Below are 43,712 nucleotides of genomic sequence, written 5' to 3' on the forward strand. Positions count from 1 at the left end.
GCGGCCCCGCCGAGGCCCATCGCGGTGCGCTCGGCCTCGGCGTACAGGGCGCCCGCGGCGGCGAGCAGGTCGGCGACCCGGGCGGCGTCCTCCGCCAGCCGCCCGCACGGCCAGGCCCACGCGGACCAGAACGCCGCGAGCTCCCGCTCCAGCTCCGGGCTGCCCGAGCCCGCCGAGCCGGCGCCCTCGCGGGCCAGCGCGCGCTGGTCGCCGGCCACGGCCGCCAGCACCTCGGCGGTGCGTCGCGCGTCGGTGGCGGTGGCGGACAGGGCCTCGGGAGTCACGACGATCACCGGCATGGCCCAACGCTAGGCGGGAAGCAACCACCCCCCGCTGGCGTTGTCCACAGGTGCGAGGGGCCGTCGGTCCGACGCGAACCGGACACCGCAGGCAATACTGACGACACACAGCACCGCCATGCTCACCAGGTGAGCGCCGCACGACCTGCGGCGACGCCGAGCGCAGCACGAACCCTGAGGAGGGGCACCATGGCTCACGACGCCACGACCGCCAGCACCGCCAGCACCGACGAGGTCACCACGAGCCAGGCCGAGGCCGGCGCGCTGACCTCGGTGGCCAACCCCCGGCGCATCCGCCTGAGCTGACCACCCGCCCCGGAGCCGCGCTCCGCTGCGGCTCCGGGGGACCGTCCCGCTCGCGCCCCCAGCAGGGAGCGGCGCGCGCTCAGGACAGGACGCGCAGCCGCACGGTCTCGGGCATCTGCCGCAGCGCAGCGATGACGGCGTCGTCGTCGACCAGCCCGGAGACGTCCGTGACGACGTAGCCCAGCTCCCCGCGCGTGGTCAGCAGCTGCCCGTCGACGTTGACGCCGTGGGTGGCCAGGACCGAGTTCACCGCCGCCAGCACGCCCGGCACGTTGCGGTGCAGGTGGGCCAGGCGGTGGGCCGTGGGCCGGTCGGTCATCACCTGCGGCAGGTTCACGCTCAGCGACGTGCTGCCCGACTGCGCGTAGTCGCGCAGCTTGCCGGCGACGAACCGGCCGATGTCCTCCTGCGCCTCCTCCGTGGAGCCACCGATGTGCGGGGTCAGGATGACGTTGGGCAGCCCGCGCAGGCCCGAGGTGAACGGGTCGCCGCGCCGCGCCGGCTCGGAGGGGAAGACGTCGACGGCCGCGCCGGCCAGGTGACCGGAGACCAGGTGGTCGCGCAGCGCCTCGTGGTCGACGACGAACCCGCGCGAGAGGTTGAGGAAGAGCGAGCCGGGGCGCATCCGGGCGAACTGCTCCGCGCCGAAGAGGCCGCCGTTGCCCGCGCGGCCGTCGACGTGGAGCGTCACCACGTCGGCCCAGTCGAGGACCTCCTCGAGGCTGCTGAGCCGGCGCGCGTTGCCCAGCGCCAGCTTCTCGGCGGTGTCGTAGAAGGCCACCGACATGCCGAGGTTCTCGGCCAGCACCGACAGCTGGCTGCCGATGTTGCCGTAGCCGACGATGCCCAGGCGGCGGCCGCGCACCTCGTGCGCGCCCTCGGCGGACTTGTCCCACACCCCGGCGTGCAGGGCGGCGCTGCGCTCGGTCAGGCGCCGGGTCAGCGCGATGATCTCCGCGATGGCCAGCTCCACGACGCTGCGGGTGTTGGAGAACGGCGCGTTGAACACGGCGATGCCGCGGGCGGCGGCCGCCGCGAGGTCGATCTGGTTGGTGCCGATGCAGAAGGCGCCGATCGCCACGAGGTCGGGGGCGGCGTCCAGCACCGCCTCGCTCACGTGGGTGGTGGAGCGGATGCCCAGCAGCTCGACGCCGTCCAGGGACGCGCGCAGCTCCTCCTCGCCCAGCGCGCCGGAGCGGCTCTCGACCTCGACTCCGGACGATCCGAGGATCGTCGTCGCCTGGGGGTGGATGTTCTCCAGCAGCAGGGCCTTGGGCACGGCCACCCATCCTGCCGCACTCCGAGGGGTGCTCGCTGCGGCGGTGCGGCACGCTGCGGCTGGTGGCCACCTCGCTGCTCCTGCTCGCCGACACGCACCTGCCGGCCCGGGCCCGCGCCCTGCCCGACGCGGTGTGGGCGGCGGTCGAGTCCGCCGACCTCGTCCTGCACGCCGGGGACTGGGTCAGCGCCGGCCTCCTCGACGAGCTCGAGCGGCGCAGCGCCCGGTGCCTGGGGGTCGCCGGCAACAACGACGGCCCGGACCTGCACGCCCGGCTGCCCGAGGTCGCGCGGGTGGAGGTGGACGGCGTCCGCCTGGCGCTGGTGCACGAGACCGGCCCGGCGCGCGGGCGCGAGGAGCGCTGCGCGCAGCGCTTCCCCGACGCCGACGTGCTGGTCTTCGGGCACAGCCACATCCCCTGGGACACCACGGCGGCGCGCCCCGGCGGCGGCGCCCTGCGGCTGCTCAACCCCGGCTCGCCGACCGACCGGCGGCGCCAGCCGCACGCCACCTACCTGACCGCGGTGGCCGACGCGGGGCGGCTGCGCGACGTCGTCCTGCACGCCCTGCCGCTGCGGACGCCGCTGCGGACGCCGCTGCGGACGTCGGCCCGCACGAGCCCCGGGGGGAGCCGGTGAGCGGGCGGGTGCGGATCGGCCTGTCCGGCTGGTCCTACCGCGAGTGGCGGGGCGACTTCTACCCGCCGGGGCTGCCGCAGCGGCGCGAGCTCGCGCACGTCGCCGCGCACCTGCAGGCGGTGGAGGTCAACGCCTCCTTCTACCGGCTCCAGCGGCCCACCACGTACCTGGGCTGGGCCGCGCAGGTGCCGCCGGACTTCACCATCGCGGTGAAGGGCAGCCGCTACATCACCCACCTCAAGCGCCTGGGCGGCGTCGAGGAGGCGCTGGCCACCTTCCTCGCCTCCGGCCCGCTGGCGCTCGGCGCCCGGCTCGGGCCGCTGCTGTGGCAGCTGCCGCCCACCCTGGCGTGGGAGGCCGGGCGCGGGCGCGAGCGGGTCGAGGCCTTCCTCGACCTGCTGCCGGTGACCACCGCCCAGGCGGCGGAGGTGGCCCGCGGCCACGACGAGCGCATCGCCGACCGCGCCTGGACCACCACGGACGCCGACCGGCCGCTGCGCCACGCGGTCGAGGTGCGCCACGACAGCTTCGAGGACCCCTCCTTCGCCGCCGCGCTCGCCCGGCGCGGGTTCGCGCTCGTCCTCGCCGACACCGCGGGGCGGTGGCCGGCGCTGCGCGAGGCCACCGCGGACGTCGCCTACCTGCGCCTGCACGGGGAGACCTCGCTGTACACCAGCGGGTACTCCCCGGCGGCCCTGGAGCGCTGGGCGGCGCTGGTGCGCGAGGAGGCCGACGCCGGGCGCGACGTCCTCGTCTTCTTCGACAACGACGTGGGCGGGCACGCGCCCCGCGACGCCGTGGCGCTCGCCGCGCTGCTCGGGCTGGCCCCGGCCGCGTCGTTTGTGCCCGAGGAGCCGGGGTAGATCACGACCATGAGAGCACTGACGTGGCAGGGCAAGCGCTCGGTCTCGGTCGAGGACGTCCCCGACCCGCAGATCCAGGAGCCGACCGACGCCATCATCAAGGTCACCTCCTCCGGCCTGTGCGGCTCGGACCTGCACCTGTACGAGGTGCTGGCGCCGTTCCTCGACAAGGGCGACGTCCTGGGGCACGAGCCGATGGGGATCGTGCAGGAGGTCGGCTCCGAGGTCACCCACATCAAGCCCGGTGACCGCGTCGTGGTGCCGTTCAACATCTCCTGCGGCAGCTGCTTCATGTGCTCCCAGGGCCTGATGACCCAGTGCGAGACGACCCAGAACCGCGACACCGGGTTCGGCGCCTCCCTGTTCGGCTACACCAAGCTCTACGGCCAGGTCCCCGGTGGCCAGGCCGAGTACCTGCGGGTGCCGCAGGCCCACTTCGGCCCGGTCAAGGTGCCGGACGGCGTCCCGGACGACCGCTACCTCTACCTCTCCGACGTGCTGCCCACCGCCTGGCAGGCCGTGGCCTACGCCGACGTGCAGCCGGGCGGCAGCCTCGTCGTGCTCGGGCTGGGCCCGATCGGCGACATGGCGGTGCGGATCGCCCAGCAGCTCGGCGTGGCGAACGTCATCGGCATCGACCCGGTGCCCGAGCGCCGCGCCCGCCTCGCCGCCCGCGGGGCCACGGTGATCGACCCGACCGCCTCGGACGACGTCCTCGGCCTCGTGCAGGAGCTCACCGGCGGACGCGGCGCCGACGCCGTCATCGACGCCGTGGGCATGGAGGCGCACGGCTCCTCGCCGGAGAAGGCGGCGCAGACGATGGTCGGGTTCCTGCCCGACGCCGTCGCCGACAAGCTCATGCGCAAGTCCGGCGTGGACAGGCTGGCGGCCCTGCACCTGGCGATGGACCTCGTGCGCCGCGGCGGCACCGTCTCCCTCTCGGGGGTGTACGGCGGCTCGGCCGACCCCATGCCGATGCTCTACATGTTCGACAAGCAGATCCAGTTGCGGATGGGCCAGGCGAACGTCAAGCGCTGGGTCGACGACATCATCCCGCTCCTCGGCGAGGACGACCCGCTGGGCGTGGACTCCTTCGCCACGCACCACGTGCCGCTGGAGGAGGCCCCCGCGGCCTACGAGATGTTCCAGAAGAAGACGGACGGCGCGGTCAAGGTCGTCTTCCGTCCCTGACCCCGGCCCCCAGCACGACCCCGACGCCGCCCCCACCGACCCGGTGGGGGCGGCGTCGTCGTGCGCGCCCGGGGCGGCACGGGGGGCGTGCTGGCACACTCCCCGCGTGAGCCCTCGGCGCCCCTCCTCCGACGCGTCCCGCCCCCTCGAGCCCTCGGGCCGCCCGCACTGGGCCGGGCGGCTGGAGGACCGCGTCAACGCCGTCATCGTCGCGCTGCTCCTGCGCCGCGGGTGGGAGCCCCGCGTCGTCGGGTTCACCGGCTACGGGCGCCCGGGATGGGTGCGGGTGATGGGCAGGGTGCTCGTCTCGCGCCCGACGCGCCCGGACGACGTCGACCCGCACGACGCGCCGGTGGGCGAGCACCTCGCCGCCGCCGCCGTCTCGGCGATCCGCGGCTGGCGCTCGTTCGTCTCCGCGCCGGTCCGGGGGACCGCCGTGGACGTGGAGGTCGGCGGCGCGCACTACCGGCTGGTCAGCGGCCGGGGCGGCTACCTCGACGCCCGGCTCCCCGCCGACCTGCCGGCCGGCACCCACACGATCACCATGGCGGTGGCCGAGGCGGCACCCTCCGAGGCCGCGAGTGCCCCCGTGCCCAGCGCCGGCCCGGACGCCGCCGAGGAGCCCGCCCCCGCGGTGGAGGTGCCGGTCGTCGTGGTCGGCGACGACCAGCGCCACGGCGTGGTCAGCGACATCGACGACACGGTGATGGTCACCTCGCTGCCGCGCCCGCTGATCGCCGCGTGGAACACCTTCGTCCTGCACGAGCAGGCGCGCAGGCCGGTGCCGGGGATGGCCCAGCTGCTCACCGCCGCCGCGCAGGACCCCGGCACCCCGGTGATCTACCTGTCGACCGGCGCGTGGAACATCGCCCCGACGCTCACCCGGTTCATGGCCCGCCACGGCTTCCCGGCGGGGCCCCTGCTGCTCACCGACTGGGGACCGACGAACACCGGCTGGTTCCGCAGCGGCCGCGAGCACAAGCGCGCCGCCCTGCGGCGGCTGCGCGAGGAGCTGCCGCACCTGCGCTGGCTGCTGGTCGGCGACGACGGCCAGCACGACCCGGAGATCTACGCCGACTTCGCCGCCGAGGAGCCCGAGGCCGTGCGCGGCATCGCCATCCGCCAGCTCACCGCGACCGAGCAGGTGCTCTCCCACGGCCTCCCGGTGCCGAACGCGGCCGCGCTGCGCCACCCGCCGGTGCCCGACGTGCGCGCGCCGGACGGGGACGGCCTGAGCCACCAGCTGCGCCGGGCCGGCCTGCTCTGACCCCGCCCCCACCCCGCCCCGACGCCGGTCAGGCCAGCCGCACGGGCGACCAGCCGTCGTCGGCGGGCAGGGCCGGCTCGGCGACGGCGGTCACCTCCTGGCCCAGCAGCTGCACCGGGCCGGTGGTGGTGAGGAACGCCGTGTCGGCGGTGTCGCGGCCGGTGGCGATGCGCACCAGCGCCTGGCGCGGGGCCAGGGCGGTGGCGTCCAGGAGGTGCCAGGCGCCGTCGACCCAGGCCTCGGCCACGGCGTGGAAGTCCATCGGGCTCAGCCCGGGCGCGTAGACGGCGGTCACGCGGGCCGGCACGTCGCGGGCGCGCAGGAGCCCGGTGACGAGGTGGGCGAAGTCGCGGCACACCCCCTGCCCGGCGAGCAGGGTGTCGCTCGCGCCGTCGGTGGGGCGCGAGCTGCCCGGCACGTACGCCAGCCGGCGGCCCACCCACGCCGTGACGGCCCGAGCCAGCTCCAGGCCCTGCGCGCCGCCGGTCTCGGCGGCGGCCAGGGCGACCAGCCGGTCGGAGTCGACGTAGCGGCTCGGGCGCGTGGCCTCCAGCAGCTCCTGCGCGGTCGGCGCCGGCTCCGCGCCCGTCCCCGCCAGCGGCCCGGTGACGGCCGCGCGGTAGTCGACCACCACGCGCCCGCGCGGCACCTCGAGCAGGTGGGTGCGGCCCCCGACGGCGGTGGGCAGCTCCTCGACACCGGGAGCCGGGACGCCGTCCACGGTGATCTCCAGCGCCTCCTCGAGGCGCCGCAGCCCCGAGGCGGCGGCGATCTGCAGGGCCAGCAGGGCCGGCCCGTCGACCTGCAGCTCCAGGTGGGCGCCCACCCGGCGCACCAGCTCGTCGTCGACCATGCGGCGGAGGGTAGGGCCCGGATGTTTCCGCCGCGTGGCCCCGGGTAGCGGAGCGCCATGAGCGAGAGCGACGACACGCAGGCCGAGGCCACGCTGGAGGCCGTCGGCGACCTCGACGACGCGCCCCTGGAGATCGACCCCGACGAGCTGTGGGACGACTTCCACGCCGTGGTCAACATGACCAGCCGCGAGCTGCGGGACTGGCTGCGCACCGAGGAGTCGACCACCGACGCCGAGCCGGGGCCGGGTGGCGGCGGTGGCGACCTCACCGACACCGGGCACCAGGTGCTGGCGGTCCTCGGCAAGCGCAAGGGCGACCTCACCAGCGACGACCACGCGGTGATGGCGCACGTGGTGCGCAGCATCCGCGCCCAGCGCGGCGACGAGCCCGAGCCCACCGCCGGTGACACGGCCTGGCGCCACGCGCTCATGGCGCTGGGCCACGACCCGCTCAAGCCGACGGCCTGAGGCGGCGGGCCCGGGACCGGCCCGGACGTGGGCACCGGCTCCCTGACGCTGCTGGACTGGCGCCGGCGCACCGCCGCGCTGTACGCGGCCGTGCGGGCCGAATCCGACCCCGCGGCGGCGCACGAGCTGTGGCGCCGGGGCCGCGACGCCCTGTTCACCGGCCACCCCGACTCCCCGCTGCTGCCGGGGGACCCCAGGCGCAGGACCGGGCTGGCCGTGGCGCCCTACGACCCCGCGCTGCGCCTCACCGCGCCCGCGCCGCCGCAGGACCTGTCGGTGACCACGGGGACCGACGGGACCGTCGGGTTCACGCGGATGGGCCGTGCGAGCACGCCGCTGGGGACCCTGGACCTGTGGTGGCTGACCGGCTACGGCGGCGGCCTGTGGGTGCCGGTCCGCGACGCCAGCAGCGGGCGGACCAGCTACGGCGGGGGGCGCTACCTCCTCGACACCGTCAAGGGCGCGGACCTGGGCAGCCAGCCGGGCCCGGCGGGGGAGGAGCTGGTGCTCGACCTGAACTTCCTCTACGCCCCCTCGTGCGCCTACGACCCGGACTGGGCCTGCCCGCTGGCGCCGCCGGGGAACCGCCTGGCGGCGGAGGTGGGGGCCGGCGAGCTCGGCTGAGCCGGCCGGCCCCCACCCCGCGCGCGCCTCAGGAGTCGGAGGTGCGGGGGCTCTTGTCCTGCAGCTCGTCGATCATCTCCGAGGCGTGGGCCTTGGTGAGGTCGTCGGGGACCTCCGCGCCGGCCTCGCGGGCCAGCGTGGACAGGTAGCTCTTCTGGGGCCCGGTGGCCGGCTCGCCGCCGGTCACCCAGGTCTCGGGGTCCTTCTCCGCGCTCGTGCCGCCAGCGCCGCCGGTCGTGTTCTCGCTCATGTGTTCGAGCGTAGGCGCCCGGCGTGCACCGCGCTCGGCGACGTGGTCGGGTGGTCGCGTGCCTCCCGACCACCCCCGCTCGGTCCCCGCTGACCGCCCGCTCCGCGTCCTGGTCACCGGCGCCAGCGGCAACGTCGGCACCGCGCTGCTGCGCCGCCTCGCCCGCGAGGGCGTCGAGGTCTCCGCCGTCGCCCGGCGGGTGCCGCGCGCGCAGGACTCCCCGGCCGCGGGAGCCCGCTGGCACGGCATCGACCTGTCCCAGCGCTGGGCCGTGCCGGCCCTGCGCGAGGCGCTGGACGGCGTCGACGCCGTCGTGCACCTCGCGTGGGCGATCCAGCCGAGCCACGACGAGCGCCGCACCGAGGCCACGAACGTCGCCGGGACGCGCCACGTCGTCGAGGCGGTGCTGGACGCCGGCGTGCCGCACCTGGTCCACGCCTCCTCCGTCGGCACCTACGCCGCCGCCCCCGGCGAGGTCGTGGGCGAGGACCACCCGCACACCGGGATGCCCACCTCCTCCTACAGCCGGCACAAGGCCGCCGCGGAGGAGGTGCTCGACGCCCTCGAGGCCTCGCCCCGCGCCCGCGACCTCGCCGTCACCCGGGTCCGGCCCGGCCTGGTCATGCAGCGCGAGGCCGGCGCCGAGATCGCCCGGTACTTCGCCGGCCCCCTCGTGCCCACCGGCCTGCTCGGGCGGCTGCGCCTGCCCGCGCTGCCGGTCCCCGCCGAGCTCACCTTCCAGGTCGTGCACGCCGACGACCTGGCCGACGCGTTCGTGCGGGTCCTGCGCACCCGGCTGCCCGGCGCGGTCAACGTGGCCGCCGACCCGCCGCTGACCGCCGACGACCTGGCGCGCGCCCTCGGAGCGCGGCGCGCGGTCGGCGTCCCCCTGAGGGCCGTGCGGGCCCTGGCCGCGGCGACCTGGCGCCTGCACCTCCAGCCCACCGGCGAGGGGTGGGTCGACCTGGCCGCCGGTGCGCCGTTCATGAGCACCGAGCGGGCGCGGAGCGAGCTGGGCTGGTCGCCCTCGGTCTCCCCGACGCAGGCGCTCGCCGACCTCTTCGCCGGCCTGCGCACCGGCGCCGGGGCCACGACGCCGCCGCTGCGCGCCCGCGGCCGCCTCACCGGCCGCTACGAGCCCGCGAGCTGACCCCCGCCGCCGGGGCCTGACTGGCCGCGCCCGGCACCGCGCCGCAGGATGCGGACATGGACGACGAGGCGCCGGCGCGGCCCGGTGCGCAGGAGTGGGTGCCCGACGGCGGCGACGTGGCGGCCCTGCGCGCGGCCGCGCCGGACTGCCGGGGCTGCGAGCTGTGGGAGCCCGCCACGCAGGTGGTGTTCTCCGCCGGCGACCCGTCGGCACCGGTCGCCCTCGTCGGCGAGCAGCCCGGTGACGTGGAGGACCAGCGCGGCATCCCGTTCGTCGGACCGGCCGGGCAGCTGCTGCAGAAGGCGATGGCCGAGGCCGGCCTGGGCGCCGACCGGGTCTACGTGACCAACGCGGTCAAGCACTTCCGCTTCACCCCCCGCGGGAAGCGGCGCATCCACGCGACGCCCGAGGCCGCCCACGTCACCGCGTGCCGGCCCTGGCTCACCGCCGAGCTGCGGGCCGTGGCGCCGCGGGTCGTGGTCTGCCTGGGCGCCACCGCGGTGCGCGCCCTGCTCGGCACCGAGGTCAGGGTGATGCGCGACCGCGGGAAGCCGATGCCCCGCTCCACCTCGACCGGGGAGGTCGTCTTCCTCGTCACCGCCCACCCGTCCTCGGTGCTGCGGGTGCCCGAGGAGGGCCGCGAGGCGGCCTACCGCGCGCTGGTGGCCGACCTGGCGGTCGTGGCGGAGCTCGCCGCGTGATCACCACCGCGACCGCCCGCGCCCTGCGCACCGCCGGCCTGGAGTGGCAGCCGGTCCGCGGCGACGCGTTCGTCATCCCCGACCGGGGGATGGACGCCGACGTCTTCGTCCTGTCGGACATGACCATCGAGGCGCACGACTTCCCCACCGGGCGGGTCCTGGGCTTCAACGGGACGACGGAGTGGGCGCTGGACTCCGTGGACGCCGCCCAGGCGCTGTGGCTGCCGGGGGAGGGCCGGCTGCGCGAGCTCCTCGGCCCGGCCTTCGACGGGCTGTCCCGCCGCGCCGACGGCACCTGGGCGGTGGCCGTGCGCGCGCCCGGGCGGCCGCCGCAGGAGGTGGTGGCCGAGGACGCCGAGGAGGCCTACGGCCTGGCGCTGCTCTCGGTGCTGGCCCGCACCGCCCGGGACCTGCTGCCGCTGGCCGCCGCCGGGCTCACCCGGCGGGTGCGCGACGTCGGGGGCCTGTGGGCGGCGCCCGTCCCCGCGGGCCCCGCGCCCGAGGACGCCGGCCTCGAGGAGGCAGGCGCCGGCCGGACCGTCGGGGACGTCCTGGCCCGGGTGAGCGCGCAGCACCGCGAGGTGGCAGCCGCCCTGGGCGCCGACGTCCCCGACCGGCGCCCGGCCGACCCGGTCGAGGACTGGCAGGGCGCGTGCAGCGCGTCGCTGGGCGCGTGGGCGGCCCTGGACGAGCTGGACCGGCCGCTGGCGCTCGCCGAGGGCACCGCGGCGGCCCGGCAGGTCGCCGAGCGCCTGCTGCTGGACCTGCTGCTCGCCACCTGGGACGTCGCGCGCGGAGCCCGCCTGGACGACGCGCTGGACCCCGCCTGCGTGCGGCACGCGCTGGCGCACCTGCCTCAGGCCCTGCGGACGGCGACGGCCGGGCTGAGGGTCAGCCCTTCACACCACCGGAGAGCAGGCCCCGGACGAAGAACCGCTGCAGGCCGAGGAAGACGGCCAGCGGGACGATCATGGAGATGAAGGCGCCGGCCGAGAGCAGGTACCAGGCCGTGCCGCGGGTGCCGGACAGGTCCGCGATCCGCACCGTCAGCGGGGAGATGTTGCCGGTGCCCGCGAAGGTGAGCGAGACCAGCAGGTCGTTCCACACCCAGAGGAACTGGAAGACGCCGAACGCCGCGATCGCCGGCGTCAGCAGCGGCAGGAGGACGCGGAAGAAGATCAGCACGTGGCCCGCGCCGTCCATCCGGGCCGCCTCGATGAGCGAGGCGGGGATGTCCTTCATGAAGTTGTGCAGCAGGAAGATCGCCAGGGGCAGGCCGAACATGGCGTGCGAGAGCCACACCGCCCAGAAGCTGCCCGACAGGCCCGTGTCGACGTAGAGCGTCAGCAGCGGGATGAGCGTGACCTGGATCGGCACCACCTGGAGCGCGAACACCGCCACGAAGAGGATGTTGCGGCCCTTGAAGGGGATCCACGCGAACGCGTACGCCGCCAGCAGCGCCAGGGTCAGCGGGATGACCACCGCGGGGATGGTGATCACCAGGGAGTTGACCAGGGCGGTGCTGATGTTCGTCGAGCTCCCGTAGAGGACCTCGTTGTAGTTCTCCAGGGTGAGCGCCGGGTCGCTGAAGAACGACCACCAGCCCGAGCGCCGGATGTCGAGCTCGGGCCGGAAGGAGGTGACCAGCAGCCCCAGCGTCGGGATGGTCCACAGGATCGCGATGGCGATCGCGATGATCGACGCCGCGGGGGAGGAGAGCTTGGTCTTGGCGTCCACCGCCCGCTTCTCGGCCCGGGTCAGCTTGCGCTGGGGGACCGGCCCGGGAGTGGTGATCATCGGTGTCGTGGTCGTCATCGGATCTCCTCGGACAGGCGCAGCTGACGCACGTTGTAGACGATGATCGGCACCACGAGGACGAACAGCAGGACGGCCAGCGCGGCGCCCAGGCCCTGGTTCGACTGGCGGAAGGCCTGCGTGTAGAACTCGTTCGCGATGATGCTGGTGCCGAACTGGCCACCGGTCATCGTGCGGACGATGTCGAAGGTCTTCAGCGCCCCGATCGAGATCGTGGTCAGCACGACGACCAGCGCCGGGCGGATGCTCGGGATGGTCACGTAGCGGAACATCGCCAGCCCGGAGACGCCGTCGAGGCGGGCCGCCTCGATGATGTCGTCGGGGATCGCCTTGATCGCCGCGGACAGGATCGTCATGGCGAAGCCGGCGTTGATCCAGATCATCACGACGATGAGGAAGAACGTGTTCCACGGCTGCGTGAGCAGGAACTGCTGCGGCGAGCCGCCGAGCAGCACCAGCAGCTGGTTGAGCAGCCCGATCTGGGAGATCCCGGGCTGGTCGGGGCGGAACTCGTAGACGAAGCGCCAGATGATCGACGCGCCGACCATGGAGATCGCCATGGGCAGGAAGACGAGGGCCTTGGCGAGGTTCTCGAAGCGCGTGCGGTCGACGAGCACGGCGTAGACGAGCCCGATCGCCGTGGCGACGACCGGGGCGACCAGCACCCACAGCACCGTGTTGCGCAGCACCAACCGGAAGTTGGCCTCGGAGAAGATCGTCACGTAGTTGTCGAGCCCGATGAAGCTAGTCCCGTTGCCGTTCTGGAACGACCCGAAGAAGGTGCGGATGCCCGGGTAGACCAGGCCGACGGCCAGCAGCAGGAGCGGGGGGCCGAGGAAGCCGAGGACGACGACCCACTGCGGGATGCGCTTGGGCCGGTCGACGGCGAAGAGGATGACCGCCATCACGGCGGCGAAGAGGACGATCGCCAGGACCATCAGGGCCAGCTTGTGGCCCACGGAGCTGGCGTCCAGGAACCAATCCACGTGCAGGTGCTCCTTCCTGAGGAAGGGCCGGGAGCCCGCCTGGTGGCGGGCTCCCGGCCCCGGTGACCGGTGAGGCTAGACCTCAGTCAGGAGGCGGGCCAGGCCGACTCGATGGCGTTGAGGACGTCCTGGTCGGGCTTGTCGTTGGCGACCCAGTTGGTGAGCTCGGTCCACTCGGCGCCGGAGCCGACCTGGGACGGCATGAGGTCCGAGGCGTCGAAGCGGAAGGTCGTCTCGGGGTTCTGGAAGGTCTCCGCGACCAGCTGGTCGATCGGGGACTCCAGGTTCTCCGGGTCCAGGCCGGTGTTGGCCGAGGACCAGCCCGGGCCGGTGGCCTGGGCCTTGAGGTTCGCCCACTCGGCGGAGGACAGCAGCGCCTGCACGGCCTGGGTGGCCGGGCGGTCGTTGAAGGCGGTCACGAACTCGCCACCGCCGACCACGCCCTGGCCCATGGCCGGGTCGATGGGGGGCAGCGGGAAGGCGTAGATGTCGCCGTCCTCACCGATCTCGGCGCTGTCGGACCAGTTGGCCTGCATGAAGGAGCCCTGCTTGCTCATCCAGCAGGTGCCCTCCTCGATCGGCAGGGTGCCGTCGCTCCACACGGTCGAGGCGATGGAGTTGACCTCGCCCAGGCCGGCGTTGACGTAGTCCTCGTTCTTGAGGATGGTCCCGGCGGTGGCCAGGGCCTCGGCGACCTGCGGGTCGTTGAAGGGGATCTCGTGGGAGATCCACTGGTCGTAGACCTCCGGCCCCGCGGTGCGGAGCATGATGTCCTCGAGCCAGTCGGTCGCCGGCCAGCCGGTCGCCTCGCCCGAGCCGAAGCCCGCGCACCACGGCTTGGCGCCGTCCTCGACGATCTGGTCGGACAGGGCGATCATCTCGTCCCACGTGGTGGGGACCTCGTACCCGGCGTCCTCGAACGCCTTGGGGGAGTACCACACGAGCGACTTCAGGTTGGCGCCCAGGGGGGCGCCGTACAGGGTGCCGTCGACGCTGCCGTAGGCGCGCCAGTCCTCGCTCCAGTTGGCGTCGAGGTTGTCGCTGACGGCCTGGGGAGCGGGCACGGCAGCGCCGGTGTTGCGCACGACGGACTGCAGCAGACCCGGCTGCGGGATGAAGGCGAGGTCCGGAGCGTTGCCGCTCTGGGCCCGGACGAGGAGCTGGGCCTCGAACTCCTTCGAGCCGTTGTAGTTGATCGTGATCCCGGTGCACTCCTCGAAGGGGGCCCAGGAGTCGATGAAGGGCTGGTCCTCGGGAGCGACGATGCCGGTGTAGACCTCGACCTCCTCGCCGTCGAGCTCTCCGAACTGCTCGTAGGGGGCGCAGTCGAAGTCGGCGCCGGACACGTCGGTGCCCGTACCGCCGGAGTCCGAGTTGGCACCGCAGGCGGTCAGGGCGAGCGCGAGGCCGAGGCCTCCGGCGACCGCAACCGTGCGCCGCCTCTTAGCGGTGAACGTCATGGGGGGTTCTCCTCTCGTGGCGGCAGCCTCGCCGCACAGTCCTGAATGGCAACACCTCGGCGCAGCAAGGGCAAGCCACCGGGCATAACGATCCCATCACGCGTCGTGGACGGGGGAAGCGCCGCTGGTCAGCGCGGTGAGCGCGCTCCCATGGACGAGGCGCGCGGGCGCGGCGCCCGAGGCCAGCCGGCGGGTCAGCGCCGCCACGGGCAGCGGCTCGGTGCTGCCGAGGAGGACGGCGTTGCCGTGACGGCGCCCGCGCAGGACCCCGGGCTCGACCGCGACCGCGGCGAAGGGGAAGACCTCGACCAGCGCCGCGACCTCGGCGCGCAGCCCCACGGGCGAGGTGCGCTCGACCGCGTTGGCCAGGTACAGGCCGCCGGGGGAGAGCACCCGGGCGACGTCGGCGGTGAACTCCGCGGTGACCACGTGCCGGGGCGTGGCGTCGCCGGCGAAGACGTCGCGCACCACCACCTCGGCGCTGGCGTCGGGCCGAGCGGCCAGCCCGGCCCGCGCGTCGGCCACCTGCAGGCGCAGCTCGGGGGCGCGCGGCAGGTCCAGCCACTCGCGCACCCGGCGGGCCAGCTCGGCGTCCAGCTCGACGACGACCTGGCGCGAGCCCGGCCGCAGCGCCGCCAGCGCCCGCGGCAGCGCGCAGGCGCCGCCGCCCAGGTGCAGGGCGCGCAGGGGCTCCGGCGCGGGCCGGGGCGCGGCGAGCTCGATCGCGTCGGCCATCCACTGCAGGTACTCGAACTCCAGCACCCGGGGGTCGCCCAGGTGCACCGGAGAGCTCGGCACCCCGTTGACGTAGAGCGTCCAGGACTGCGGGTCGCCCCGCTCGGGCACCCACTCCACGGCGCCGGTGCTCGTGGGGACGCTGCCCGTGGGCAGCTCGGGGGGACCGGGCCGCCGCCCGCGCCGCTGCACAGCCACCCCGCGACCCTAGACTCACCGAGGTGGAGATCGGCGTCCCGCGCGAGGTCAAGAACCAGGAGCACCGCGTGGCGATCACGCCGTCGGGGGTGCACGAGCTCGTCCAGCGCGGCCACCGGGTGCTCGTGCAGGCCGGCGCCGGGCTCGGCTCGGCCGTCCCCGACGCCGACTACGCCGCCGCGGGGGCCGACGTCGTCCCCGACGCCGCCGCCGTCTGGGACCGCGCGGAGCTGCTGCTCAAGGTCAAGGAGCCGGTGCCGGCCGAGCACGCCCTGCTGCGCCGCGGGCAGGTGGTCTTCACCTACCTGCACCTCGCGGCGGACCGCCCGCTCACCGAGGCGCTCGTGGCCTCCGGCGCGACGGCGGTGGCCTACGAGACCGTCACCGGGCCGGGCGGCTCGCTGCCCCTGCTGGCGCCGATGAGCGAGGTGGCCGGGCGCCTGGCCCCGCAGGTCGGGGCCGCGACGCTCCTGCGGGCGGCCGGGGGGCGCGGCGTCCTGCTCGGCGGGGTGCCGGGCGTGCACGCCGGCCGGGTCGTCGTCCTCGGTGCGGGCACCGCCGGGACGAGCGCCGCGCGCATCGCCCTGGGGATGGGCGCGGAGGTGCTCCTGCTCGACCGCGACGCGGAGCGGCTGCGCGCGGCGGACCGGGCCCTGGTGGGCCGGCTCCAGACCGTGGCCAGCAACGCCTACGAGCTCGAGCGCGCCGTGCTGGACGCCGACCTCGTGATCGGCGCGGTGCTGGTGCCCGGCGCGCGCGCCCCCCGCCTCGTCGACAACGACCTGGTCGCCCGGATGCGCCCGGGCAGCGTTCTCGTCGACCTCTCGGTCGACCAGGGCGGCTGCTTCGCCGACACCCGGGCCACCACCCACGACGACCCGACCTACCGGGTGCACGGCTCGCTCTTCTACGCCGTGGCGAACATGCCCGGCGCCGTGCCGCGCACCTCCACCTACGCCCTCACCAACGCGACGCTGCCGCACGTCGTCGCGCTCGCCGAGCACGGCTGGCGAGCGGCGATGGCCGCGGACGCCGGCCTCGCCGCCGGCCTCAACGTCCACGACGGCGCGGTCACCAGCGCCCCGGTGGCCGCGGCGCACGCGCTGGCGCACACCCCGCTCGAGCAGGTCCTGGTCTGAGCGACGCGATCGGGGCCGCCCTGGCCGAGTACCTCGCGCACCTGCGGGTCGAGCGGGGCCTGTCGGCGAACACCCTGGCCGCCTACCGCCGCGACCTGTCCCGCTACGCCGCCTCCCTGCGGGCCGCGGGGCGCTCCGACGTGCGCGAGGTGGTCGAGGACGACGTCTCCGCGCACCTGGTGGCCCTGCGCACCGGCGCCGACGGCGGGGCGCCGCTGAGCGCCTCCTCGGCCGCCCGGGCCGTCGTCGCCGTGCGCGGCTGGCACCGGTTCCTCGCCCTGGAGGGCGCCACGGCGGCCGACCCGGCGGCGGCGGTGCGCCCGCCGCCGACGCCCCGTCGGCTGCCGAAGGCGATCGCCGTCGGCGACGTCGAGCGGCTGCTCGAGGCCGCCTCGAGCGGCGAGCCGCTCACCGCGCTGCGCGACCGGGCCCTGCTGGAGGTGCTCTACGGCACCGGGGCGCGGATCAGCGAGGCCGTGGGGCTCGACCTCGACGACCTCCCGGCACCGGAGGACGAGCCCGGCCGGGCCGCGCTGCTGCGCCTGCGGGGCAAGGGCGGCAAGGAGCGGGTCGTGCCGCTGGGCTCCTACGCAGCCGAGGCGCTGGCGGCCTACCTCGTGCGCGCGCGGCCCGCGCTGGCCCGCGCCGGCGCCCGCCCCGGCCCGGCGGTCTTCCTCAACACCCGCGGGGCGCGCCTGTCGCGCCAGAGCGCCTGGGCGGTGCTGCGCTCGGCCGCCACCCGCGCCGGCGTGGGGAGCGAGGCGGCGCCCGTCTCGCCGCACACCCTGCGCCACTCCTTCGCCACCCACCTGCTCGAGGGCGGGGCGGACGTGCGGGTGGTGCAGGAGCTGCTGGGCCACGCGAGCGTGACCACCACGCAGGTCTACACGCTGGTCACCGCCGACACCCTGCGGGAGGTCTACGCGGCCGCCCACCCGCGGGCCCTGGAGCCGCGGGCGGGCGCCGGTGCAGGACACGGTGCGGGAGGGCGCGGCGACCCGCCTCCCGGGGCGTCGCTGGGGTAGTCTCGGCGCTCATGACGAGCGACCTGCAGGCGCGTGCCGACCTGGGCCTGCTGGGCCCCACGGGTCGCCCGCTCGTCCCCTTCCCGGTGCCCCCGCCGCTGGAGAGCCACGGCCCCGCCCGCGTCATCGCCATGTGCAACCAGAAGGGCGGCGTGGGCAAGACCACGACGACCATCAACCTGGGCGCGGCGCTGGCCGAGTACGGACGCCGGGTGCTCCTCGTCGACTTCGACCCGCAGGGCGCGCTGTCGGTCGGGCTGGGGATCAACCCCCACGAGCTGGACCGCACGGTCTACACGCTGCTCATGGACCGGCGCACCGACGTCCACGACGTCATCCACCCCACGCGCCTGCCCGGCGTCGACGTGCTCCCCGCGAACATCGACCTGTCGGCCGCGGAGGTGCAGCTCGTGAGCGAGGTCGCCCGCGAGCAGGCGCTCGGCCGGGGGCTGCGCCCGGCGATGGACGACTACGACGTGATCATCGTCGACTGCCAGCCCTCCCTCGGGCTGCTCACGGTGAACGCGCTGACCGCCGCCCACGGCGTGATGATCCCGCTGGAGTGCGAGTTCTTCGCGCTGCGCGGCGTCGCGCTGCTGGTCGAGACGATCGAGAAGGTGCAGGACCGCCTCAACCCGGCGCTGCAGGTCGACGGCATCCTCGCGACGATGTACGACGGCCGCACGCTGCACAGCAAGGAGGTCGTGGCCCGCGTGGTCGAGGCCTTCGGCGACCAGGTCTTCGACACGGTGATCTCCCGCACGGTGAAGTTCCCCGACGCCTCGGTGGCGGCGGAGCCGATCACCACCTACGCCCCCGCGCACGCCGGCGCCGAGGCCTACCGGCAGCTGGCCCGCGAGCTGGTCCACCGCGGTGGCGCTGCCTGAGCCTCGGCCCAGCGCGGCGCGCGCCGCGGGCGGGGTGCCGCGCGAGGTGCCGGGAGGCGTGCTCACCTCCCGCGACGCCCCCTCCTTCGACGTCCACCTCGAGGTCTACACGGGGCCGTTCGACCTGCTGCTGGGCCTGATCGCCAAGCGGCGCCTCGACGTCACCGAGGTGGCCCTCGCCCAGGTCACCGACGAGTTCGTCGCCCACCTGCGCCGTGGTCTCAGGGTCGGCGCCGAGGCCACCGCCGGCGGCGACGACTCCTGGCACCTGGGACAGGCGACGGGCTTCCTCGTGGTCGCCGCCACGCTGCTCGACCTCAAGGCCGCGCGCCTGCTCCCCTCGGGGGAGGTGGACGACGAGGAGGACCTCGCGCTGCTCGAGGCCCGCGACCTGCTCTTCGCCCGGCTGCTGCAGCACCGCGCCTACACCGAGGTCGCCGCCGTGATGGCGCAGCAGATGGCCGCGCAGGCCCGCTCGGTGCCGCGCGCGGTGCCCCTGGAGCCCGAGGTCGCCGCGGCCCTGCCCGAGCTCGTCCTCACCACGACCCCGGCCGAGCTGGCGGCCCTGGCGCTGGCCGCGCTCGCCCCGCGCCGCCTGCCCGCCCCGGTGGCCACCGAGCACCTGCACGCCCCGGCGGTGAGCGTGCCCGAGCAGGTCGAGCTGCTCTCCGCCCGCCTGGCCGCCGCCGGGGCCGCCGCCTTCGCCGAGCTCACCCTCGACGCGGAGACCCCCGCCGTCGTCGTCGGCCGCTTCCTCGCCGTCCTCGAGCTGTACCGCCGCGGGCTCGTCGACCTGGTCCAGGACTCCCCGCTGGAGGGCCTGGCCGTGCGGTGGCTGGCCGCGTGAGCGAGCCGGACGACGAGCGCACCGCCGGCCCGGACCTCGAGGCGCTGCCCGGCGGCGTCCGCGCCGCCCTGGAGGCGGTGCTCATGGTCGCCGACGCCCCGGTGCCGGCCGAGCGCCTGGCCGAGGTCCTCGACCTGGACGCCGCACGGGTCGAGGAGCTGCTGGCCGAGCTGGCGCAGGAGCACCGGGCGGCCGCCCGCGGCTTCGAGCTGCGCCGGGTCGCGGGCGGGTGGCGGGTCTACAGCCGCGCGGACCTGGCCCCGGTGGTCCAGCGCTTCGTCACCGACGGCGCCAGCGCCCGGCTCAGCCGCGCCGCGCTGGAGACCCTGGCGGTGATCGCCTACCGCCAGCCGGTCAGCCGGGGGCGGGTCGCGGCGGTGCGCGGGGTGGCCGTGGACTCCGTCGTGCGCACCCTCGCGGCGCGCGGGCTGATCGAGGAGGCGGGGGCCGAGGAGGGCTCCGGAGCCCTCCTGTACCGCACCACCGACGCGTTCTTGGAGAGGATGGGGCTGCGCAGCCTCGCGGAGCTCCCTCCGCTGGCCCCGTTCCTGCCCTCCGACTCCGAGCTCGACGACCTCGACGACCTGATGGGACCCACCCGATGACCCCGCAGCACCCCGCCGACCGACAGCGCCCGCCGCAGCGCCAGCGCCCCGGCGCGCCGGCCACCCCGCCGCGCGACGTCCACGACCCCGACGGCGTCCGGCTGCAGAAGGTGCTCGCCTCCGCCGGCCTGGGCTCGCGGCGCGCCTGCGAGATCCTCATCGAGGCCGGCCGCGTGCGGGTGGACGGCGAGGTCGTCCGCGAGCTCGGCGTCCGCGTCGACCCCGAGACCGCCGCGATCGAGGTCGACGGGCTGCTCCTGCAGCTCGACACCTCCAAGGTGTACTTCGCCTTCAACAAGCCCCGCGGCGTCGTGTCGACGATGAGCGACCCCGAGGGCCGGCGCAGCCTGGCCGACTACGTGGGCGACCGCCACGAGCGCCTCTTCCACGTCGGGCGCCTGGACGTCGACACCGAGGGCCTGCTGATCCTCACCAACGACGGCGACCTGGCCCACCGGCTGCAGCACCCCTCCTTCGAGGTGGCCAAGACCTACCTGGCCGAGGTGCCCGGCCCGGTCGCGCGCGACGTCGGCAAGCGCCTGCGGGAGGGGGTCGAGCTCGAGGACGGCCCGGTCACGGCCGACTCCTTCCGCCTGATCGACTCCGTGCCCGGGCGGGCCGTGGTCGAGGTCGTCGTCCACGAGGGCCGCAAGCACGTCGTGCGCCGGATGCTCGAGGAGGTCGGCCTGCCCGTGCAGCGCCTGGTCCGCATGCAGCTGGGGCCGGTCGTCCTCGGCGACCTCAAGCCGGGCAAGCTGCGCGCCCTCTCCCGCGAGGAGCTGGGCCTGCTGCGCACCGAGGGGTCCCTGCGGCGCAACCGCGCGCCCCGGCCCGCCCAGCGCCCGGGACGGAGCGGCTGATGGCGCTGCGCGCGGTGCGCGGCGCCGTCCAGCTCGACGTCGACGAGCGCGAGCACCTGCTCGCCTCCACGCGCGAGCTCGTCACGGCCGTGATGGAGGCCAACGACCTCTCGGTCGACGACCTGGTGAACATGGTCTTCACCTGCACCCCGGACCTGCACAGCGAGTTCCCCGCCGTGGCCGCCCGCGAGCTGGGGATGGGCGACGTGCCGCTCATGTGCAGCGTCGAGGTCGACGTCGCGGGCGCGATGCCGCGCGTGGTGCGGCTCATGGCGCTCGTGCAGACGGAGGCTCCGCGCGCCCGGGTGCAGCACGTCTACCTGCGCGGCGCCGCGGCCCTGCGCCGGGACATCGCCCAGTGAGCACCGCCCAGGCGTCCGGGGGCGCGCTGGCGCCGGTGCGCACCCGCGGGCCGGTGCGGGTCGTCGGCACCGGGCTGCTCGGCACCAGCGCCGGCCTGGCCCTGAGCGCGCGGGGGGTCGACGTGGTGCTCTCCGACCCGTCCCCGTCCGCGGCGGCCCTGGCCCGCGACCTCGGCGCCGGCCGCCTGCCCCGCGAGGGCGACGCCGAGCCGACGCTCGTGGTGGTGGCCGCGCCGCCCGACGTCACCGCCGCCGTGGTGGCCGCGGAGCTGGCGGCCTGGCCGCGGGCCGTGGTCACCGACGTCGCCAGCGTCAAGCGCACCGTGCTCGCGCAGCTCGTGGCCGCGCGCGCGGACCTGACCCGCTTCGTCGGCGGGCACCCGATGGCCGGGCGCGAGCGCTCCGGCGCCGTCGCCGGCCGCGGGGACCTCTTCGAGGGGCGCCCCTGGGTGCTCTGCCCGGCGCCGGCCACCACCCCGGCGGCGCTCGCGGCCGTGCGCGACCTCGCCGACGACCTCGGCGCCGCGCCGCTGGTGATGGACGCCGCCGAGCACGACGAGGCCGTGGCGCTCGTCTCCCACCTGCCCCAGGTGGCCGCCAGCCTGGTCGCGGGACGGCTGCGCTCGGCCTCGGAGGGGGCGGTGGCCCTCGCCGGCCAGGGCCTGCGCGACGTCACCCGGATCGCGGCCTCCGACCCCGCCCTGTGGGTGCAGGTGCTGGGCGCCAACGCGGCCCCGGTGGCCGCGGCGCTGCGGGCCGTGCGTGCCGACCTCGACGGCGTCCTCACGGCGCTGGAGCAGCTGGCCGGGGAGGACCTCGGTGACGCCGGCGGCGCGCCGGCCCCCTCCTCCGGCCCGCGGACCACCGGCGCGCGCGCCGCCCTGGCCCGGGTGATCGCCGACGGCGGGGAGGGGCGGGCGAGGATCCCGGGCAAGCACGGCAGCGCCCCGACCGCCTACGCCGTGGTGCCGGTGCTCGTGCCGGACGCCCCGGGCGAGCTGGGCCGCCTGCTCGCCGAGGTCGGCGAGGCGGGGGTCAACCTCGAGGAGCTGCGCCTGGAGCACTCCCCGGGCCGCCCCGTCGGGGTGGCCGAGATCGCGGTGCTGCCGGCGGCGCGGGCCAGGCTCGAGGAGGCGCTGCGCGCACGGGGCTGGCGCGTCCAGGCCTGAGCGCTCAGGAGCGGGGGACCAGCTCCAGCAGCGCCGCGTGGGCGCCGGCGGTGGCGACCACGAGGCCGGCCGAGGCGCCGTTCCAGGGGCCGCCGTCGAGGTCGGTGACGGTGCCGCCGGCCTCGGCCACGAGCAGGGCGGGGCCGTGCAGGTCCCGCCGGTCGCCGCGCAGGCGCACGGTGCCGGTCACCCGCCCGTCGGCCACCTGCGCCACCTCGGCGGCGGAGGACTCCACGATCTTGGGCAGCCAGCCGGCGCCGGCCACCGCCGCGACGAGGGAGGCGGGAGCGCGCACGATGCCGCCGGCCTCGACCTCGGTGGCCGGCAGGGACAGCACCTCGCCGTCGCGGCGGGCGCCGTGCCCGCGCGCGGCCGTGTAGAGCACGCCGCCGGTCCACACGGCCACGAGCTCGGCCTCGTCCCCGCGCCAGGCCGAGAGCACGACGGACCACGGGCCGAGGCGGCGCGCGAAGTTCAGGGTGCCGTCGACCGGGTCCACCACCCAGGTGCGCCCGCTGCGGCTGGGCCGGTCGACCTCCTCCTCGCCGACCAGGCCGTCCTCGGGGAAGCGCTCGGCCAGCGCGGCGTCCACGGCGCGCTCGAGGTCGAGGTCGACCTGGGTGACCACCGACCCGGTCAGGGCCTCGGCGGGCTTGCGCTGCTCGCGCACGCCCGCCTGCCGCTGCGCGGCCTCCTGCCCGCACCGGGAGACCAGGTCACCGGCGAAGGCGAGGGCGTCCAGCAGGTCGGTCGTGCTCTGCACGGCATCGGTCACGGACCACGACCCTAGCCAGGGCGGCCCCGCGCGGCCCGCGGGAGGCGCGGGGGTGCGGGGACGGGCACTACCCTCGGGGGATCCCCGCCCTGCTCTGGAGGTTCCTCGTGCCCGTGTCCCACCCCGGTCCTGTCGTCGCCGTCGACGGCCCGTCGGGCTCGGGAAAGTCCACCGTCTCGCGCACCGTCGCCGCCCGCCTGGGCCTGGCCTACCTCGACACCGGGGCCATGTACCGGGCCGTCACCTGGTGGTGCCTGGACCAGGGCGTCGACCTCGCCGACAGCGCCGCCGTCGCCGACGCCGCCACCGCGCTGGACCTGCGGATGGGCACCGACCCGGCGGCGCCCGGCGTCGCGGTGGGCGCCACCGACGTCACCGCGGCGGTGCGCGAGAGCCGGATCTCCGCGGCGGTCAGCGCCGTGGCCACCAACCTGGCGGTGCGCGCGGAGCTCCAGCGGCGCCAGCGCGAGCTGATCGCCGCGGCGGCCCAGGACCGCGGGGTCGTCGCCGAGGGCCGCGACATCACCACGGTCGTCGCCCCCGACGCCGACGTGCGCGTGCTGCTCACCGCCAGCGAGGACGCCCGGCTCGCGCGCCGGGCCGCCGAGCTGCACGGGCGCACCGACGCCGGCGCCGTCGAGGCCACCCGCGACGAGGTGGTGCGCCGCGACCGCGACGACTCCACCGTGTCCACCTTCCACACCGCCGCCGACGGCGTCGTCACGCTGGACTCCTCCGCCCTGTCCCTGGAGGAGACCGTCGAGGCGCTGCTGTCCCTGGTCAGCGCGGCCCTGCCAGTCGGAGACCGAGCATGAGCGAGCCCACCGCCCCCGACCAGCGCCCCGACGAGCAGGTCGACCCCACCCGCGCGCTGCGCGCCGGGCTGGAGGAGTACGACCTCAGCCCCGAGGACCTCGCGGTCCTCTCCGGCGAGCCCGGCGCCGCCGACGGCGGCGGGCTGGGCCCGCTGCCGGTGGTGGCCATCGTCGGGCGGCCCAACGTCGGCAAGTCCACCCTGGTCAACCGGGTCCTGGGCCGCCGCGAGGCCGTCGTCCAGGACGTGCCCGGGGTGACGCGCGACCGCGTCAGCTACACCACCGAGTGGGCCGGGCGCCCCTTCACCGTCGTCGACACCGGCGGCTGGGAGGTCGACGTGCACGGCCTCGACGCGCGGGTCGCGGAGCAGGCCGAGATCGCCATCGACCTCGCGGACGCCGTGGTCTTCGTCGTCGACGCCTCGGTGGGCGCCACCGCCACCGACGAGGCCGTCGTGCGGCTGCTGCGCCGCTCCGGCAAGCCGGTGGTCCTGGCCGCGAACAAGGTCGACGACGCCCGCACCGAGGCCGACGCGGCGTCGCTGTGGTCCCTCGGCCTGGGCGAGCCGCACCCGGTCTCGGCCCTGCACGGGCGCGGCTCCGGCGACCTGCTGGACGCCGTCCTCGCCGCCCTGCCGACCATGCCGGCGCAGGGGGAGATGCCCTCGAGCACCGGCCCCCGCCGCGTGGCGCTGCTGGGCCGGCCGAACGTCGGCAAGTCGAGCATGCTCAACAAGCTGGCGGGCTCGGAGCGGGTCGTCGTCCACCCCACCGCGGGCACCACCCGCGACCCGGTCGACGAGCTCATCGAGCTCGGCGGGCGCACCTGGCGGTTCGTCGACACGGCGGGCATCCGGCGGCGCGTGCACCAGACCTCCGGCGCGGACTTCTACGCCTCGCTGCGCACCCAGGCCGCCCTGGAGCGGGCGGAGGTGGCGGTCGTCCTCGTCGAGGCCAACGAGCGGATCTCCGAGCAGGACACCCGGATCATCACGCAGGTGATCGAGTCCGGCCGCGCGCTGGTGATCGCCTACAACAAGTGGGACCTCACCGACGAGGAGCGCCGCTACTACCTCGAGCGCGAGATCGAGCAGGACCTCGTGCAGGTGCAGTGGGCGCCGCGGGTCAACGTCTCCGCGCAGACCGGGCGCCACCTGGAGAAGCTCGTGCCCGCACTGGACCTCGCGCTGGCCTCGTGGGAGCAGCGGATCTCCACCGGGCGGCTGAACTCCTTCCTCGGCGAGGTCGTCGCGGCGCACCCGCACCCGCTGCGCGGGGGCAAGCAGCCGCGGATCCTCTTCGGCACCCAGGCCTCCACGCAGCCCCCGCGGTTCGTGCTCTTCGCCTCCGGCTTCCTCGAGGCCGGCTACCGCCGCTTCCTCGAGCGGCGCCTGCGCGAGGAGTTCGGCTTCGCCGGGTCCCCGATCGAGGTCTCGGTGCGGGTGCGCGAGAAGCGCCGTCGCTGACCGCTCGTGCGGGCGCCCCGCCCGGCGGCGCACCCGGCTCCACGGGCCCCGGTCGGTAGGCTAGGGTTCATCGTGCCCGCAAGGGCTCCGGGACGTGGCGCAGCTTGGTAGCGCACTTGACTGGGGGTCAAGGGGTCGTGGGTTCGAATCCCGCCGTCCCGACTCGACGCTGAGCGGTGGTGGCGGCGGTCCGCAAGGGCCGCCGCCACCAGCGCGCGGATGAGCCTCGAGCGGGGGAGGACCGTGGCGCAGACCGGCCTGAGCGACCGCATCCTCACCGTCCCCAACGCCCTCAGCGTCCTGCGCCTGCTGCTGGTGCCGGTGTTCGCCTGGCTCATCGTCGCCGAGCACGACGGGTGGGCGCTGGTCGTCCTCGCCGCCGCCAGCCTCAGCGACTACCTCGACGGCCACCTCGCCCGCCGGTGGCACCAGGAGACCCGCGCCGGGCGGGTCCTGGACCCGGCTGCGGACCGCCTCTACATCTTCGCCACCCTGCTGGGCCTGGCCTGGCGCGACCTCGTGCCGTGGTGGGTGGTGGCGGTCATCGTCGCCCGCGACGTCGTCCTGCTCGCCACGCTGCCCTCGCTCACCCGCGCCGGCTACGGCCCGCTGCCGGTGCACTACCTCGGCAAGGCCGCGACGTTCTGCCTGCTCTACGCGTTCCCGCTCATCCTCCTCGGCGAGCTCGGCGGCGGGGTGGGCGAGGTCGCCCGACCGCTGGGCTGGGCGTTCGCCTGGTGGGGCACGGGGCTGTACTGGTGGGCGGGGCTGCTGTACCTGCGCCAGGTCGCGGAGGTGCTGCGCGCCAGCAGGGCTCCCGCGGTGGTGCAGGGTCCGGCGCAGCACCCCGGCGCGCGCCCGGGGGCGCGGTCGGCGGCCGGCGGGGCCGGAGCCCCGTGAGCGCCTCCGCACCCGCCCGCCCGACCAGCACGACCCGCCCCGACGCCTCGATGACGCTGCTCCGCGAGGTCGTGGAGCGCCCCCTCGACCCCGGCTACGCCGCCGCCGCGCAGCGCCGGGCCCGGGAGGCCGCCGCCGGCCAGGAGCCGCCGCACCGGCTGCGCTCGCGCGCCGCGGCGCTGACCGGCGTCCTCGCCGTCCTCGCCGGGCTCGTCCTCGTCTCCGCCGTCGTGCAGCTGCGGGTGCCGGTGCAGGCCGCCGACCGCGACGCGCTCGTGGAGCGGATCGAGGCGCGCACCGCGGAGGCCGACCGGGCCGCCGCCCGGGCCGTCGCGCTGCGCGAGGAGGTCCAGGCGGTGCAGGACGACGTCCTGGCCGGCGACCCCGGTGCGCCCGAGGCCGGCCCGGCCCTCCTCGTCCCCTCCGGCGCCACGGCGGTGACCGGCGCGGGGATCGTGCTGACCCTCAGCGACGCCCCGCGCCCCGAGCGGGGCCTCGACGACGCGTCCGCGGACTCCGAGGGCCACTCGGTGATCTACCTCGACGTGCAGGTGGCCGCCAACGGCCTCTGGGCGGCCGGCGCCGAGGCGATCGCGATCAACGGGCAGCGGCTGACCTCGCGCACGGCGATCCGCAACGCCGGCAGCGCGATCCTCGTCAACTTCCGCCCGCTGACCCCGCCGTACCGGATCGAGGCCGTGGGCCAGCCCAACGCCCTGGCGACGGAGTTCGCGGTGAGCCCGGCCCTGCGCTACCTCACCGAGGCCCAGCGCGAGGCCGGGATCGGGGTGTCCGTCGACTCCGCCGAGGAGCTCTCGCTCCCGCCGGAGGACGTGCAGCAGCTCTACTACGCCGAGCCCCTGGTCGAGTCCGAGGCCGGACCCGCCACCGACCCCACCCCGGAGGACTCCCCGTGATCGCCGCGCTCGGCCTGCTGGTCGGCATCGTGCTGGGCCTGCTGCTCGACCCCACGGTGCCGCCGTGGCTGCAGCCCTACCTGCCGATCGCCGTCGTCGCCGCCCTGGACGCCGTCTTCGGCGGCCTGCGGGCGCTGCTCGACGGCCTCTTCGACGAGCGCGTCTTCGTCGTCTCGTTCCTGTCCAACGTCGTCGTCGCCGGGCTCATCGTCTTCCTGGGCGACCAGCTCGGGGTGGGCAACCAGCTGTCCACGGGCGTGGTGGTCGTGCTCGGGATCCGGATCTTCTCGAACGTGGCGGCGATCCGGCGCCACGTCTTCAAGGCATGAGCAGCGGCGCGAGCGGCGCGTCGCCGGAGAAGACCCCGCTGGAGAAGACCCCGCCGGAGAAGGCCCCGCTGGAGAAGACCCCGCCGGAGAGGACGCAGTCGGAGAAGACCACCCCGAAGAAGGCCCCGCGCAAGGGGGCGCCCGCGAAGGCCGCGGTCGCGGGCGCTGCGCCCGCGGAGGCCGTCCCCGCGAAGGCCGCGCCGGTCGAGGCGCCGCCGGTGGAGCCGCGACCCGCACCGGGGGAGGCCGTGCCCCCGGCCGCCCCGCTGACGGGGCGCCAGCGGCTGTGGGCCTCCCTGGCCCCCCGCCGCACCCGGGCGCAGCTGCTGGCCGGGCTGCTGTGCCTGCTCCTGGGCCTGGCGGTGGTGGTGCAGGTGCGCTCGAACGACGAGGAGGACCTGTCCTCGCTGCGCCAGTCGGACCTCGTCGGCCTCCTCGACGACGCCAGCGACCGCTCCGACCGCCTCGAGCGGGAGATCGCCGACCTCGAGCGCACCCGCGAGGAGCTGCTGAGCTCGGGCGACCAGCGCGCCGCGGCCCGCGACCTGGCCCAGGAGCGGGTGGACGTGCTGGGCGTGCTGGCGGGCACCACGGCGGCGACCGGTCCGGGCATCCGCCTCGTGGTCTCCGGGCCCGGCGTCGACGACCTGGTCCTGCTGAGCGCGGTGCAGGAGCTGCGCGACGCCGGCGCTGAGGCGATCCAGGTCGACGACGTCCGCGTGGTCGCCGAGACGGCGTTCGTCGACGGCCCGGACGACGTCGTGGAGGTGGACGGGGAGCCGCTGGAGGCCCCGTACACGTTCCTGGCGATCGGCGACCCGCAGACCCTGTCCTCGGCGATGGACTTCCCCGGCGGGGTGGCCCCGACGGTGCGCCTGCGCGGCGGGAACGCCGTGGTCGAGCAGCTCGACGAGGTGCAGGTCACAGCGTTGCGGGCGCCGAGCGAGCCTCAGTACGCTCGGTCGGTCGCTCCGTCCTCCGATTCCACCAGCCCGTGAGGGGTCCTTGGCCCATGCCCGAGTTCGAGCACCCCGACGACCTGCGGTACACGGCGGAGCACGAGTGGGTGCGCACCGGCGAGGACGGCACCGTGCGGGTGGGGATCACCGCGTACGCGCAGGGCGAGCTGGGTGACGTCGTCTACGTCTCGCTGCCGGCCGTCGGCGACCGCGTCGTGGCGGGCACCTCCTGCGGGGAGGTGGAGTCGACCAAGAGCGTCAGCGACCTCTACGCCCCCCTCGACGGGGTGGTGACGGCGTGCAACGAGCACCTCGAGGGGAGCCCGGAGCTCGTCAACTCCGACCCCTACGGCGAGGGCTGGCTGCTGGACCTGCGGCCCGACGACCCCTCGGCCACCGCGTCGCTGCTCGACGCCGCGACCTACCGCGCCCAGGTCGGATGATCCGGTTCCCGGCGTGATCCAGACCGTTAGGGTGGGTAGTGCCCGGGCCGAGCGCCGCCGACCGGGGCGAGCACCGGAGGAGGAGGGCCTGTGAGCGAGAACGTGGACCCGGGGGCCGCCGGGCCCCGCCCGCGCGACGTCAGCGGTGCGGACACCACGATGTCCTTCCCCGCCGTCTCGGTGCCCGGGCACGAGGCCGAGACCGAGTCGGGCCTGAGCACCGACCAGCAGCGCAGCGTCGACGCGCTGCCGGAGGGGTCGGCCCTGCTCGTCGTCCAGCGGGGCCCCAACGCCGGGGCGCGCTTCCTGCTCGACGCCGACCGCACCACGGCGGGCCGGGAGCCGAGCAGCGACATCTTCCTCGACGACGTCACGGTCTCCCGGCGCCACGCGGAGTTCGTCCGCGACGGCGACGCCTTCCGGGTGCGCGACGTGGGCAGCCTCAACGGCACCTACGTCAACCGCGACCGGGTGGACGACGTCCCGCTGGCCGCCGGCGACGAGGTCCAGATCGGCAAGTACCGGCTGACCTACCACCCGTACCGGTCGCAGCGGTGAGCCCGGCCGGCGCTCTGGGGCACGAGCCGGTGCGCCGAGCCGGCTCGTCGTCCCTGCTGACCATCGGCGAGGTGCTCGCGGAGCTCCAGCCGGAGTTCCCCGACGTCTCCCACTCCAAGATCCGCTTCCTGGAGGACCGGGGCCTGGTCTCCCCGCAGCGCACGCCCAGCGGCTACCGCAAGTTCAGCCCCGCGGACGTCGACCGGCTGCGCTTCGTCCTGTCCCTGCAGCGCGACCGCTACCTGCCGCTGCGGGTCATCGGGGCCTACCTGGCCGCCGTCGACCGCGGGGCCGAGCCCCCGGTGCTGCCCGGTGGGCCGGTGCGCCCGCCCCGCCGCCTGGACGGCCTCGGCGGGCCGGCGGCTCCCGGTCCGGTGGCCGAGGAGGGCCCGGAGCCCGCGCCGGACTCACCGCCCGGGCGCGCCACCCGCGCCGACCTCGTCGCCGCCGCGGGCGGGGACGCCGGCCTGGTCGAGGCGCTGGAGGACCACGGCCTGCTGGTCCGCAGCGATGCCGGCAGCTACTCCGCCGAGGCCGCCGACGTCGTGCGCAGCGCGCGCGACCTCGCCGCCCACGGCATCGAGCCGCGGCACCTGCGCGTGCTGCGCACCGCGGCCGAGCGCGAGGCCGCGCTCGTGGAGCAGGTGGTCAGCCCGCTGCGCCGCCAGCAGCGCGCCGGTTCCGGCGCCCGGGCCGAGGAGGTCGGCCGCGAGATCGCCAGCACGCTCCTGCGCCTTCACGCCTCGGTGCTGCGCACGGCCCTGGAGGGCCCCGGGGCCTGAGCCCGCGGCGGCGACCCGGGCGGACTACCGTGGGAGCCGTGCGAGAGCTCGATGTCGTCGGTGTCCGGGTGGAGATGCCCTCCAACAACCCCATCGTCCTGCTGCGCGAGCGGGGCGGTGACCGCTTCCTGCCGATCTGGATCGGCGCGCCGGAGGCCAGCGCCATCGCCTTCGCCCAGCAGGGCGTGGTGCCCCCGCGCCCGCTGACCCACGACCTGCTCAAGGACGTGCTGACCGCCGTGGGCCGCACGCTGGTCGAGGTCCGCATCGTCTCCGTGCAGGACAACGTGTTCTTCGCCGAGCTGGTCCTCGACGGCGGCACCACCGTCAGCGCGCGCTCCTCGGACGCCATCGCCCTGGCGCTGCGGGTGCAGTGCCCGATCCTCGTCGCCGAGGACGTCCTCGACGCCGGGGGGATGCCGGTGCCGGAGGAGGACGAGGACGAGGTGGAGAAGTTCCGCGAGTTCCTCGACCAGGTCAGCGCCGAGGACTTCGAGGCGCCCGGCGGCCCGGACGAGGCTCCTGACGCCGACCGCAGCTGACCGGCCGGGCCCTCGCCATCTCACCTTGAGGTCGAGGGTGAGACACGCCAGGGCGACACGCCGGTGTTACTGGTGTGGCTGTCGTTGACTGTGCCCCCCACGGGCGCCTACCTTCGACCCAGACGTCCTGATCCGGTGATGCAGGCGGCGCGGGCCCGGGAGGGCGCGCGCGGCGGTCGGCCCCGGCAGGCGGTGAGACGGAGGTACCAGTGAGCGGCACCGGCGAGAGCGGGGGACCCCGCGGCTCCGCTGCGGCGGCGCGCGGGCCGCTGTTCTCCACCGAGGACCGCCCCGTGCTGGAGGAGGAGGTCGGCTACCGCGGCCCCACGGCCTGCGGCGCAGCCGGCATCACCTACCGCCAGCTGGACTACTGGGCCCGCACCGGCCTGGTCGAGCCGAGCGTGCGCCCGGCGTCCGGCTCCGGTTCGCAGCGACTCTACGGCTTCCGCGACATCCTCGTGCTGAAAGTCGTCAAGCGGCTGCTGGACACCGGCGTCTCGCTGCAGCAGATCCGCACCGCGGTCGTGCACCTGCGCGAGCGGGGCGTGGAGGACCTGGCGAAGATCACCCTCATGAGCGACGGCGCGAGCGTGTACGAGTGCACCTCCGCCGACGAGGTCGTCGACCTCGTCCAGGGCGGCCAGGGCGTCTTCGGCATCGCCGTCGGCCGGGTCTGGCGCGAGGTCGAGGGCAGCCTCGCCGCGCTGCCGGGCGAGCGGGTCTCCGGGGGCGCCGAGGTGCCCGACGAGCTCGCCGCGCGCCGCGCCGCCCGCCGCACGGGCTGAGCCCGCCGCTCCCCGCTCGGGCGCTGCGCCTGAGAGGCTGGCGCCGTGGACGAGTCCCGCTTCGCCGCCACCCACATCGGCCCCGACGCCGAGGGGGTCCAGCACATGCTGGACCGCCTCGGCGTCGCGTCGTTGGAGGCCCTCGTCGAGGCCGCCGTGCCGGCCGCGATCCGCGACACGGCGCCGCTGCGCCTGCCGCCGGCCGCGGGGGAGGCGGAGGTCACCGCGGCCCTGCGCGCCCTGGCGTCGGCCAACACCGTCCGCCGCCCGATGATCGGCCTGGGCTACTCCGGCACCCGCACCCCGCCGGTGGTGCGGCGCAACGTGCTCGAGTCGCCGTCCTGGTACACCGCCTACACCCCGTACCAGCCGGAGATCAGCCAGGGCCGCCTGGAGGCGCTGCTGAACTTCCAGACCGCGGTGGCCGACCTGTCCGGGATGGCGGTGGCCGGGGCCTCGATGCTCGACGAGCCGACCGCGGCCGCCGAGGCGGTGGCGCTGATGCGCCGGGCCTCGCGGGCGCCGTCCGGGCCGTCCGGGCCGTCCGGGCCGTCCGCGCCTCCCGGGCCGGCCGGCGAGCGGGCCGCCGCCCTCGTCGTCGACGCCGACGTGCTGCCCCAGACCCTGGCCGTCGTGCGCACCCGCGCCGAGGCGGTCGGCGTCCCGGTGGTGCTCGCCGACCTGTCGGCGGACCCCGGGGCCGCCCTCGACGCGGCGCTGGACGGGGGCGGGGTCTTCGGGGTGCTCGTGCAGCAGCCGGGCGCCAGCGGCGCGCTGCACGACGTGGCCGCCGTGGTGGTGGCCGCCCGCGCCCGGGGCGCGCTGGTCACCGTGGCCGCCGACCTGCTGGCCGCGGCGCTGGTGCGCAGCCCCGGCGACGAGGGCGCGGACGTCGCGGTGGGCTCCACGCAGCGGCTGGGGGTGCCGATGGGCGGCGGCGGCCCGCACGCGGGGTACCTCGCGGTGCGCGCCGGCCTGGAGCGCCAGCTGCCCGGGCGCCTGGTGGGGGTCTCGGTCGACGCCGACGGCGCCCCGGCCTACCGCCTCGCCCTGCAGACCCGCGAGCAGCACATCCGCCGCGACCGGGCGACGTCCAACATCTGCACCGCCCAGGTGCTGCTGGCGGTGGTCGCGGGGATGTACTGCGTCGTCCACGGCCCGGACGGGCTGCGCGAGATCGCGCAGCGCACCCACGCCCGCGCCGCCGCGCTGGCCGCCGCGCTGACCGCGGCGGGGCTCGAGGTCGTGCACCGGGCGTTCTTCGACACCGTGCAGGTGCGCGTGCCCGGGCGCGCGGACGCGGTGGTGGCCGCCGCCTCCGACGCCGGGTACTGGCTGCGGCGCGTCGACGCCGACGCGGTGGGGATCGCCTGCGACGAGACGACCACCGAGGCCGACGTCGAGGCGGTGCTCACGGCCGTGCTGGCGGCGGTCACCGGCGCACGACCGGACGCCGTCCCCGAGGCCGCCAGCGCCGTCCCGGACGCGCTGGTGCGCACCAGCGCCTACCTGACCCACCCGGTCTTCAGCGCCCACCGCTCCGAGACCGCGGTGCTGCGCTACCTGCGGCGGCTGGCCGACGCCGACTACGCCCTGGACCGCGGGATGATCCCGCTCGGCTCGTGCACGATGAAGCTCAACGCCACCGTGGAGATGGAGCCGGTGTCCTGGCCCGCCTTCGCCGACCTGCACCCCTTCGCCCCGGCCGCCGACGGCGCCGGCACCGCAGCGCTGGTGGCCGACCTGGAGGGGATGCTCGCCGAGGTCACCGGGTACGCGGCGGTCTCCGTGCAGCCCAACGCGGGCTCCCAGGGCGAGCTCGCGAGGCTGCTGGCGATCCGCGCCTGGCACCGCTCGCGCGGCCAGGAGGCGCGCACGGTGTGCCTGGTGCCGGCCAGCGCGCACGGCACCAACGCGGCCAGCGCCGTCCTGGCCGGGCTGCGGGTGGTCGCGGTGGCCACCGGCGACGACGGCGCCGTGGACCTGGCCGACCTGCGGGCGAAGGTCGACGCCCACCGCGACGACCTCGCGGCGATCATGGTGACCTGCCCCTCCACCCACGGGGTGTACGAGGAGACGATCACCGAGGTCTGCGCGCTCGTGCACGCCGCCGGGGGCCAGGTCTACGTCGACGGCGCCAACCTCAACGCCCTCGTGGGCCTGGCGCGCCCGGGCCGGTTCGGCGCCGACGTCTCCCACCTGAACCTGCACAAGACCTTCTGCATCCCCCACGGCGGGGGCGGGCCCGGCGTCGGGCCCGTGGCCGTGGCCGAGCACCTCGTGCCGTTCCTGCCCGGGCGCGGGGTCGTCGGCCCGGTCTCCGGCGCGCCGCACGGGTCGGCGGGGATCCTGCCGGTCCCGTGGACCTACCTGCGCCTCATGGGCCCGGAGGGGCTGCGCCGGGCCACGCAGGTGGCGGTGCTCAGCGCCAACTACGTCGCCGCCCGCCTGGGCGAGCACTACCCGGTGCTCTACACCGGTGCGCACGGCCTGGTCGCGCACGAGTGCGTGCTCGACCTGCGTCCGCTGACCCGGGCGACCGGCGTCACCGTGGACGACGTGGCCAAGCGGCTGGTCGACCACGGGTTCCACGCCCCGACCGTCTCCTTCCCCGTGGCCGGCACCCTCATGGTCGAGCCGACCGAGAGCGAGGACCTCGCCGAGCTGGACCGCTTCTGCGACGCGATGGTGGCGATCCGGGTGGAGATCGACCAGGTCGCCGCCGGGGCGTGGCCCCTGGAGGACTCGCCGCTGCGCCAGGCGCCGCACACGGCCGCGATGCTCGCCGGCGCGTGGGACCACCCGTACACGCGCGCCGAGGCCGTCTACCCCGCCGGCGCGGACCCCCGGGGCAAGTACTGGCCGCCGGTGCGCCGCATCGACGGCGCCTTCGGCGACCGGAACCTCGTGTGCTCCTGCCCGCCGGTCAGCGAGCTCGCGGAGGCCTGAGCGCGCGCCGTCAGGTGCTGGCGGCGCGCTCCCAGACGCTGGCCGGCACCGGCACCCCCGCGGGGACGTCGGCGGCCGGCACCGGCTCGCCGGCGCGGGTGGTCAGGGGCAGGACGCCGGCCCACACCGCGCGGTCCTCCCCGTCGTCGGGAGCGCTGCTGGGGTCGCCGCGGCGCACCTTCACGCTGGCCTCGGCCAGCGGCAGCGCCAGGACGGCGGTGGCGGCGAGCTCCTTGGCGGTGGGCTCGCGCACCTCCGCCCACCGCCCGGGCATGAGGTGCTCCGACAGCGCCCGCAGGCCCTCCAGCGCCTCGGCGCCCTCCAGCACCCGGGCGGTGCCCAGGACCATGGCGCTGCGGTAGTTCATCGAGCTGTCGGCGACCGAGCGGGCGTAGACGACGCCGTCGAGCAGGGTCACGGTGGCGGTCAGCGGTGCACCGGCGGCGGCCGCGCGCAGGAGCCCGCCGCCGGTGGAGCCGTGCAGGAGCAGCTCCTCGCCGCGGCGGGCGCAGGCCAGGGGCAGCACGACGGGGACCCCGTCGCGCACCACGGCGACGTGCGCCACGAGCGCGGCGTCGAGCAGCGCGTGCAGCGCGGCGCGGTCGGTGACCTGGCGCTGGGGCCGGCGGGTCAGACGGGTGCGGTCGGTGACGGGCAGCGTGCTCACGGCGCCGAGCCTGCCGGTCCGACGCTCCCGTGAACAGCCGTGCCACCATCGCCCGACCGGTGACGGCTCCACCCCAGGAGGTCGAGGTGCGCCCGAGGACGCCGACCGCCTGCGGCCTCGCGCTGGTGCTCGCGCTCGCGGCCTGCTCGCCGGCGTCGCCGAGCAGACCCACGGCGTCGGCGACGGGGAGCGCCGAGGACCTCCGCACCCGCAGCGACGCCCTGCTCGAGCGCCGGCTGGCCCCGGCCGAGCCCGGCTGCTCCGCGGCCGTCGGGATCGAGGGCGACGTGGTCTGGGCCGGCGCCCGCGGGACGGCGGACCTGACCACCGGGCGGGCGCTGACCCCGAGCACCACCTTCGACATCGCCTCGGTGTCCAAGCAGTTCACCGCGACCACCGTGCTGCTGCTCGCCCAGGACGGCCGGCTCGCGCTGGACGACCCGCTGGCGCAGTGGGTGCCGGGGCTGCCGCCGTGGGCCGAGCGGGTCACCCTCGACCACCTGCTGCACCACACCAGTGGCATCCCGGACTACCTCGACCTGTTCGCGGCGTCCGGCGTGCAGGTCACCGACCGCACCACCCAGCAGCAGGCCGTCGCGGCCATCGCGGCGGTGACCGCGCTCCCCGGAGAGGTGGGGGAGCGCTCGTCCTACTCGAACTCCAACTACGTGCTGCTCGCGGAGGTGGTGGCGGCCGCGGCCGGGGCCCCGCTGCCCGAGGTGGCCAGCGCCAGGGTGTTCGCCCCGCTGGCCCTGGACATGGTCATCGACCCCTGGGGCGCGCACCCGGAGAACACCGGCACCACGTCCGCGCGCGGCTACCGGCGCGACCCCGCCACCGGAGCCGCGGTGCCGGCCGGGAGCCGCTTCGAGCAGGTGGGCGACGGGTCGGTGCAGACCACGCCCTCGGAGCTGGTGCGCTGGGCCGACACCTACCGCGAGCCCCGTCTGGGCGGGGCGGAGCTGCTGGAGGAGCAGCTGCGCACGCCGGGCACCGCCGACCGGGGCGCTGACGGCTACGCCGCCGGGATCGTCGTGGGCCCCGACGGGCACCTGGAGCACCGCGGGGCCTGGGCGGGGTTCTCCACCACCTTCGCCGTCACGGCCGACCGCCGCACCGCGGTGGCCGTCTCCTGCAACAGCGAGGACAGCGCCCGCTCGATGGACCCGATCGCCCAGGGGCTGCTCGCCGCGTGGACGTGACGGCGCACCGGGCCCGCACCGGGCGCCGGGCTCAGGGCGTGCTGCCCCGCACGACCAGCACCGGCTCCAGCGCCCGGTGGCGCGCCACCAGGTCGTGCCCCAGCAGCCGCTCCTCGAGGATGTCCACCGCCTCGACAGCGATGAGGCCGGCCGGCTGCCGCAGCGTCGTCAGCGGCGGCTCGCTGACCTCGGCGAAGAGGATGTCGTCGACGCCGGTGACGGCGACGTCGCGCGGCACGTGCACGCCCCGCTGGCGCAGGGCCGAGATCACGCCGAGGGCGATGATGTCCGCGCCGCAGACGACGGCGTCGGGAAGGGCTCCGAGCCGCTCGAGCCGGGGGACGGCCTCGACCCCCCAGGCGAGGGAGTAGTCGCCGAGGATCGTGCGGGTCGCGCCGACCGGGTCGAGGGGGGCGACGGCCTCGCGGTAGGCGTCCAGGCGCAGCCGGGTCGCGGAGTCCGTGGTGCTCGAGCCCACGTAGGCGAAGGAGCGGCAGCCCCGCTCCTGGAGGTGGGCGACCACCGCGCGGATCCCGCCGGCGTTGTCGAGGCCGACGAAGTCGACCGAGGAGGTGCTCACGTACCGGTCGAGCTGGACCACGGGGACCTCGGCCGCCGCCCGCTGCAGGGTCGCGGCGCTCTCCGCCTCCCCGCAGGGGACGAGGAGCAGGCCGTCGACGCGCCGGTCGAGCAGGGCGCGCACCCGCAGCGCCTCGATGGCGGGGTCGTCCTGGGAGTCGCAGAGCAGGAGCTCGCGCCCGTTCGTGCTCAGCCTCCGCTCCACCGCCTCCACCAGCGCCGGGAAGTACGGGTTGGAGATCCCCGGCACGACCATGCCGACCGTCGCGGTGCTCTGCAGCCGGAGCGCGCGCGCCACCGTGTTGACGCGGTAGCCCAGGCGCTCGCTGGCGGCGATGACGGCTCGCTCCACCTCGGGGCTGACCCTGCGCCGCCCCGACAGGGCGCGGGAGGCGGTCGCCGGGTTCACGCCGGCGGCTGCGGCCACGTCCTTGATGGTGACTGCCACCGCCCACCGTCCTCCGCCCACGCGCGCCGTGCGCGATGTCGAGCCACCGGGTCGCCGCGGGCGAGCCGGTCGGATCATGCCACGGCGCCCCGCCGCGCCGCTGCGCGCTCGCGGACCCCTTGCGCCCGAGGCCCGAGGAGGCCTACCGTCGAGTTCGGGCAAACGATTGCCCACCTGCCGGCGCGAGGGTGCGGACGGCGGCGCGCAGGCCATGCGACCGGACGACGAGGTGCGGAGATGTGGACGCAGGGATGGGACCCACGGCGGGGGCAGGCCGGGCGAGGGACGGGGCGGCGCGGTGGACGAGCGGCCGTGGCGGCCGGCGCGGCCCTCGTGCTCCTCGGCGTCGCGGGCTGCGGCGGCGGTGACGACGGCGGCGACGAGGCCGGTGGCGAGGCGGGCGGCGCGACGACGCTCACGTTCGTCAACGCCCAGGACCCGGGCACGTTCGACGCGGTCATCGCGAGCTTCGAGCGCGACCACCCGGACATCACGATCGAGCAGGAGGTCGTCCCCTTCGACGACCTCAACTCCACGGTGCAGGCGCGGCTGGGCGAGGAGGACGCGAGCATCGACCTCTACGACGTCGACGCTCCGCGCCTGGCCTCCTTCGCCGTCCGGGGCTACCTCGAGGACGTCAGCGACCTCGCCGAGCAGGCGCAGGGCGCCATCGACCCGACGGCGCTGGAGGGCGGCGTCCAGGACGGCGTGCAGTACGCCCTCCCGCGCTGGACCTCGACGCAGGTCCTCTTCTACAACCGGGGCCTCCTCGAGGCGGCGGGGGTCACGCCGCCGAGCAGCGACCCGGCGAGCCCGATCACCTGGGAGGACGTCGCGACCCAGGGGGCGCAGGCGCAGGCGGCCGGGGCCGAGTGGGGCCTGACCTTCGACCAGGTCAACCGCTACTACCAGCTCCAGCCGCTGCCCGAGTCCCTGGGCGGGGGTCCGGGGCTCTCCGGTCCCGACATGATCACGCCCGACGTCACCAACGACGCCTGGACCGAGGCCTTCACCTGGTACGCCTCCACGTTCGAGAGCGGTCTCTCGCCCCGGGGGGTCGACCCGGAGCAGACCCCGGAGCTGTTCGCCAGCGGCAGCACCGCCTTCTTCGCCGGCGGCCCCTGGAACGTCCGCAGCTTCGAGGGCGTCGACGGGCTCGACTACGGCGTCGCCGCATTCCCCCGGTTCGCCGAGGGCGAGGCGGCGTCCTCGACCGGGTCGTGGCTGACCGGCGTGAGCCCGTTCTCCGACAACGTCGAGGAGGCCAAGGAGTTCCTGGCGTACCTGACGACCGACCCCACGGGCGCCACCGAGGCGACGAGCAACAACATCCCCGTCCAGGTCGACGCCCAGAAGACCTACCTCGACACCCTGGCCGGCGAGGGCGAGGTGTTCGGCCAGCTGGCGCAGATCATCCAGTACGAGCTCGCCAACAACGCCGTCGCGCGCCCCACGAGCGTGGGCTACGTGGAGTTCGAGACGGAGATGAACAAGGCGTTCAGCGACATCGCCAACGGCTCCGACGTCGCCGAGCGGCTCCAGCAGGCGGCCGACGAGCTCGAGCGCTCGCTCGCCAAGTACGAGAGCTGACGCAGGCGTGCGCCGCGAGCGGGCCGGTGCCCGATGACGTCAGCGACGCCCGGCGCGCCGGCGCCCGCCCGGCCGGCCTCCTCCCGGAGGCCGGCCGGGCGGGGGCGGCGGGTCCGAGGTGACGCCCCGGCTGCGATCCTCTTCCTCGCCCCGGCCGTCCTCCTCGCCCTCCTGGTGCGCATCTGGCCCACCCTCCAGGCGCTCTGGGACAGCCTGCACACGACCCCGCTGGGGGTGCGGGCGCCGGAGTTCGCCGGTCTGGCCCAGTACACGGGGCTGTTCAGCGACCCGGGGTTCATCAACTCCCTGAAGGTCACCCTGCTCTTCAGCCTCATCATCAACCCGCTGCAGATCGCCGTCGCGCTCGCGCTCGCGGTCCTGTTCAACGAGCGGATCCGCGGCGGCGGGCTCATGCGGACCCTGGTCTTCCTGCCCGTGGCGATCCCCCAGAGCGTCTCGGCGGTGATCTGGGCGGTCGCCTTCCGCCCGGACGGGCCGCTCAACGGCACGCTGGACCTGCTGGGGCTGCCGGAGCAGCGGTTCCTGACCTCGCCGGGCCAGGCGCTGCCCTCGATCATGCTCGTGGTCTCCTGGATCGGCGTGGGCTACTGGATGATGTTCCTCATCGCCGGGCTCAAGGAGATCGACCCGGGCCTCTACGAGGCGGCGGCGATCGACGGGGCGAACGGCTGGCGGCGGTTCTGGAGCATCACGCTGCCGCAGCTGCACCGGCAGATCGGGTTCGTCCTCGTGGCGGACACGGTGGCCAACCTGCTCGTCTTCGCGCCGGTGCAGATCCTCACCGCCGGAGGCCCGAACGGCCGGACGGACCTGATCATGAACAACATCTTCGAGCGCGCGTACATCGAGGGGGACACCGGAGCGGCAGCCGCCGGGACCATCATCGTCGTCGCCCTGGCGCTCGCCATCGTCCTCGTCCAGTTCCGCCTCCTCGCGCGGGGAGGTGAGTGACGTGGCGCAGGTGCAGAGCTCGCCCCGGCGGCGCCGCAGGAGCGCGCGGCCGGCGCTGCTGGCGGTGCTCGGCGCGGTGATCGCGGCCGCGTTCGCGCTGCCGCTGTGGTGGACCGTCGTCAGCGCCCTGCGCCCGGAGAACGAGACCTTCCGCAGCCTGTCGTCGGTCTCCCTGTGGACGCTGCTGCCGCGCTCGCTGACCCTCGACAACTTCGCGCGGCTCCTCGACGGCGGGTTCGACCGCCCGATGGTCAACTCGCTGGTCGTCACCGTCGCGACTCTCGTCCTGGGGCTCGTGGTGTGCGCGATGGCCGGCTTCGCCCTCGCCGTGCTGAGGTTCCGGGGCCGCAGCGTCGTCTTCGGGGTGATGGTCGTCTCCTTCCTCATCCCCTTCGACGCCATCGCCATCCCGCTGATGTCGATCTTCCGGGGGGTGGACCTCGCCAACTCGTACACGGCGCTGGTCCTGCCGGCGGTCGGGAACGGCTTCGCCGTCTTCCTCCTTCGGGGCTTCTTCCTCGGCGTGCCGTACGAGATCGCCGAGGCGGCGCGGGTGGACGGCGTCGGCTGGTGGGGCGTGTTCTGGCGGATCTACCTGCCGCTGTCCCGGCCCGCCCTCATCGGCGCCGGCCTGATCCTCTTCACCTTCCAGTGGCAGGCCTACCTGTGGCCGCTGCTCATCGCCCCGCAGCCGGAGATGCGCGTGGCGCCCGTGGCGATCGCGCAGTTCGCCGGGCAGCAGGAGGTCGACTTCGGGCAGATCTTCGCCGGGGCGACCCTGACGACGCTGGTCCCGCTGGTCGTGCTGCTGTTCTTCCAGCGCTACTTCACGCAGTCCGTCTCGGCGACGGCGGTGAAGGGGTGATCGGGCCCGTCAGCGCGGCCCGGCGGGGCGCCGTGCTGGTCCTCGGCTCCGCCAACATGGACGTCACCCTCCGCCTGCCGGCCCTGCCCAGCCCGGGGGAGACCGTCCTGAGCGGCGAGGCGCAGTTCCGCCCGGGCGGCAAGGGGGCGAACCAGGCGGTCGCCGCGGCCCTGGCGGGCGCCCGGGTGGCGATGGTGAGCGCCGTGGGCGACGACGCCCACGGCGAGGAGGTCCGGCGGGTCCTGGCCGGCGCCGGCGTCGACGTCACCGGCCTCGCGACCGCGCAGGACCACCGGACCGGGCTGGCCGTCGTCCTCGTCGACGCCCGCGGGGAGAACATGATCGCCGTCTCGCCCGGCGCCAACGGCGCCGTCGACCTGCCGCAGGTCGAGGGCCTGCGGCCGGAGCTGGAGCGCGCGGCGCTCCTGCTCGTGCAGCTGGAGCTGCCCGTCCCCGTCGTCGCGCGGGCGGTCGCGCTGGCCCAGGAGACCGGCACCCCGGTGGTCCTCAACCTCGCGCCTCCCACCGACCTGCCGGCCGGCACCCTGGAGGCGGTCGCCGTGCTCATCGTCAACCGCTCCGAGGCCGAGTTCGTCCTGGGCCGGGCCCTGGACAGCGCGGCCGCGCTGGCCCGGGCGGCGCAGGACCTGCGCGCCCGCGGCCCGCGCGCCGTCGTGGTGACCGCAGGCGGGGACGGGGCCTTCTTCGACGAGGGGGACGGGGCGGTCCACGTGCCGGCCCACCCGGTGGAGGCGGTGGACACCGCCGGCGCGGGCGACGCGTTCGCCGGCGTCCTCAGCGCGCGCCTGGCCGACGGTGCGCCGCTGTCCACGGCGGTCGAGGCCGCCACCGAGGCGGCCGCCCAGGCCGTCCAGTCACCCGGGGCCCAGCTCGCGGCGCTGGGCCCGTCAGCGCTGGGCCCGCCAGCTCTGGGCCCGTCGACCCCGGGCCCGACGACCCCAGGTGCGGAGGTCACCGGTGCGCATCGTCCTTGACACCGACCCGGGCAACGGCATCCCGGGAGCCGACATCGACGACGGACTGGCGATCGCCCTCGCCCTGCGGTCGCCGGAGGTGCAGCTCGAGGCCGTCACGGTGGTGGCGGGCAACGTGCCCGTCGACCGCGGGGTGGAGTGCGCGCTGGAGGTCCTCGAGGCCGCCGGTGCCCCCGCGGTGCCGGTCCACCGCGGCGCGGCCCGGCCGCTGGTGCAGGACCCCGCGCCGTGGCGGGAGCGGCTCGACCAGCGACGCCTGGACCCGGCGGCCCAGCGCCTGTGGCGCGGCGTCGAGCCCTCGGGGTCCTCGCTCCGCCCCAGCACCGCCACCGCCGTCGAGGCCCTGGTGAGGGTGGTGGAGGACCACCCGGGCGAGGTCACCGTGGTCGCGGTGGGGCCGCTGACCAACATCGCCTCCGCGATGCTCGTCGACCCGGGCTGGGACGAGCGGGTCGCCCGGCTCGTGGTCATGGGGGGCGCGTTCGACCTGCCGAACGTCCTCCAGGAGCTGAACGCCGCCTACGACCCGGAGGCGGCGCGGATCGTCCTCGACAGCGCCGCACCGCTGGACCTCGTGCCGCTCGACGTCACGCTGCAGACCTTCCTGCGCCTGGGCGACGTCGACCGCCTCGACGCCTCGGCGGACCCGCTGGCCGCCTACCTGGGCCGGACGGTGCGCCCGTGGGTCGCCTGGCTCGCCGAGCGCTTCGGCCGCGACGGCTGCCCGCTGCACGACCCCCTGGCCCTGGCGACCCTCATCGACCCCGCCGTGGTGACCTACCGCGAGGCCCGGGTCAGCATGGAGCTGCGGGGCTCGCTGACCCGCGGGCGCACCGTGGCGTGGGACCCCCACGACGACGAGCTCCTCTCCGCGGGCCTGGACCTGCCGCGGTCCAGGGCCGTGCGCATCGCCGACGGCGTGGACAACGAGAGGTTCATCAGCCTGCTGCTGGGACGCCTGTGCCCCTGACCCGGTGAGCCCCTGACCCGGTGAGCGCGCGACCCCGCCGCCCCCTGGGTGCGGCGGCGGGCTCAGGTGCGCCCGGAGCGCTCCTGGGCGTCGTGCAGGTCGCCGTCGCGGGGCTGCCAGTCGGCGAGGAGGACCTCTCCCACCAGGGCCGGGCGCACCGCCCGCACCGCCGCCACGACGGCCGGGTCGTCGTCGACGAGCACCGCGAGCGGTCCCTCGGCGGCCAGGGCCCGCAGGGCCTCGACCTTGACCACCCGGGCCGCGCGCCGGTCGCCCTCGGCCCGCAGCAGCAGCGGGCCGTCCGGGGCGCCCACCTGCTCCAGCCACGCCCGCGTGGCCCCGCGGGTGCGCTCGGGCCGCCCCGAGAGGTACACCACCGCGACGCCGCGGGCCGCGGCCTCGACGGCGATGGCCAGGCCCTCGGGGTGGGCGGGGTCGCGGACGGCCTCGGCGAAGAACGCGTCCCAGTCCCGCGGCCGGGCGCGGATGTGGTGCATCCGCGCCCGGGTGTCGGCCAGCACCCCGTCGAGGTCCATCACCACCGCGCCCGGCGCCGGCCGCACCTGCGCGGCGCCCCCCGGCCCGGCGCTCGCGGGCGCGCTCACGAGACCACCGCCCGCAGCCGCGAGCCGTCGCGGCCCTTGACCACCTCCAGGCGGGAGGGGATGCGGGTGCGCAGCTCGGCGACGTGGCTGACCAGCCCGACGGCCCGCCCGCCGGCGCGCAGCTGCTCCAGGGTGGCCATGACCTCCTCCAGGGTCTCCTCGTCGAGGGTGCCGAAGCCCTCGTCGATGAACAGCGTCTCGATCGCGGTGCCACCGGCCTCGGCCTGCACGACGTCGGCCAGGCCCAGCGCCAGGGACAGGGACGCCAGGAACGTCTCGCCCCCGGAGAGGGTCGCGGTGTCGCGCCGCTGCCCGGTCCAGGCGTCGACCACCCGCAGGCCCAGACCGGACCCGGCGCCGCGGCGCTCGAGGTCGTCGGTGTGCACGAGGGTGTAGCGCGAGTCCGACATCGCCAGCAGCCGGGTCGTGGCCGCGGCGGCGACCTGCTCCAGCCGGGCGGCCAGGACGTAGGTCGACAGCTTCATCCGCCGCGTGTTGCCCCCGCCGGTGCCCTCGGCGCAGCGGGCGAGGTCACCCACCAGCACCGCCCGCTCGCGCAGCGACGCCGTCGAGGCCAGCTCCTCGGCCACCTCCGCGCGCACCCGGTCCAGGGCCCGCTCGG

General features: G+C 76.0%; 48 protein-coding genes and 1 tRNA gene. 36 read left to right on the forward strand and 13 right to left on the reverse strand.

Translation table 11 applies throughout. From position 1 onward, the window contains the following. A partial coding sequence (locus AC5FZL_RS01115; RefSeq protein ID WP_493616719.1) for a type VII secretion target occupies nucleotides 1-299 on the reverse strand: 299 nt, incomplete at its 3' end. A gap of 385 nt (nucleotides 300-684) precedes the next feature. Continuing rightward, nucleotides 685-1,884, reverse strand: coding sequence for a phosphoglycerate dehydrogenase (gene serA / locus AC5FZL_RS01120; protein ID WP_493616765.1), 1,200 nt, complete (start codon nucleotides 1,882-1,884; stop codon nucleotides 685-687). A 62-nt stretch (nucleotides 1,885-1,946) separates the two neighbouring features. Between serA and AC5FZL_RS01125 the strand changes: the two genes are divergently transcribed. The 4 genes from AC5FZL_RS01125 (at nucleotide 1,947) to AC5FZL_RS01140 (ending at nucleotide 5,843) form a co-directional block, all read left to right on the forward strand. Beyond that, nucleotides 1,947-2,522, forward strand: a complete 576-nt coding sequence (locus tag AC5FZL_RS01125) for a metallophosphoesterase family protein (RefSeq protein ID WP_493616720.1) — start codon at nucleotides 1,947-1,949, stop codon at nucleotides 2,520-2,522. After that, nucleotides 2,519-3,385, forward strand: coding sequence for a DUF72 domain-containing protein (locus AC5FZL_RS01130; RefSeq protein WP_493616721.1), 867 nt, complete (start codon nucleotides 2,519-2,521; stop codon nucleotides 3,383-3,385). Before AC5FZL_RS01125 ends, AC5FZL_RS01130 begins: the two co-directional genes overlap by 4 nt. A 9-nt stretch (nucleotides 3,386-3,394) precedes the next feature. Continuing rightward, a complete protein-coding gene (locus AC5FZL_RS01135) occupies nucleotides 3,395-4,576 on the forward strand; it encodes a zinc-dependent alcohol dehydrogenase (protein WP_493616722.1) in 1,182 nt (393 codons plus the stop codon). A 106-nt stretch (nucleotides 4,577-4,682) separates the two neighbouring features. Next, entirely contained in the window at nucleotides 4,683-5,843 is a 1,161-nt protein-coding gene (locus AC5FZL_RS01140) for an App1 family protein phosphatidate phosphatase (protein ID WP_493616723.1), read from the forward strand. 28 nt (nucleotides 5,844-5,871) lie between these two features. Here the strand turns inward: AC5FZL_RS01140 and AC5FZL_RS01145 are convergent, their stop codons facing one another. Beyond that, nucleotides 5,872-6,696 (reverse strand): transglutaminase-like domain-containing protein, encoded by an 825-nt coding sequence (locus AC5FZL_RS01145; RefSeq protein ID WP_493616724.1) that lies wholly within the window; start codon nucleotides 6,694-6,696, stop codon nucleotides 5,872-5,874. A gap of 132 nt (nucleotides 6,697-6,828) precedes the next feature. On the opposite strand from AC5FZL_RS01145, the gene AC5FZL_RS01150 reads away from it, so the two are divergent. Both AC5FZL_RS01150 and AC5FZL_RS01155 read left to right on the forward strand, forming a co-directional pair. Then, entirely contained in the window at nucleotides 6,829-7,164 is a 336-nt protein-coding gene (locus tag AC5FZL_RS01150; RefSeq protein WP_493616766.1) for a DUF3140 domain-containing protein, read from the forward strand. A gap of 27 nt (nucleotides 7,165-7,191) precedes the next feature. Then, nucleotides 7,192-7,788, forward strand: a complete 597-nt coding sequence (locus AC5FZL_RS01155; RefSeq protein WP_493616725.1) for a DUF1684 domain-containing protein — start codon at nucleotides 7,192-7,194, stop codon at nucleotides 7,786-7,788. Nucleotides 7,789-7,816: 28 nt separating this feature from the next. On the opposite strand, the gene AC5FZL_RS01160 is transcribed toward AC5FZL_RS01155, so the two are convergent. Next, nucleotides 7,817-8,038, reverse strand: a complete 222-nt coding sequence (locus AC5FZL_RS01160; RefSeq protein ID WP_493616726.1) for a DUF3072 domain-containing protein — start codon at nucleotides 8,036-8,038, stop codon at nucleotides 7,817-7,819. A gap of 58 nt (nucleotides 8,039-8,096) precedes the next feature. Here AC5FZL_RS01160 and AC5FZL_RS01165 point away from each other — a divergent pair, with 58 nt between their 5' ends. From AC5FZL_RS01165 to AC5FZL_RS01175, 3 genes are read left to right on the forward strand one after another with little or no spacing between them, the layout of a single operon-like run. Beyond that, the gene (locus AC5FZL_RS01165) at nucleotides 8,097-9,188 is read left to right on the forward strand and encodes an NAD-dependent epimerase/dehydratase family protein (protein ID WP_493616728.1); all 1,092 of its coding nucleotides are present in this window, start codon (nucleotides 8,097-8,099) and stop codon (nucleotides 9,186-9,188) included. Nucleotides 9,189-9,244: 56 nt separating this feature from the next. Continuing rightward, on the forward strand, nucleotides 9,245-9,889 hold the full coding sequence (locus tag AC5FZL_RS01170) for a UdgX family uracil-DNA binding protein (protein WP_493616729.1): 645 nt from the start codon (nucleotides 9,245-9,247) through the stop codon (nucleotides 9,887-9,889). Further along, nucleotides 9,886-10,869 carry a DinB family protein gene (locus tag AC5FZL_RS01175; protein ID WP_493616730.1) on the forward strand — a complete coding sequence of 328 codons (984 nt, stop codon included), beginning with the start codon at nucleotides 9,886-9,888 and terminating at the stop codon, nucleotides 10,867-10,869. The genes AC5FZL_RS01170 and AC5FZL_RS01175 overlap by 4 nt, the downstream gene beginning before the upstream one ends. Here AC5FZL_RS01175 and AC5FZL_RS01180 read toward each other — a convergent pair. The 4 genes from AC5FZL_RS01180 to AC5FZL_RS01195 all read right to left on the reverse strand — a co-directional run bounded on the left by AC5FZL_RS01180 (nucleotide 10,781) and on the right by AC5FZL_RS01195 (nucleotide 15,083). Continuing rightward, entirely contained in the window at nucleotides 10,781-11,704 is a 924-nt protein-coding gene (locus tag AC5FZL_RS01180) for a carbohydrate ABC transporter permease (RefSeq protein ID WP_493616731.1), read from the reverse strand. The genes AC5FZL_RS01175 and AC5FZL_RS01180 overlap by 89 nt on opposite strands. Continuing rightward, nucleotides 11,701-12,690 (reverse strand): carbohydrate ABC transporter permease, encoded by a 990-nt coding sequence (locus AC5FZL_RS01185; protein WP_493616732.1) that lies wholly within the window; start codon nucleotides 12,688-12,690, stop codon nucleotides 11,701-11,703. The genes AC5FZL_RS01180 and AC5FZL_RS01185 overlap by 4 nt, the downstream gene beginning before the upstream one ends. 86 nt (nucleotides 12,691-12,776) lie before the next feature. Beyond that, the gene (locus tag AC5FZL_RS01190) at nucleotides 12,777-14,150 is read right to left on the reverse strand and encodes an ABC transporter substrate-binding protein (RefSeq protein ID WP_493616733.1); all 1,374 of its coding nucleotides are present in this window, start codon (nucleotides 14,148-14,150) and stop codon (nucleotides 12,777-12,779) included. Nucleotides 14,151-14,246: 96 nt separating this feature from the next. Beyond that, on the reverse strand, nucleotides 14,247-15,083 hold the full coding sequence (locus AC5FZL_RS01195) for a spermidine synthase (RefSeq protein ID WP_493616734.1): 837 nt from the start codon (nucleotides 15,081-15,083) through the stop codon (nucleotides 14,247-14,249). 23 nt (nucleotides 15,084-15,106) lie between these two features. On the opposite strand from AC5FZL_RS01195, the gene ald reads away from it, so the two are divergent. Genes ald through AC5FZL_RS01235 form a run of 8 tightly spaced genes read left to right on the forward strand, consistent with a single transcriptional unit; the run spans nucleotide 15,107 to nucleotide 21,977 of the window. Beyond that, nucleotides 15,107-16,222 (forward strand): alanine dehydrogenase, encoded by a 1,116-nt coding sequence (ald, locus tag AC5FZL_RS01200; protein WP_493616735.1) that lies wholly within the window; start codon nucleotides 15,107-15,109, stop codon nucleotides 16,220-16,222. Continuing rightward, nucleotides 16,219-17,247, forward strand: a complete 1,029-nt coding sequence (locus tag AC5FZL_RS01205) for a tyrosine recombinase (RefSeq protein ID WP_493616767.1) — start codon at nucleotides 16,219-16,221, stop codon at nucleotides 17,245-17,247. Before ald ends, AC5FZL_RS01205 begins: the two co-directional genes overlap by 4 nt. An 11-nt stretch (nucleotides 17,248-17,258) precedes the next feature. After that, nucleotides 17,259-18,134, forward strand: a complete 876-nt coding sequence (locus AC5FZL_RS01210; RefSeq protein ID WP_493616736.1) for a ParA family protein — start codon at nucleotides 17,259-17,261, stop codon at nucleotides 18,132-18,134. A gap of 58 nt (nucleotides 18,135-18,192) precedes the next feature. After that, nucleotides 18,193-18,981: a segregation and condensation protein A gene (locus tag AC5FZL_RS01215; RefSeq protein WP_493616737.1), complete on the forward strand. Its 789-nt coding sequence runs from the start codon at nucleotides 18,193-18,195 to the stop codon at nucleotides 18,979-18,981. Continuing rightward, nucleotides 18,978-19,586 carry an SMC-Scp complex subunit ScpB gene (scpB, locus tag AC5FZL_RS01220; RefSeq protein ID WP_493616738.1) on the forward strand — a complete coding sequence of 203 codons (609 nt, stop codon included), beginning with the start codon at nucleotides 18,978-18,980 and terminating at the stop codon, nucleotides 19,584-19,586. The genes AC5FZL_RS01215 and scpB overlap by 4 nt, the downstream gene beginning before the upstream one ends. Next, on the forward strand, nucleotides 19,583-20,446 hold the full coding sequence (locus AC5FZL_RS01225) for a pseudouridine synthase (RefSeq protein ID WP_493616739.1): 864 nt from the start codon (nucleotides 19,583-19,585) through the stop codon (nucleotides 20,444-20,446). The genes scpB and AC5FZL_RS01225 overlap by 4 nt, the downstream gene beginning before the upstream one ends. After that, nucleotides 20,446-20,808 carry a chorismate mutase gene (gene aroH / locus AC5FZL_RS01230; protein ID WP_493616740.1) on the forward strand — a complete coding sequence of 121 codons (363 nt, stop codon included), beginning with the start codon at nucleotides 20,446-20,448 and terminating at the stop codon, nucleotides 20,806-20,808. Before AC5FZL_RS01225 ends, aroH begins: the two co-directional genes overlap by 1 nt. Continuing rightward, on the forward strand, nucleotides 20,805-21,977 hold the full coding sequence (locus tag AC5FZL_RS01235) for a prephenate dehydrogenase (RefSeq protein ID WP_493616741.1): 1,173 nt from the start codon (nucleotides 20,805-20,807) through the stop codon (nucleotides 21,975-21,977). Before aroH ends, AC5FZL_RS01235 begins: the two co-directional genes overlap by 4 nt. Nucleotides 21,978-21,981: 4 nt before the next feature. On the opposite strand, the gene AC5FZL_RS01240 is transcribed toward AC5FZL_RS01235, so the two are convergent. Then, nucleotides 21,982-22,752, reverse strand: a complete 771-nt coding sequence (locus tag AC5FZL_RS01240; RefSeq protein WP_493616742.1) for an inositol monophosphatase family protein — start codon at nucleotides 22,750-22,752, stop codon at nucleotides 21,982-21,984. A gap of 107 nt (nucleotides 22,753-22,859) precedes the next feature. On the opposite strand from AC5FZL_RS01240, the gene cmk reads away from it, so the two are divergent. From cmk to gcvP, 13 genes are all read left to right on the forward strand, one after another. Further along, nucleotides 22,860-23,567, forward strand: a complete 708-nt coding sequence (cmk, locus tag AC5FZL_RS01245; protein WP_493616743.1) for a (d)CMP kinase — start codon at nucleotides 22,860-22,862, stop codon at nucleotides 23,565-23,567. Then, complete coding sequence (der, locus tag AC5FZL_RS01250; RefSeq protein ID WP_493616744.1) at nucleotides 23,564-25,033, forward strand: ribosome biogenesis GTPase Der; 1,470 nt, start codon at nucleotides 23,564-23,566, stop codon at nucleotides 25,031-25,033. The genes cmk and der overlap by 4 nt, the downstream gene beginning before the upstream one ends. Before the next feature lie 88 nt (nucleotides 25,034-25,121). Continuing rightward, nucleotides 25,122-25,195, forward strand: a tRNA-Pro gene (locus AC5FZL_RS01255). Nucleotides 25,196-25,252: 57 nt separating this feature from the next. Next, nucleotides 25,253-25,933, forward strand: a complete 681-nt coding sequence (gene clsA / locus AC5FZL_RS01260; RefSeq protein ID WP_493616745.1) for a cardiolipin synthase ClsA — start codon at nucleotides 25,253-25,255, stop codon at nucleotides 25,931-25,933. Further along, nucleotides 25,930-26,850, forward strand: coding sequence for a DUF881 domain-containing protein (locus AC5FZL_RS01265; protein WP_493616746.1), 921 nt, complete (start codon nucleotides 25,930-25,932; stop codon nucleotides 26,848-26,850). Before clsA ends, AC5FZL_RS01265 begins: the two co-directional genes overlap by 4 nt. Further along, nucleotides 26,847-27,179 carry a small basic family protein gene (locus AC5FZL_RS01270; protein ID WP_493616747.1) on the forward strand — a complete coding sequence of 111 codons (333 nt, stop codon included), beginning with the start codon at nucleotides 26,847-26,849 and terminating at the stop codon, nucleotides 27,177-27,179. The genes AC5FZL_RS01265 and AC5FZL_RS01270 overlap by 4 nt, the downstream gene beginning before the upstream one ends. Next, on the forward strand, nucleotides 27,176-28,177 hold the full coding sequence (locus tag AC5FZL_RS01275) for a DUF881 domain-containing protein (RefSeq protein ID WP_493616748.1): 1,002 nt from the start codon (nucleotides 27,176-27,178) through the stop codon (nucleotides 28,175-28,177). The genes AC5FZL_RS01270 and AC5FZL_RS01275 overlap by 4 nt, the downstream gene beginning before the upstream one ends. 14 nt (nucleotides 28,178-28,191) lie before the next feature. Continuing rightward, entirely contained in the window at nucleotides 28,192-28,581 is a 390-nt protein-coding gene (gene gcvH, locus AC5FZL_RS01280; RefSeq protein WP_493616749.1) for a glycine cleavage system protein GcvH, read from the forward strand. Nucleotides 28,582-28,740: 159 nt separating this feature from the next. After that, a complete protein-coding gene (locus AC5FZL_RS01285) occupies nucleotides 28,741-29,139 on the forward strand; it encodes an FHA domain-containing protein (protein WP_493616768.1) in 399 nt (132 codons plus the stop codon). After that, the gene (gene ftsR / locus AC5FZL_RS01290) at nucleotides 29,136-29,921 is read left to right on the forward strand and encodes a transcriptional regulator FtsR (RefSeq protein WP_493616750.1); all 786 of its coding nucleotides are present in this window, start codon (nucleotides 29,136-29,138) and stop codon (nucleotides 29,919-29,921) included. Before AC5FZL_RS01285 ends, ftsR begins: the two co-directional genes overlap by 4 nt. 38 nt (nucleotides 29,922-29,959) lie before the next feature. Beyond that, nucleotides 29,960-30,463 (forward strand): bifunctional nuclease family protein, encoded by a 504-nt coding sequence (locus AC5FZL_RS01295; RefSeq protein ID WP_493616751.1) that lies wholly within the window; start codon nucleotides 29,960-29,962, stop codon nucleotides 30,461-30,463. Between the two features lie 209 nt (nucleotides 30,464-30,672). Then, the gene (locus AC5FZL_RS01300; RefSeq protein ID WP_493616752.1) at nucleotides 30,673-31,248 is read left to right on the forward strand and encodes a MerR family transcriptional regulator; all 576 of its coding nucleotides are present in this window, start codon (nucleotides 30,673-30,675) and stop codon (nucleotides 31,246-31,248) included. Between the two features lie 45 nt (nucleotides 31,249-31,293). After that, nucleotides 31,294-34,197, forward strand: coding sequence for an aminomethyl-transferring glycine dehydrogenase (gene gcvP / locus AC5FZL_RS01305; protein WP_493616753.1), 2,904 nt, complete (start codon nucleotides 31,294-31,296; stop codon nucleotides 34,195-34,197). 10 nt (nucleotides 34,198-34,207) lie between these two features. Here the strand turns inward: gcvP and AC5FZL_RS01310 are convergent, their stop codons facing one another. Then, on the reverse strand, nucleotides 34,208-34,864 hold the full coding sequence (locus tag AC5FZL_RS01310) for a pyridoxamine 5'-phosphate oxidase family protein (protein WP_493616755.1): 657 nt from the start codon (nucleotides 34,862-34,864) through the stop codon (nucleotides 34,208-34,210). 59 nt (nucleotides 34,865-34,923) lie between these two features. Between AC5FZL_RS01310 and AC5FZL_RS01315 the strand changes: the two genes are divergently transcribed. Then, the gene (locus tag AC5FZL_RS01315) at nucleotides 34,924-36,066 is read left to right on the forward strand and encodes a serine hydrolase domain-containing protein (RefSeq protein WP_493616756.1); all 1,143 of its coding nucleotides are present in this window, start codon (nucleotides 34,924-34,926) and stop codon (nucleotides 36,064-36,066) included. A 31-nt stretch (nucleotides 36,067-36,097) separates the two neighbouring features. On the opposite strand, the gene AC5FZL_RS01320 is transcribed toward AC5FZL_RS01315, so the two are convergent. Next, the gene (locus AC5FZL_RS01320; protein WP_493616757.1) at nucleotides 36,098-37,093 is read right to left on the reverse strand and encodes a LacI family DNA-binding transcriptional regulator; all 996 of its coding nucleotides are present in this window, start codon (nucleotides 37,091-37,093) and stop codon (nucleotides 36,098-36,100) included. A 312-nt stretch (nucleotides 37,094-37,405) separates the two neighbouring features. Between AC5FZL_RS01320 and AC5FZL_RS01325 the strand changes: the two genes are divergently transcribed. From AC5FZL_RS01325 to AC5FZL_RS01345, 5 genes are all read left to right on the forward strand, one after another. After that, nucleotides 37,406-38,683, forward strand: coding sequence for a sugar ABC transporter substrate-binding protein (locus AC5FZL_RS01325; protein ID WP_493616758.1), 1,278 nt, complete (start codon nucleotides 37,406-37,408; stop codon nucleotides 38,681-38,683). A gap of 174 nt (nucleotides 38,684-38,857) precedes the next feature. After that, nucleotides 38,858-39,655 (forward strand): carbohydrate ABC transporter permease, encoded by a 798-nt coding sequence (locus AC5FZL_RS01330; protein WP_493616759.1) that lies wholly within the window; start codon nucleotides 38,858-38,860, stop codon nucleotides 39,653-39,655. A gap of 1 nt (nucleotide 39,656) precedes the next feature. After that, nucleotides 39,657-40,520: a carbohydrate ABC transporter permease gene (locus AC5FZL_RS01335; protein ID WP_493616760.1), complete on the forward strand. Its 864-nt coding sequence runs from the start codon at nucleotides 39,657-39,659 to the stop codon at nucleotides 40,518-40,520. Further along, entirely contained in the window at nucleotides 40,517-41,515 is a 999-nt protein-coding gene (locus AC5FZL_RS01340) for a ribokinase (protein WP_493616761.1), read from the forward strand. The genes AC5FZL_RS01335 and AC5FZL_RS01340 overlap by 4 nt, the downstream gene beginning before the upstream one ends. Beyond that, entirely contained in the window at nucleotides 41,499-42,485 is a 987-nt protein-coding gene (locus AC5FZL_RS01345; protein WP_493616762.1) for a nucleoside hydrolase, read from the forward strand. Before AC5FZL_RS01340 ends, AC5FZL_RS01345 begins: the two co-directional genes overlap by 17 nt. Nucleotides 42,486-42,547: 62 nt before the next feature. Here AC5FZL_RS01345 and AC5FZL_RS01350 read toward each other — a convergent pair whose 3' ends face one another. Together AC5FZL_RS01350 and AC5FZL_RS01355 are read right to left on the reverse strand one after the other, a co-directional pair. Continuing rightward, entirely contained in the window at nucleotides 42,548-43,090 is a 543-nt protein-coding gene (locus tag AC5FZL_RS01350) for a phosphatase domain-containing protein (protein WP_493616763.1), read from the reverse strand. After that, nucleotides 43,087-43,712 (reverse strand): SbcC/MukB-like Walker B domain-containing protein (locus AC5FZL_RS01355; protein ID WP_493616764.1); only part of this gene is annotated, 626 nt, incomplete at its 5' end. The genes AC5FZL_RS01350 and AC5FZL_RS01355, both read right to left, overlap by 4 nt.

The organism is Quadrisphaera sp. DVD1 (genome assembly GCF_058932755.1).

Coding starts and splice junctions, on each gene's coding strand:
- gcvH (WP_493616749.1), top strand. CDS start 28,192: ATGCCCGAGTTCGAGCACCCCGACGACCTGCGGTACACGGCGGAGCAC.
- AC5FZL_RS01145 (WP_493616724.1), bottom strand. CDS start 6,696: ATGGTCGACGACGAGCTGGTGCGCCGGGTGGGCGCCCACCTGGAGCTG.
- clsA (WP_493616745.1), top strand. CDS start 25,253: ATGAGCCTCGAGCGGGGGAGGACCGTGGCGCAGACCGGCCTGAGCGAC.
- AC5FZL_RS01225 (WP_493616739.1), top strand. CDS start 19,583: ATGACCCCGCAGCACCCCGCCGACCGACAGCGCCCGCCGCAGCGCCAG.
- der (WP_493616744.1), top strand. CDS start 23,564: ATGAGCGAGCCCACCGCCCCCGACCAGCGCCCCGACGAGCAGGTCGAC.
- AC5FZL_RS01170 (WP_493616729.1), top strand. CDS start 9,245: ATGGACGACGAGGCGCCGGCGCGGCCCGGTGCGCAGGAGTGGGTGCCC.
- AC5FZL_RS01275 (WP_493616748.1), top strand. CDS start 27,176: ATGAGCAGCGGCGCGAGCGGCGCGTCGCCGGAGAAGACCCCGCTGGAG.
- AC5FZL_RS01160 (WP_493616726.1), bottom strand. CDS start 8,038: ATGAGCGAGAACACGACCGGCGGCGCTGGCGGCACGAGCGCGGAGAAG.
- AC5FZL_RS01135 (WP_493616722.1), top strand. CDS start 3,395: ATGAGAGCACTGACGTGGCAGGGCAAGCGCTCGGTCTCGGTCGAGGAC.
- AC5FZL_RS01190 (WP_493616733.1), bottom strand. CDS start 14,150: ATGACGTTCACCGCTAAGAGGCGGCGCACGGTTGCGGTCGCCGGAGGC.
- AC5FZL_RS01285 (WP_493616768.1), top strand. CDS start 28,741: ATGTCCTTCCCCGCCGTCTCGGTGCCCGGGCACGAGGCCGAGACCGAG.
- aroH (WP_493616740.1), top strand. CDS start 20,446: ATGGCGCTGCGCGCGGTGCGCGGCGCCGTCCAGCTCGACGTCGACGAG.
- AC5FZL_RS01180 (WP_493616731.1), bottom strand. CDS start 11,704: ATGACGACCACGACACCGATGATCACCACTCCCGGGCCGGTCCCCCAG.
- AC5FZL_RS01210 (WP_493616736.1), top strand. CDS start 17,259: ATGACGAGCGACCTGCAGGCGCGTGCCGACCTGGGCCTGCTGGGCCCC.